Genomic DNA, 56,381 nt, shown 5'->3' on the forward strand with positions numbered 1-56,381 from the left:
CGGCGACAGCAGTGGGGTACAGGCGGAGCTCGCTCAGAAAGTCACGACGGGACGTACGGTTAGCGTTGCCGAAGCGCAAACCGTCATCGACGCGCAGCATATCGCCAGTGCCTGAGGCTTCGACTGTCATTTATCGTCGTGCCCCCTGATGCCTGTGGAGGCATCAGGGGGACGTAGAGAGGATTCCTATCATGAGTTCGATCAAACAGGATTTGCCGGCGCCCAGTGTCGATGGCGTCGTTGATGGAATATTGGACCCGGCCAGTGTTCCGGAGTCCGGAGCGTTGGCCCATATCACCAATGTCCCCGTGAGTTGGGGCGGCAAGACCCTTACGCTGTATTTGCAGGAGGTGCAGGGGCAGATTCTGCACCAGATCGCCTGGCCGGTAGCGTCACACGGACGGGACATCAAGCTGCCTATTCCCAAAGACACGCTGGACGCCAACCGTGACAAGGACGTGCAGGTGTATTACAGCGTGACGGATGTCGGGTCGTCGCTTCCTCTGGAATTCAAGCTGGGGCAGGGGTTTGGCGGGCCAGTCGAGTTTGACCTTGCGCCGCACAATTACACGGTACTCTTCATCCATTCCGTAGTGCAGCCGCCCAAGGAGATACCCCCGTTTGCCCGGATGCAGCGGGTGATGCCGGGTGCTACCAGCTACAGCAGTAGTAAGGAGGCGGTCGGCACGGTTGATCAGTTCGGCATCGTCACTGCGTGGAGCAACGGACAAACCACTATCAGTGCATCTGGCAGCCCGAACGGCCCGGGCAGTTATGTACTGACGATTACCGGCATCCGTGAGTTTCATGTGCTTAGCAAAAAAGCCACTTGGAAGGGCGCCCAAGACGCGTGTGCGGAAAGCCGTCTGGTCCTGCCGTCGCTGGCTGATTTCTCCAGTTTTTTGAAGTCCTATCCGCGCGATGCGGGGTTTGACCATGACCTGCCGAACTACCCGGCGTGGGGGATGTATATCGGCGCTGACACTGCCTATACCCTTGACTTGAATTCGGGTGACGTCGACTCGACGGGTACGGAGGAATTCAAAGAGCTACAGGCAGTGGGTGTTTCGCCGAGAAGTTGAGCCCCAGAAAACTTCATTAAATCGATAAAGACCTTCGCTCTTCGGCAGCGAGGTTCGAGGATGGAATGATATGTCCAGATTCCTGCTGCATTTATGCGGTGCGCTAGCGCTTTGTCTGTCGATTGGACTTGGCTCGCTACATGCCCGGGCCATCAGTGGGCCGGAGTTGGCAGTCCAGTTGAATCAGGCGTATGCCAGTACACCTGATAAGTGTGTCGGAGGGCATCCGGCCTATTATTGCAGTGGGGTGATGGCCAAGCAGGTCCTGCCCAGCGATCCTCAGCCCTTCTGGACGCACGGGCCCGATGCTGTGGCCCGAGGCGCCGAGCGTTTCGACTACCTGCGCCGTGACATCCCCATTCCGGGCCTCGTGCAGGGAAACGGCTACCTGTTTGCCGATCGTTTCACCGCCATCAGTCAGGAGAAGGATTACCAACTGATCGGCAACGACGGCATGGACCGTCCGGCGGAACTGTTGGTGCGCAATTGGGCCGCTACCGCGCCGGCGCAACTGCCGATCCTGGCGCTGTACCACCGCCGCACGGCGGAGGGCTTGAGGGCGGCCCTGCGGGACCAGAACACCTACTTCAAGGCTACGGGCAACTGGTTGCCGGTCTTGCGGATGGCCACCGCTGCCGATCAAGGACAGTCATTCGGCTTTGACGCCAGCGAGCAGTTGTACAGCGGTTATCAGGTGGCCGACCGCCTCAACCGGCGTTATGCCGATGCCGCGAGTACCTGTTACGACGGGCGTTCGGCAATCCATTGCAATGGGGTGTTCATTCGTGGCACTGGCGCCGGTCCGACCTTTCATGCCTGGAATCCCAGCCCGAATTCGGTGGGGCGCGATGGTGTGTCGTTTGCCTGGGTGCGCGCGGATAACGGTGTCCAGGTGGTCGCCAGCCCTGGGCTGATCTTCCACGAACTGGACAAGCCGTCGACGCATTCAGTCAGGTTCCGTTGTGCCTATCCCGCCAATGCGGGTACTTCAGTTATCCCTAATAGTTGCCGGGCTTCCTGCACGTCGCAAAACATCAGCACGGTAGCGAGCTGGCAAGCGATATATAGCAGCAACCCTGGCGCCAGTTGCACCTTTGGCGATACACCAGCGGAAATCCAGCTCAACACCGATGTGCGCAAGGGGCAGGCCTGGGCGGCGGGGCACACCGAGCTGATCATCGGTGCCTGGCCGCAAAACATCCCTAACGAGTTACCAATCGAGGCGTTCTTTTACGTTCAGTCCACATCCCTTCTGTCGGAGGGGCGCCACCCCATGGAAGGTTCCAGCGATGGCTTCACCTATGTCGGGTCGGCTGGCCTGACCGGGGCGCAATACATCCAGAACGATTACTTCAAGGTTACCGGCCGGTTCATGCCTATCGTGCGGGTTGACCTCACGGCGCCCCTGGGTTCGCGGTTTCTTTATTACCCGCAAGACCAGGGCTTTTGAGGGAGCTGTTTCCAATACCAGGAAATGGAGGTTGTCATGGCGCTTCTTGTTCGCCTTTTGTGTGCGCTGGGCCTGCTGGCGGTAACGTTACCAGCAGCGGCATTGAACGGCCCGGAGACCGCTGTACTGCTCAACCAGGCGTACCGGGCGACGCCCGAGCGCTGCGTGGGCAACTTCCCGGCATATTACTGCAGTGGCGTGATGGTCAAGCAGGTTCGGCCAGAGGACCCCAAGCCGTTCTGGATTCACAGCCCTGAGGCAGTCGGCCGGGGCGCCGAACAATTCGATTACCTGCGCCGCGATGTGCCTGGTACGCCACTGGCGCAACCGAGCGGCTATCTATTCAGTGACCGCTTTACCGCCATCAGTCAGGAGAAGGATTACCAACTGCAGGGCGACGACGGCATGAACCGACCGCCGCAATTGCTGGTGCGCAACTGGGGCGGGGTTGCGCCAGGGCGTCTGCCCTTGCTCGGCGTGTTCCATGTCCTCGGGCAACCGGGAGGTCTGGAGGCGGCCCTGCGGGACCAGCGCGCATATTTCGAGGCCACCGGCGACTGGCTTCCGGTACTGCGCCTGAAGCCCAACGACAGCCAAGGCCAATTGTTCGGTTTCGACGCGCGCGAGCAGTTGTACAGCGGCTACCAGGTGGCCGACCGACTCAACCGGCGCTACGCCGATACGGCCCCGGCCTGCAATGATGGATCAGGGTCCTATAACTGCAATGGGGTGTTGATTCGCGGAACGGTGCCTGGCCCACCTCACTCGTGGAACCCCAAGCCCAACGCAATCGCGGATAAAGGCGTCTCGTTTTCTTATCTGCGGGCTGATGTGGGGTCGCGGATCATCTTCTACGGTCAGGGGTTCATCTTTCGCGAGTTGAGTTTTCCGGTGAGCTATCCGGTCACCTTGCGTTGCGCCTATCCCGGCGATGCAGGCACCAGCGCACCTGACCGGTGTCGGCCCGATTGCAGCTTGAAGGGCATCAAGACGTTGGCTGACTACCGTGCTCACTATCCCACCAGCTATGGAGGAGATTGCAGTCTGGGCCCCGATGCGCAGGCGTTTCAGCTCAACACAGACGTGCGTATCGGCCAGAGCTGGGCCTCGGCCGTGTGGAACGAGATCATCATTGCGCCCTGGACCCTCGACATACCTCTGCAGATCCCGCTGGAAGCGTTTTTCTACAATTGGGCGCAGAGCGCCGCGGGGTTGCCTGGTGCCCAGTACATCCAGCGGGATTATTACCAGGTGACCGGCAAGTTCATGCCTGTGGTCAAGATCGATCTCACGGCTCCTGTGGGGGCGGTCTTCACCTTCGATCCGCGTGAACAGGGGTTCTGACCCGTCACGCTTTGCGCGCCGCCCACGCCGTTGTCACGCGGATGGGCGGCGAACGGAATCTCCCATAAGCCTTCGGCATCAGGTACAATTCCCGGCTATTTTTCGGCGGGCGTCCGGTCCGCAGCCTTTTTGAGTGTTGATCCGTGAGTGATTTGAGTCATATCCGCAATTTCTCCATCATCGCCCACATTGACCATGGCAAGTCGACGCTGGCCGACCGCTTCATCCAGATGTGCGGTGGCCTCAGTGCCCGCGAGATGGAAGCGCAGGTTCTCGACTCCATGGACCTCGAGCGCGAGCGCGGGATCACCATCAAGGCACACAGCGTCACCCTGCATTACAAAGCCAATGACGGCGTTACCTACCAGTTGAACTTCATTGACACCCCCGGCCACGTTGACTTCACCTATGAAGTCAGCCGTTCGCTGGCGGCCTGTGAAGGTGCGCTGCTGGTGGTCGACGCGGGTCAAGGCGTGGAGGCCCAGTCGGTCGCCAACTGCTACACCGCCATCGAGCAAGGCCTGGAAGTCATGCCGGTCCTGAACAAGATGGACCTGCCCCAGGCTGACCCGGACCGCGTCAAGGACGAAATCGAGAAGATCATCGGCATCGACGCCACCGACGCCGTCGCCTGCTCGGCCAAGAGCGGCATGGGTGTTGATGAAGTACTGGAGCGTCTGGTACAGACCATTCCGGCACCGACCGGCGATATCGAAGCGCCGCTTCAGGCACTGATCATCGACTCCTGGTTCGACAACTACCTGGGCGTTGTTTCCCTGGTGCGCGTGCGTCATGGCCGCGTGAAGAAGGGCGACAAGATCCTGGTCAAGTCCACCGGCAAGATCCACCTGGTGGACAGCGTCGGTGTCTTCACCCCGAAACACACCGCTACCGCCGACCTCAAGGCGGGTGAGGTGGGCTTCATCATTGCCAGCATCAAGGACATTCACGGCGCGCCAGTGGGCGACACCCTGACCTTGAGCTCGACTCCCGATGTCGATGTGCTGCCAGGTTTCAAACGTATTCAGCCGCAGGTTTATGCCGGCTTGTTCCCGGTCAGTTCCGACGATTTCGAAGATTTTCGTGATGCGTTGCAGAAACTGACCCTGAACGACTCCTCGCTGCAGTACCTGCCGGAAAGCTCCGACGCCCTGGGCTTCGGCTTCCGTTGCGGCTTCCTCGGCATGCTGCACATGGAGATCATCCAGGAGCGCCTGGAGCGCGAATACAACCTGGACCTGATCACCACCGCGCCGAGCGTAATCTTCGAGGTCAAGCTAAAGACCGGCGAAACCATTCACGTCGACAACCCGTCCAAGCTGCCGGACGTGTCGTCGGTCGAGGATTTCCGCGAGCCGATCGTCGCCGCGACCATCCTCGTGCCCCAGGAGCACCTGGGCAACGTCATCACCCTGTGCATCGAGAAGCGTGGCGTTCAACGCGACATGCAGTTCCTCGGTTCGCAGGTACAGGTGCGCTACGACCTGCCGATGAACGAAGTGGTACTCGACTTCTTCGACCGCCTGAAGTCCACCAGCCGCGGCTACGCCTCGCTGGACTACCATTTCGACCGCTACCAGTCGGCCAACCTGGTCAAACTCGACGTACTGATCAACGGCGACAAGGTCGACGCCCTGGCACTGATCGTGCACCGTGACAACGCGCACTACAAAGGTCGCGCGTTGACCGAGAAGATGAAGGAGCTGATCCCTCGGCAGATGTTCGACGTGGCAATCCAGGCCGCCATTGGCGGGCAGATTGTGGCGCGGACCACGGTCAAGGCACTCAGAAAGAACGTACTGGCCAAATGTTACGGTGGCGACGTGAGCCGTAAGCGCAAGCTGCTCGAGAAACAGAAGGCCGGTAAGAAACGCATGAAACAGGTCGGCAACGTGGAGATTCCACAGGAAGCCTTCCTCGCCGTGCTCAGGTTGGATAGTTAGGTCCTATGTCACTAAATTTCCCGCTGTTGCTCGTCATCGCTGTCGCTGTGTGTGGGCTGCTGGCCCTGATCGATCTGCTGTTCCTGGCACCTCGCCGGCGTGCGGCGATCGCCAACTATCAGGGCCGCGTCACCCAGCCCGAGATGGCGGTGGTCGAGCAGTTGAACAAGGAGCCGTTGCTGGTCGAGTACGGCAAATCGTTCTTCCCGGTGCTGTTCATCGTGCTGGTGCTGCGTTCGTTCCTGGTGGAGCCATTCCAGATCCCGTCGGGCTCGATGAAGCCGACCCTGGAAGTGGGCGATTTCATTCTGGTGAACAAGTTCTCCTATGGCATCCGCCTGCCGGTGATCGACAAGAAAGTCATCGAGGTGGGTGATCCACAGCGTGGCGATGTGATGGTGTTCCGCTACCCGAGCGACCCGAACGTCAACTACATCAAGCGCGTGGTTGGCCTGCCGGGCGATCAGGTGCGCTACACCAGCGACAAGCGCCTGTACGTCAACGGCGAGCTTATCGCCGAGCAACTGGTCGGCGCCGAGCCGGGCACCCTGGGCAGCGCCGAGCTGTACAAGGAAAAACTCGGTCAGGCCGAGCACATGATCCGCAAGGAGATGAGTCGCTACCGCATGCCGCCGGACCAGCAGTGGGTGGTGCCCGCCGGGCACTATTTCATGATGGGCGACAACCGCGACAACTCCAACGACAGCCGTTACTGGGATGATCCTTCGATTCCCAAGGAACTGCTGGGCATGGTCCCGGACCAGAACATCGTCGGCAAGGCCTTTGCCGTCTGGATGAGCTGGCCAGAACCGAAACTGAGCCACTTCCCGAGTCTGTCGCGGGTAGGGCTGATCAAGTAGCACCTTCACGGCGCTGTCCCTCGGGACGGCGCCGAGTGCTTTTCTGGCATAGGCTGTATCGAGGGACCACGGAAGTGGTTCCCAGCCATCCAGGCCAGCAGGCATGAATCCACACCGTCTTTCAGGATCTGCATTTGAACAACGCTTTATTTTCGACGGCCGCCGGCCGGATTGAATCGTGCGGCACCGGCGCCCAGGCGTCGCCGCTGACCATCGACCACGAACTTCGCGTGGGTACACCGTGAGCGTTTCCTTGAGCCGCCTCGAGCGTCAGCTCGGCTACACCTTCAAGAACCAGGAGCTGATGCTGCTGGCCCTGACACATCGCAGCTTCGCCGGTCGCAACAATGAGCGTCTGGAGTTCCTGGGTGATGCCATCCTCAACTTCGTCGCCGGCGAAGCCCTGTTCGAACGCTTTCCACAGGCCCGCGAAGGCCAGTTGTCGCGTCTGCGCGCCCGCCTGGTGAAGGGCGAGACCCTGGCCGTACTGGCCCGTGGCTTCGACCTTGGCGAGTACCTGCGTCTGGGCTCTGGTGAACTGAAAAGCGGCGGTTTCCGTCGCGAGTCGATTCTGGCCGATGCCCTCGAGGCGCTGATCGGTGCGATCTACCTCGATTCCGACATGCAGACCGCCCGCGAGCGTGTCCTGGCATGGCTGGCCGGCGAGTTCGAGAGCCTGACCCTGGTCGACACCAACAAAGACCCGAAAACCCGTTTGCAGGAGTTCCTGCAGTCGCGGGCCTGCGACCTGCCGCGCTATGAAGTGGTGGATATCCAGGGCGAGCCGCATTGCCGGACGTTCTTCGTCGAGTGCGAAGTGACCCTGTTGACCGAAAAAAGCCGGGGGCAAGGTGTCAGCCGGCGTATCGCCGAGCAGGTTGCAGCCGCAGCGGCACTGATCGCCCTGGGCGTGGAGAATGGCAATGACTGATACGAACACTACCCGTTGCGGCTATGTCGCCATCGTCGGCCGCCCCAACGTGGGCAAGTCGACGTTGCTCAACCATATCCTCGGGCAAAAGCTGGCGATCACCTCGCGCAAGCCGCAGACCACCCGTCACAACATGCTCGGGATCAAGACCGAGGGTGATATCCAGGCGATCTACGTCGATACCCCCGGCATGCACAAGAGCAACGAAAAGGCGCTCAACCGCTACATGAACAAGACCGCTTCGGCGGCGTTGAAAGACGTCGACGTGGTGATCTTCGTGGTCGACCGAACCCGCTGGACCGACGAAGACCAGCTTGTTCTGGAGCGCGTGCAGTACGTCCAGGGCCCGGTGATCCTGGCGATCAACAAGACCGACCGGATCGAGGAAAAGGCTGACCTGATTCCGCACTTGCAATGGCTGCAGGAGCAACTGCCGAATGCCGAAATCGTGCCGATTTCCGCCCAGCAGGGACACAACCTTGAATCGCTGGAAGGCCTGATCGCCAAGCACTTGCCGGAAAACGATCATTTCTTCCCGGAAGATCAGATCACCGACCGCAGCAGCCGCTTCCTGGCCGCCGAACTGGTCCGCGAGAAGATCATGCGCCAGCTCGGAGCCGAGCTGCCGTACCAGATCACCGTCGAGATCGAAGAGTTCAAGCAGCAGGGTGCTGTGCTGCACATCCATGCCCTGATTCTGGTCGAGCGTGATGGCCAGAAGAAAATCATCATTGGCGACAAGGGCGAGCGCATCAAGCGCATCGGCACCGAGGCGCGCAAGGATATGGAAGTGCTGTTCGACGCCAAGGTGATGCTCAACCTCTGGGTCAAGGTCAAAGGCGGCTGGTCCGACGATGAGCGCGCGCTGCGCTCGCTGGGCTACGGCGACCTGTAATTCCCCAAGGCCCGATACCGTCCGGTATCGGGCCGACTTTTCCCGAAGCCGATCATGGAACAACCAGAGGCCCGACCGGCCTACGTTCTGCACAACCGCGCCTACCGGGAAACCAGTGCGCTGGTGGACTTCCTCACCCCCGAAGGGCGCGTGCGCGCGGTGCTGCGCCGTGCCCGCGGCAAGGGCGGCAGCCTGGCGCGGCCGTTCCTTCCGCTGGAGGTCGAACTGCGCGGGCGTGGCGAGCTGAAGAACGTCGGACGGCTGGACAGCGTCGGCGTGGCCGCCTGGCTGCATGGCGATGCGCTGTTCAGCGGGCTTTATCTCAATGAACTGTTGATCCGCCTGCTGCCGGCGGAAGACCCTCATCCCGCCTTGTTCGAGCACTACGCCGCGACGCTGCAGGCGCTCGGGGCGGGACGTCCGCTGGAACCGCTGCTGCGCTCGTTCGAATGGCGGCTGCTGGATGAACTGGGTTACGCCTTCGCCCTGGACCAGGACATCAACGGCGATCCGCTCGCGCCGGATGGCTGGTATCGCCTGCAAGTGGATGCCGGACTGGAGCGGGTCTACCTGCTGCAACCCGGTCTGTTCACCGGCGCTGACCTCGCCGCCATGGCCGAAGCCGACTGGGAGGCGCCGGGCGCTCTCGCTGCAGCGAAACGCCTGATGCGCCAGGCGCTGGCGGTTCATCTGGGCGGTCGTCCGCTGGTCAGCCGCGAACTGTTTCGCAAGCGCTAAGCTCGTCGTATGCTGTCGGGCTAAATTTCCAGGAGAGTTTCTTCGTGACCCACAGCAACCGCATCCTTCTCGGCGTCAACATCGACCACGTGGCGACCCTGCGCCAGGCCCGTGGCACCCGATACCCCGACCCGGTCAAGGCCGCGCTGGATGCCGAAGAGGCCGGTGCCGACGGGATCACCGTGCACCTGCGCGAAGACCGCCGACACATCCAGGAGCGCGACGTGCTGCTGCTCAAGGACGTGCTGCAGACGCGCATGAACTTCGAAATGGGCGTCACCGAAGAAATGATGGTGTTCGCCGAACACATCCGTCCGGCGCATATCTGCCTGGTGCCGGAAACCCGTCAGGAGCTGACCACCGAAGGCGGCCTCGACGTGGCAGGCCAGGAAGCGCGTATCAAGGCGGCGGTGGAGCGCTTGTCGCGGATCGGTTCGGAAGTCTCGCTGTTCATCGACGCCGATGAGCGCCAGATCGAAGCTTCGCGCCGTGTCGGCGCCCCGGCGATCGAGTTGCACACTGGCCGTTATGCCGATGCCCATACCCCTGCGGAAGAAGCTGATGAGCTGAAGCGCATTGCCGATGGCGTGGCGTTTGGTCTGGGCCAGGGCCTGATCGTCAATGCCGGGCATGGTCTGCATTACCACAACGTCGAGGCGGTCGCGGCGATCAAGGGGATCAATGAGCTGAACATTGGTCATGCGTTGGTGGCGCATGCGTTGTTCGTCGGGTTCAAGGGTGCTGTGGCTGAGATGAAGGCATTGATTCTGGCGGCTAGCCGCGGGTGATCGCTGTCTGGGGCCGCTTTGCGGCCCATCGCCGGCAAGTCCGGCTCCCACAAGTGCTTGAGCGTGTACTGTCCACCCTGTGGGAGCCGGCTTGCCGGCGATGGGACCTTCATTCACCCCGGAAAAACCAGACTGAACCGCGTCGGCCCCTCCACCGTGCTGCTCACCTCGACCCGCCCACCATGCACCTGCATGATCGACTTGACGATCGCCAGCCCCAGTCCCGTCCCGCCATCCTGCCGCGAACGCCCGCAGCCCACTCGATAGAATCGCTCGAACAGATGGGGCAAATGCTCCGCCGCTATTCCCGGTCCACCGTTCTGCACCCAGCAGTGCAGCCCATCACTCCTTGCCTCGATGCCGATTTCGATCTGTTGGCCCGCTGGGCTATGGCGAATGGCATTGCTCAGTAAATTCGACAGCGCCCGTTGCAGCATCAGGCGGTCGGCCTGCACTGTGCCCCAGCCGCGGACTTTCAACTCGATATCCTTGCTTTCGGCACTCAGGTCGAACAGTTCGGCGACCCGCCGTGCTTCGTCGCCGAGCGCCACCGTTGCCAGTTGCACATGCGTCAGCGGTTGATCGACCTGGGCGAGAAACAGCATGTCGGTGATGATCCGGCTCAGCCGGGTCAGTTCCTCGATGCTGTCTTCCAGCGCTACCCGGTAGTCCTCGGCCGGGCGTTCGCGGCTCAAGGTCACCTGGGCCTTGCCCATCAGGTTGCTGATGGGCGTGCGCAGTTCGTGGGCCAGGTCATCGGAGAACTGCGCCAGTTGCTGAACGCCGCTGTCCAGCCGGTCAAGCATGATGTTGATGCTGTGCGCCAGCTCCCGTAGCTCCCGGGGCAGCTTTTCTTCCGGTAGGCGGTGACTGAGATCTTGCGCCGAGACTTGCGCGGCGATATGGCCGAAACGGCGCAATGGCGCCAGGCCGCCTTGCACCAGTTTCCAGGCGCACACGCCGATCAGCAGCAGCAACAGCGGCAACGCCAGCACGGTGGAGCGTAGGTAGGCCTGTAGCAGGTCGAGGTCGTCGCTGCGGTTGACCGTCAGCAGCACTTGCACTGCCGTGCCGTCTTGCAGGCGCATGGCGCGGGCGGCGGAGAGCAGCGGATTGTCCTGGCTATCACGCCACTGGGTGAAGGACAGCGCGGGACCGACGACGAGGGTGTCCGGCGGCGCCTCCAGCGGCGGGCCGAGGCTGAGCAGTTCCGGATGGCGGCCATGGCGTGCGGCCACGCTCAGGCTCAAGTTGTCATGGCCCATCACTACATCCAGCAGGGGATGAGCGCGGGCGCGCAGGTCAGCAACCTTGAGGTCGACATTCAGGCTGTGTTCGATCTGATCCATCTTGCGCGCCAACTGCGCACGCGCGCGGTTGTCCAGTTCGTGCTCCAGCGCTACCACCGCCAGCGCCGCCAGCAGCAGCACCAGCGCCGCGCCCATGACAATCACGCTAAGGCCAAGGCGCAGCGACAGCCGCGTCGTTCTCATTCGCGGGCTTCCAGCACGTAGCCGACGCCGCGCAGGGTGTGGATCAGTTTGTCTTCGAACGGGTCGTCGATCTTCGCCCGCAGGCGCCGGATCGAGACTTCCACGACATTGGTATCGCAATCGAAATTCATGTCCCAGACCAGCGAAATGATCTGCGTGCGCGACAGCACGTCGCCGCTCTGGCGCATCAGCAGGTGCAGCAGGGAGAACTCCTTCGCGGTCAGGTCGATGCGCTGGCCGCCGCGCCAGGCGCGGTGGCGACCGGGGTCGAGTTCCAGGTCGGCGACTTTCAGGGTGGTGGGCTGCAGCGATTGCTCGCTGCGCCGCAGCAAGGTGCGCACGCGGGCCAGCAACTCGGGAAATTCGAAGGGCTTGAGCAGGTAGTCGTCGGCGCCCAGGTCCAGGCCCTTGACCCGGTCGGACAGCCGGCCATGGGCGGTGAGCATCATGATCCGCGTGGCGGAATGGGCGCGCAGGCGCTGCAGTACGCTCCAGCCATCCAGCTCCGGCAGGTTGACGTCGAGAATGATCAGGTCATAAGCCTGCTGCCGGGCCAGGTGCAGACCGTCCGGGCCGGTGCGGGCGCAGTCGACCACGTAGCCGTTTTCGGAGAGACCCTGTTGCAGATAGTCGGCGGTGCGGATTTCGTCCTCGATGATGAGCAGGCGCATGAGGTTCTCGGTATGGCGGAAAAGGGGGGCGATTCTCGACCCTGAAGTCACTTGAGGGTCAAGCGGCGCTCGGCATGGTAAGCCAGGCGGTAGGGGGGCAAGGCTCAAATAACAGATTTGTAATTATTCAGTCACCTTGCCGATAAAGCCCGCTCCCTAGAGTGGCCCGCTCCGAAAAGTCAGCCGCCCTGCCGGCCTGCGACAGGGCGCAGGGGAGTACAGCCATGCGTTGCACAATCACCACCGGGCAAGCCAGCCGCGGCCCGCGAAAAGGGCGGGCCTGGTCGCTGCCATTGAGCCTGGCGCTGTGGGTGCTGGCCCCGGTCAGCCTGGCCTCGACCTTGACGCTGGATGACGCCTTGCGCAGCGCCCGGGAACTCAGCCCGGAGCTGGCCGCTGCGCGCTGGGGCACCGACATCGCTGCGGGCGAGCGCATCCAGGCCGGTGTGCTGCCCAACCCGGCGTTGAGCTGGGAAGTCGAAGACACCCGCCGCCGCAGCCAGACCACGACCGTCACCCTCAGCCAGCCGATCGAGCTGGGCGGCAAGCGCGGCGCGCGGATCGCCCTGTCCCAGCGCGATCAGGCGGTGGCCGCGCTGGAACTGGAGCGCCGGCAAAACGCCCTGTATGCCGACGTCACCGCGGCCTTTCACGACGCCGCTCGCGCCCAGGAACGACTGGAACTGGCCGGGCAGTCGTTACGCCTGACCGAACGCGGGTTGCAGGTGGTGCAAGGCCGTGTTCGGGCTGGCACTGCATCGCCCATCGAGGCGACCCGGGCGCAGGTGCAGGTGTCGCAGGTACGCCTGGAACAGCAGCGGGCGGAGCAGGCCGTCACGGTTGCCCATCAGCAGTTGGCCACGGCCATCGGTATTGCCCAGGCCGGTTTTGACCGGGTCGAACCGCTGACGAACAGCCTGTCGCCGGTGCCCGCGTCCGAAGCATTGCTTGATCGCCTTGCACAGACCGCTGACGTGCGCCTCGCCAGCCTGCAGATCGACCAGAGCGAAGCGGCCCTGGGCGTGGCCCGCAGCCAGCGGATTCCCGACCTGACCCTGAGTATCGGCAGCCAGTACGACCGCGCCGAGCGCGAGCGGGTCAATGTGCTCGGGGTCTCGGTGCCGCTGCCGTTGTTCGACCGCAACCAGGGCAATGTGCTGGCCGCCGCGCGCCGCGCTGATCAGTCGCGTGATCTGCGCAATGGCACGGAACTGCGGGTGCGCAGCGAAGTGGTCCAGGCCCTCGCTCAGTGGCGAAGCGCCGGCCACGAAGTACGTTCGTTCGAGACCTCGATCCTGCCGGCCGCGCAACAGGCGGTGGACGTCGCCACCCGCGGTTTCGAACGCGGCAAGTTTGGCTTTCTCGATGTGCTCGACGCCCAGCGCACGCTGGTCGAGGCCCGCACCCAATACCTCGCGGCGCAGGCGTCGGGCACCGACGCCCAGGCCCGCATCCAGCGGATCTTCGGTGACCTGACCGGTACCCCGCTCTGATTCCCCCACGTTTCGAACCTGACTGTGCGCGGCCGGCTCCTTTCCGTCGCGCCTTTGCCGAGGAATTTGCATGAACAGGAAAACCATCACGCTGCTGTCCGTGACGCTGGTGCTCGGGCTCGGCCTGGGCACCGTGCTCGGGCAACGGATCGCTGCTCCGCATGCCGAGCAACCGGCCCGCGCCGCAGGGCACGATGAGCATGGCGAAGAGGGCCACGGTGACGAGGCTGAAGCCGGTCATGGACACGGCGAAGAAGGCGCTGAAGGCGAGGGCGAGGACGGTCATGTACGGCTGAGCGACGAGCAGATTGCCGTGGCCGGAATCGAGCTGGCCACGGTTGAGGTACGGACCCTGAGCCGTAGCTTGCACCTGCCGGGCGAGGTCCGTTTCGACGAAGACCGCACTGCCCATCTGGTGCCGCGCGCGGCCGGCGTTGTCGAATCGGTGGCGGTCAGCCTCGGCCAGCAGGTCAAGGCGGGTGAACTGTTGGCGGTGATCGCCAGCCCGCAGGTATCCGAGCAGCGCAGTGAGCTGGCGGCCAGTCAGCGTCGGTTGGAGATGGCGCGCAGCACCCTGGCACGGGAAAAGGACCTGTGGGAGGAAGGCATTTCCGCCGAGCAGGATTACCTGCAAGCCCGACAGGCCTTGCAGGAGGCCGAGATCGCCGCAGCCAATGCCCGGCAGAAAATCAGCGCCCTCAGCGGCAGTGTGGTGCTGGCCGGTGGCAATCGCTACGAACTGCGTGCGCCGTTCGCCGGACAGGTGGTGGAAAAGCATCTGGTCCCCGGTGAAGTGGTCAGTGAAAACAGCGCCGCCTTCACCCTGTCGGATCTGTCGAAAGTCTGGGCGACTTTCGGCGTGGCCCCGCGTGATCTGGCCTCGGTGCGGGTCGGCATGCCGGTCACAGTGGTGGCGAGCGACCTCGGCGAGCAGGTCAGCGGCACCATCAGCCATGTCGGTAGCTTGCTGGGCGAGCAGACGCGCACCGCTACGGTCCGGGTGACTCTGGACAACCCGCGGGGTGCCTGGCGTCCGGGGTTGTTCGTGGCGGTGCAGGTGCCGACCGAGCGCCTGGCCGATGCCCTCACCGTGCCCGAGCAAGCGGTGCAGACCGTCGAGGATAAAGCCGTGGTGTTCGTCCGCAACGCCGAAGGCTTCGCTGCCCAGCCGGTGCAGCCGGGCGTGGCCGCCGAGGGCTTCGTTCAGGTGAGCGGCCTGCAGGCCGGCCAGCAAGTGGCCGCGCAGGGCAGCTTCATTCTCAAGTCGGAACTGGGCAAGGCCAGCGCCGAGCACTCCCACTGAGCCGCCACGGGTAATCGTCATGTTCGAACGCATCATTCAATTCGCCATCGAGCAGCGCCTGATCGTGCTGCTCGGTGTGCTGCTGATGGCCGGGCTGGGATTGGCCAGCTACCAGAAACTGCCCATCGACGCGGTACCGGACATCACCAACGTCCAGGTGCAGATCAACACCACAGCGGACGGTTTCTCACCGCTGGAAACCGAGCAGCGCATCACCTTCGCCATCGAAACCGCCATGGCCGGTTTGCCCGGCCTGGAGCAGACCCGTTCGCTGTCGCGCTCGGGGTTGTCTCAGGTGACAGTGATCTTCGAGGACGGCACCGATCTGTTCTTCGCCCGGCAGCTGGTCAATGAGCGCCTGCAACTGGCCCGCGAGCAATTGCCCGAGGGCGTCGAGACGGCCATGGGGCCGATTTCCACCGGTCTGGGGGAGATTTTCCTGTGGACGGTGGAGGCCGAGGAGGGCGCGCGAAAGGCAGATGGCAGCCTCTACTCCCCCACCGACCTGCGCGAGATCCAGGACTGGATCATCAAGCCGCAACTGCGCAACGTGCGTGGCGTGGCCGAAATCAACAGCATCGGTGGCTTCGCCAAGGAGTTTCAGATTGCGCCCGACCTCAAGCGCCTGGCCGCCTACAAACTGACGCTCAACGACCTGCTCACCGCGCTGGAGCGCAACAACGCCAACGTCGGTGCCGGCTACATCGAGCGCCAGGGCGAGCAGTTGCTTATTCGCGCGCCGGGGCAACTGTCGGGGATCGAGGACATCGCCAACATCGTCCTGGCCAATGTCGACGGCACACCGATCCGCGTGCGTTCGGTGGCCGAGGTCGGTATCGGTCGCGAACTGCGCAGCGGTGCGGCCACTGAAAACGGCCGTGAAGTGGTGCTCGGCACGGTGTTCATGTTGATCGGCGAAAACAGTCGCAGCGTGTCGCAAGCGGTGGCGCAGAAGCTCGAGCAGATCAACAAGACACTGCCGGCCGGGGTCAAGGCCGTGACGGTGTATGACCGCACCGACCTGGTGGACAAAGCCATCGCCACGGTGAAGAAGAACCTGGTGGAAGGCGCGATCCTGGTGATCGCGGTGTTGTTCCTGTTCCTTGGCAACATCCGTGCAGCGCTGATCACCGCCATGGTGATTCCGCTGTCGATGCTGTTCACCTTCACCGGGATGTTCAGCAACAAGGTCAGCGCCAACCTGATGAGCCTGGGCGCGCTGGACTTCGGCATCATCGTCGACGGTGCGGTGGTGATCGTCGAGAACGCCATCCGCCGCCTGGCCCACGCCCAGCAGCATCATGGTCGCCTGCTGAGCCGTGCCGAGCGCCTGCGAGAGGTCTTCGCCGCGTCCCGCGAAGCGCGCCGGCCGCTGATCTACGGGCAACTGATCATCATGGTGGTGTACTTGCCGATCTTTGCCCTGAGCGGTGTCGAGGGCAAGATGTTCCACCCCATGGCCTTCACCGTGGTCATCGCCCTGCTTGGCGCCATGCTGCTGTCGGTGACCTTCGTGCCGGCGGCCCTGGCGCTGTTTGTCACCGGCAAGGTCAAGGAAGAAGAAAACGCCCTGATGCGCGGCGCCAAGCATGGCTACGCGCCGCTACTGCGCTGGGTGATGGACCACCGCCCGCTGGCGTTCAGCCTGGCTGCGGTGATGGTGTTGCTGTCCGGCGTGCTGGCCGGGCGCATGGGCAGTGAGTTCGTACCGAGCCTGAGCGAAGGCGACTTCGCCTTGCAGGCCCTGCGCGTGCCAGGCACCAGCCTGAGCCAGTCGGTGCAGATGCAGCAGCAACTCGAGCGCAGCGTGCTGGAACAGGTGCCGGAAGTGCAGCGAGTGTTCGCCCGCACCGGCACCGCCGAGATCGCCGCCGACCCGATGCCGCCGAACATTTCCGACAGCTACGTGATGCTCAAGCCGAAGGCGCAGTGGCCGGATCCCGGCAAGTCCCGCGAGCAGTTGATCGCCGATATCCAGCGTGCTGCGGCGCGCGTTCCGGGCAGCAACTACGAGCTGTCGCAGCCGATCCAGTTGCGTTTCAACGAGCTGATTTCCGGGGTGCGCAGCGATGTGGCGGTGAAGCTGTTTGGCGACGACATGGCTGTGCTCAATCGCACTGCCACGCAGATCGCCAGCACCCTGCAAGGCGTGCCGGGCGCTTCCGAGGTGAAGGTGGAGCAGACCAGCGGCCTGCCGGTGCTGACCATCGATGTCGATCGTGACAAAGCGGCCCGCTACGGGCTGAACGTTGGTGACGTGCAGGACAGTATCGCGGTGGCGGTGGGCGGGCGAAAGGCCGGGATCCTCTATGAAGGCGACCGACGTTTCGATCTGGTGGTGCGCCTGCCGGACGAACTGCGTACCGATATCCAGGGTATTTCGCGGATGCTGATTCCGGTGCCGGCCAGCGGCGGCAGTGTGCAGATTGGCTTCATCAGCCTGGCCGACGTGGCGCGGGTGGAACTGGTGCAGGGCCCCAACCAGATCAGCCGCGAGGATGGCAAGCGCCTGGTGGTGGTCAGCGCCAACGTGCGCGGCCGCGATATTGGCTCGTTCGTCGCCGAGGCGCAGGAGCGGATCGATGCCCAGGTGCAGATTCCTGCGGGCTACTGGGCCAACTGGGGTGGTCAGTTCGAGCAGTTGCAGTCGGCGGAGCAGCGCCTGCAGGTGGTGGTGCCGGTAGCGCTGCTGTTGGTCTTCGCCCTGTTGTTCATGATGTTCAACAACCTCAAGGACGGTCTGCTGGTGTTCACCGGCATTCCCTTCGCCCTGACCGGCGGGGTGGTGGCGCTGTGGTTGCGGGACATTCCGCTGTCGATTTCCGCAGGCGTCGGTTTTATCGCCCTGTCAGGTGTGGCGGTGCTCAACGGGCTGGTGATGATCGCCTTCATCCGCAGCCTGCGCGAGCAGGGCATGCCGTTGCGCCAAGCGATCGATGAAGGTGCGCTGACTCGCCTGCGGCCGGTGTTGATGACGGCACTGGTGGCGTCGCTGGGCTTTATCCCGATGGCCCTGGCTACCGGCACGGGCGCCGAGGTGCAGCGGCCATTGGCGACGGTGGTGATCGGCGGGATTCTCTCGTCCACGGCGCTGACCTTGCTGGTACTGCCGGCGCTGTATTACCGCGCCCATCGCAAGGATGAAGCACTGGAGGATTCGGAACGGGAGGAGGCCAGAGTCTGATCGATGACGCCCGCTGGCGAGCCTTGCAGCACTGTAATGTGCGGCTCACCTTGCCGTTAGGCGGGCGTCCTTATGATCGCTGTGAATTCATTCACGAGGTCAGATCCATGAACGTCAGCAAATACGCACTGATCGCCGCGCTTGCCTTGGGCAGCACCAGCGTCATGGCCGAAGGCGGCGCCGAGCGGGCCCGGTTGTTCGTCCAGCAATTCAAGGAAAGCCAGCAAGAGCTTTGGGGCGACAAAGGCGACAAGGCGCCAAAGACCGAGCAGGTTGCCCAGAGCGATCAGCGCACGCCGAAAGGCAACAGCAAGTAACAGCCATTCACCGCTCCACAACTCCTTTGCGAGGTGAATGTTTTGGGCGCCCCTTGGGGCGCCCTTTTTTTGTGCTGGATATCAGGGCCTCATCGCTGCATGGGTATTTACACATCTCGGAATTGTGTGACGGTCACGAGCTGCCGATAGTTCTTCAGCGCTCTCAAGATCGAGCGCCACGCGCATCGCGAGCAAGCTCGCTCCTACATGGGGTGCAACGTGCCATGGCCTGACAGGCATAGGTACGTTGCAACCGATGTAGGAGCGAGCTTGCTCGCGATGCGCGGGCGGCGCTCAGTCTTGAAAACGCTGAAAAACTCCCGGCTAGCGCTTGGTCGCCGTTCCCCGACCTCGTGACTGGCACCTCATGGTTTTCATACCTCCACGAGATGTGTAGATACCCATGCTCATCGCTGGCTTGCCAGCGATGAGGACCCTGAGAGCGACCCCTACTTACGCGCCACCAACACCGCCCGCCGTGGCGCCGGCAGACCTTCGATGGTCAGGCTGTGGTCATTCGGATCGAGGAAGTCGCTCAGCGACTGGTAACGCATCCAGTCAGTGCTGCGCTGTTCTTCCACGCTGGTGACGCTGACATCCACGCAGCGCACATCCTGGAATCCGGCCCGGCGCAACCAGCGTTCCAGCGCCGGAACCGATGGCAAATACCAGACGTTACGCATTTGCGCATAGCGGTCTTCCGGCACCAGCACCTGGTTCTCATCGCCTTCGATCACCAGGGTTTCCAGCACCAGTTCGCCGCCTTTGACCAGGCAATCCTTGAGCGCCAGCAGGTGCTCGATGGGCGAACGGCGATGGTAGAACACGCCCATGGAGAACACCGTGTCGAAGCCTTCCAGCGCCGCGGGCAGGTCTTCGAGGGCGAAGGGCAGGTGCCAGGCCGGCAGTTCCGGCAGGTAGCGCTGCACCGCCTGAAACTGACAGAAGAACAGCCAGTTGGGATCGACGCCGATCACGCTGTCGGCGCCGGCACCGAGCATGCGCCACTGGTAGTAGCCATTGCCGCAGCCCACATCCAGCACGCGCTTGCCGCGCAGGTCGAGGTGCGGCGACACCCGCGACCATTTCCAGTCCGACCGCCATTCGGTATCGACGTGCACGCCGAACAGGTCGAACGGCCCCTTGCGCCACGGCGACAGGCCCATCAAGGCACTACGTGCCTGCTCGCGGGCGTCGTCGTCGCAGTCGAAGTCCAGACGCAGGCCGTTGACCAGGTCGACGTCACTCGGGGCCAGGGCCGGCAGGGCATCCAGTGCGCTTTGCCAGCGCTCCAGGTCGCCATGGCCTTTTTCCAGTTTGCTGTCGAGTTGCGCTTGCAGGCCCTGGGACCATTGCGCCAGGGGCGTGCCCGCCAGGCGGCGAACGAGAGGGGAGAGATCGATCATGGCAGGGCAATCAGAGAGGCGAAGTTCAGGCACTGGAACCACGGCACCACCTTGGAGAAGCCCGCAGCCAACAGGCGTTCGCGGTGCTCCTCAAGGCTGTCGGGTTTCATCACGTTTTCGATGGCGCTGCGTTTCTGGGCGATTTCCAGTTCGCTGTAGCCATTGGCGCGCTTGAAGGCGACATGCAGGTCGGTGAGCAGCGCGTGCTCCCCGGGCTCTTCGAAGCGCAGTTTTTCCGAGAGGATCAGCGCACCGCCCGGCACCAGGGCCTGGCGGATCTTGCCGAGCAGGGCCAGGCGCGCGGCCGGCTCGACGAACTGCAGGGTGAAGTTCATCGCCACCACCGACGCCGGTTGCAGCTCAAGGGCGGTGATGTCGGCCTCGATCACCTGTACCGGCAGCAGTTCCTGGTACATGGCGTCCTGGGCCTTGAGGTACTCGGTGCAGCGCTCGACCATGGCCGACGAATTGTCCACCGCCAGTACCCGGCAGCCTTCGCTGCGCACATGCCGGCGCAATGCCTGGGTGACGGCGCCGAGGGAACTGCCGAGGTCATAGAGCAAGGTGTTCGGGCGGGCGAACTGCGCGGCGAGCACGCCGATGTTCTCGACGATGGTCGGGTAGCCGGGCACCGAGCGCTTGATCATGTCGGGGAAGACCCGGACGACATCTTCGTTGAAGGTGAAGTCGGGCACCTGCTCCAGCGCTGCGGCGAATAGACGGTCGGGTTCTTGGCTCACGGTATGTACACGGGATGGTCGAAACGGGGCGACATTCTAGCCAAGTGGGGAAGGGATGCCTATGAGTTACCGGACGGGGGGCCGCCTTCAACCGCTTCTACAGGATGTTTCTGCCATTGCGTGCGGAAACCGGCGGCTCCAATCACTCGACGAGAAACATAGGGTAGTCCTCCTGGCATGCCGTGCATGACAGCAATCAGGTCCGGAAGGACTTTTTGATGAGGGCGTAAAATGATTAGCAATATACAAAATGAGTCGCTGCAGGCACTGGATATCCAGCAGCGCGCTGAATTCGTTCCGAAACAGTACTTCGATGTCATATCCAGCTCTGCTGAAAACAACAGAATGCAGCCGGCCCTGATTTTTTCCGCCGATAACCTGAAAATCATCAAGCGGTATGTCGAATACGTTTATCGATTGCCGAAAAGTGCCCAGGAAATCAGCGAGGGCCATGATTTTTCGCTCGTGGGGCTCGATGTTCAACTCGTGGTCAATCACTACAAAAACCTGCGCCAGCACGTCGAGGCGTGGGACATCATTGAGCGTGAATCCAAGCTGTTGGGCACCAAACTTGAACAATTCGCCAGCGAGTTCGTGGCTCAGGGCGGCCACTTGGTCAGCGCGCTGAAAAGTACGAAAGCTTATGGCCTGCTCAGTGAGCGCCTGGGGAATGTGATGGATGACGTCACGCTTCAGTACCAGCCATACCGGGCTCTGGAGAGCAGTGACAAGGCGCAGATCGGTGATGTGAAGGACTTCCTGTCATTCATCAAAGACGATATTGCCGAAGCCAGGCAGGACATTGCGTCGGTTAAAGATCGGGCGGTCTGGTTCAGTAATGTTGTTGTGAGGCAGTTGCGCCCCGAAATCGACGGGTTGATGCAACGGATCAAGGACTCGGGGGGCGAGAAAAAAATCGGTGAACTGCGTAAGCAGATTGAACCCCTGGACGAGCTGATCGCCCAGAAAAGTGACGAATACCAAGCGCTGGTGGGCTATGCATTTACCGGGCTGGCATTCGGATTGATAGGTGTTGCAATTACCGGCGGTATTTATGGGGCACAGGCAGAAGCTGTTCGCGCTGAAAAAAATGAATTGATCTCCCTGCGTGACCGGTTGGCACAGCAAATCGCTGCCATCAACCCGATGATCGGCAGCATCGAGAAAACGTCCCTGCAAATTGCTGACCTCAAGTTTCGCCTGACCGAGGTGCAGATGGCAGCGAAGAATCTGGAGGATGTCTGGAGCATGCTGGGCGTGTATGTCGAGGAATCAGAAGAAGAGCTGCTGCAGATCGATACTGATCTCAAGCTGGCGACGTTCGTCCATCGCTTCGAGCGTGTTGTCCGACCATGGGAAACCATTCGTGGTCTCTCCGCACACCTATCGAAAATTTTCAATGAAACGCTGGATGAAATCAGCCGGCAAGGAGCTATCCGATGAGCAATCCCGTCACTTCCGTGGAGGCGTATCCACATCCCGCCGTGGCGCAAATGGTCTCGCTGAAAGAGCAGGTGCTGGACGTTGTCTACAAGGATTCGCAGGCACTGCTGCCCGTACTCGTTGAAAGCATGCACGACCTGGTCGATGCGCTGCTGAAGACCGAGCGTATGCTCAGCGAGCAAGTGCTCAGTGCCGTGGTGCTGTTGAACAACCACAAGTGGGAGGCTCTCGGAGCATCGCTGGAGGCGGCCCGCCGCTTGCCGGAGTTGGAGGATCAGCAGCGTGACATGGCGGTGCGCAGTCGCGAGCGCGATCTGGAACAGGATGCGCAACGCGATGTTCAGCGCTTGAAGAGCAAAGTCACGGAGATCGAGGATCAATTACGCGCACTTGAAATGCTCAGGTTACCTGAAACAGGACCGCGTTCCGCGAGCCTCACCGAACAGCGCGATGACCTGTTGAAGACGATAGCCAGCGAGCGGGAGAGTATCGACAGACTTGATTCGCGAATCGCGGATATCACGCTGGTGATCGACGCGTTCGATGTGCCGAGTGTGTCCAGCGTGTTCAAGGGCCTGATTCCTACGGAACAGGAGATTGCACAGGTCGCCAGCGCGCTTGCCGGCAAGGGGCTGAGCGCCGATCTGCTGCTGAGTGCTGCCAGGAGTTTCACCAACAACCTGTCGGGCATCATGGAGGGAAGAAAGCTGATCGACCTGACGCGAACGCGTACCCGCCTGGTGAATGAGAGCAATGCAATCCGCACGCAATTGCTTGACTGGGAAGCGAGACAAGCGGTGTTCGAGCGCGAACTCAAGCAATTGCCCAACGTGGCAAAGTTGAACGACCTGCGAAGCCAATGGCTGGAGCAAGGCCATGTTCTCGCGCGCAGTTGGAGCGCGCAGGTTGCTGTGATGAACCAGCAAACCAGCCTTGCGGAGCTGGCGGACAGGTTAGTGGCGATGATGCGGTACCTGGTGGCAGTGCGTCGCCTGTACGAGGCGGCCTAGCGTACCGAAACCTGGCAGTCGAAGGTGCTCTCGGGTTTGACCTCGGGGGCCCAGGGCTGCTGGTAAACCAGCAACAGGTTACCGCTGCCGGCGGTGCGGGCGCGAAAGCGCCATGTGGACTGGCCGGCGCTGCCGACCATGCCGTCGGTATCGCCACTGCTGTAGACCTCGGGGCCGAGGGCAGTGAGCACGCTGTTGGCGGGATTCTGCAGCAGCCAGCGGTAGCCGGTGCTGGGGTTGCTCGGGAGCGTGAGGGTCAGGGCCTGACCGACGTTCAGGCGGATCGGGCACTGGCTTTGGCTTTCGACGATGAGGGGTTCGGTCTGCACGGCATCGCGCGAGCAGGCGGCCAGCAGGCTCACGCCCAACAGCAGGGCGGTACGGCGGATAGTCATGATCGCTCCGGAGCGCGAGTGGGTATGGGCTCGGAGCTTAAACCGGATGGACGTTCAGGTTCTACTGGTGCTGTGGGAGCGAGCGTGCCCGCCCCCACAGGTAACGATCAGGCGAACATCACCTTCGCCACATCACCGAAACGCTTGGCGAAATGCACGGTCAGCCCCTGCTTGAGGTAGTCCGGCAGTTCCAGGAAGTCACCGCGGTTGGCTTCCGGCAGGATCAGCTCGAAGATCTTCTGCCGCCGCGCCGCAATGACTTTCTCCCGCACCCCGCCGATCGGCAGTACATGCCCGGTCAGCGTCATCTCGCCGGTCATCGCCACACCTTTTTTCGGCGACTGGTCACGGGCCAGTGACAGCAGGGCGGTGGCCATGGTGATACCCGCGCTCGGGCCGTCCTTCGGCGTGGCACCTTCCGGCACATGCAGGTGGACGAAGGCCTCGTTGAAGAAGGTCGGATCACCGCCAAACTGCTTCAGGTGCGAACTGACGTAGCTGTAGGCGATTTCCGCAGACTCCTTCATCACGTCACCCAGTTGCCCGGTGAGCTTGAAGCCGCGATTCAAGGTGTGGATGCGGGTCGCTTCGATCGGCAGGGTGGCGCCGCCCATGCTGGTCCAGGCCAGGCCGGTAATCACCCCTTTGCCGGCCAGCACCTGCTCGCTGCGGAACACCGGCATGCCCAGCGCCGCTTCGAGGTCTTTCGGGCCGATCTTGATCACGGCGTCCGGTTCGTCCAACAGGCGCACCACGGCCTTGCGCACCAGTTTGCCCAGTTGTTTTTCCAGTTGCCGCACCCCGGCTTCGCGGGCATAGCCCTCGATCACCGTGCGCAAGGCTGCATCGCTGATGCTCAGGCTGGTCTTGGCCACACCGGCTTTTGCCAGTTGTTTGGGCCACAGGTGGCGCTTGGCGATCGCCAGTTTTTCCTCGGTGATGTAGCCGGACAGGCGGATCACTTCCATACGGTCGAGCAACGGACCGGGGATCGAGTCGAGGGTATTGGCGGTGCAGACGAACAGCACTTTGGACAGGTCCAGGCGCAAGTCGAGGTAGTGGTCGAGGAAGTCGACGTTCTGCTCCGGATCGAGGGTTTCCAGCAGTGCCGAGGCCGGGTCGCCCTGATAGCTCTGGCCCATCTTGTCGATCTCGTCGAGCATGATCACCGGGTTCATCACTTCCACGTCCTTCAGCGCCTGCACCAGCTTGCCCGGTTGGGCGCCGATGTAGGTGCGGCGGTGGCCCTTGATCTCGGCCTCGTCACGCATGCCGCCGACGCTGAAGCGGTAGAACGGCCGGCCCAGCGATTCGGCGATGGACTTGCCGATGCTGGTCTTGCCCACGCCCGGCGGACCCACCAGCAGCACGATGGAGCCGCTGATCTCGCCTTTGTAGGCGCCCACGGCGAGAAATTCGAGGATGCGTTCCTTGATGTCGTCCAGCCCGGCGTGGTGCTGGTCGAGCACTTTGCGCGCGTGCTTGAGGCTGAGCTTGTCGGTGCCGTACACGCCCCAGGGCAGGGCGGTGGCCCATTCCAGGTAGTTGCGGGTGACGGCGTATTCGGGCGAGCCGGTTTCAAGGATCGCCAGCTTGCCCATTTCTTCGTCGATGCGTTTCTTCGCGGCGGGCGGCAGGGTCTTGCCTTCCAGGCGCTGCTTGAACTGTTCGAGGTCGGCGCTGCGGTCGTCCTTGGTCAGGCCCAGCTCTTGCTGGATGACCTTGAGCTGTTCCTTGAGGAAGAACTCGCGCTGGTGCTCGCCGATCTGTCGGTTCACCTCGGCGGAAATTTCATTCTGCAGCCGCGCGACCTCGACTTCCTTGCGCAGCATCGGCAGGACTTTTTCCATGCGCTTGAGCATCGGCACGCAGTCGAGGACTTCCTGCAACTGTAGCCCGGTAGCTGAAGTCAGGGCCGCGGCGAAGTCGGTCAGCGGTGACGGATCGTTGGGGCTGAAGCGGTTGAGGTAGTTTTTCAGCTCTTCGCTGTACAGCGGGTTGAGCGGCAGCAGCTCCTTGATCGCGTTGATCAGCGCCATGCCGTAGGCCTTCACCTCGTCGGTGGGGTCGGCGGGCTGGTGCGGGTATTCGACTTCCACCAGGTACGGCGGACGGTGGTGTTTGAGCCAGGTACGGATGCGCACCCGGGTCAGGCCCTGCGCGACGAACTGCAGCTTGCCGTTCTCGCGGCTGGCGTGGTGCACCTTGACCAGCGTGCCGTACAGCGGCAGGGCCGAGGTGTCGAAATGGCGGTGGTCTTCGACCGGCGTGTCCATGAAGAACAGGGCCAGGGAGTGGTGCGGGGTTTTCGCCACCAGGTCCAGGGTTTCCGCCCACGGTTCTTCGTTGACGATCACCGGCAGCACCTGCGCGGGGAAGAACGGGCGGTTGTGGATCGGGATGACGTAGACCTTGTCCGGCAACTGTTGGCCGGGCAATGCCAGGGTCCGGCCGGTGGGATCGTGATCTTCGAGATGTTCGACTTCGGCGTATTCGTCTGGGTGTTCCGGTAGATCCTGCTGGTCGCTCATGGGGCACCTGCGTGAATGACTATGGTGCTTAGATGGGGCGGTAGGTGGGTGGTTTCAATGCCTGACGGATTTTGTCGGAGAGTCTGACCGGACGGTCGATGCCGATCGAAGCTTAGTGCAGTGATCGCCAAATGCTACTGTGACGGTTTGTCGGTTAACCACTGGACAGGGAGGTAAGGCGATGGACGTTGCACTCAAGCGCATCAACCGCGAACTACAGGATTTCAGCAAGGATCCACCGGCCAATTGCAGCGCGGGGCCGATTGGCGATGACCCGTTCAATTGGCAGGCGACGTTGATGGGACCGTCCAGCAGCCCGTATGAAGGCGGGGTGTTTTTCCTCGATGTGCAGTTTCCGCCGGATTACCCCAATCATCCGCCGAAGTTGCGGTTCAAGACGCCCGTGTGGCATCCCAATATCGGTGAGGACGGCGAGGTCGGGCTGGATATCCTGGAGGAGAACTGGACCCCGGCGCTGACCCTGGCGAAGGTGATGCTGAGCATCAGTGCGTTGCTGGTCGATCCGGACCCGCGGGGAGCGCTGCGGCTGGAGGCGGCGGGGGAGTATCTGCGGATGCGGGTGGAGTTCGACCGGAAGGCGCGGGAGTGGACGCGGAAGTTTGCCATGTAGGTTTGTTGTGGGTTTGAAGGACTCATCGCCGGCAAGACCGGCTCCCACGGAGCGTATCTGTGGGAGCCGGCTTGCCGGCGATGAGGCCCTCAGCCGCACTCAGTTCGGCAATTTGTAAGCGATGATGTAATCGCCCATTTTGGTACCCAGCGAGCCATGGCCGCCAGCGGTGACCAGCACGTACTGCTTGCCGCCCTTGCCGGTGTAGGTCATCGGGGTGGCCTGGCCGCCCGCTGGCAGGCGGGATTTCCACAGTTCCTTGCCGGTGTTGACGTCATAGGCCCGCAGATACTGGTCCAGGGTGCCGCTGAGGAAACCCAGGCCGCTGGCGGTGACGATGGAACCGCCCATGCTCGGTACGCCGATCGGCAGACCGATGGGAATCGGCGAGCTGTCGCGGCTGGTGCCGTTCTTGTGTTTCCACACCACTTTGTTGCTGAGCAGGTCGATACCGGCCACATAGCCCCAGGCCGGGGCCTGGCACGGCACGCCCAGCGGCGACATGAACGGGTGCATGGTCACCGCGTACGGCGCACCGGCGTTCGGTTGCACGCCGCTGGTCTCGCTTTCGCGTTTGCTGCCTTCGGCAACGGCGGCGCGTGGCACCATTTTCGAGACGAAGGCCATGTAGTTCGGGCTGGTGAACAGGATCTGCCGAACCGGGTCCACCGACACGCTGCCCCAGTTGAACACGCCGACGTTACCCGGATAGACCAGCGAACCCTGCTCCGACGGCGGGGTGTACTGGCCTTCGTAGCGCAGTTGGCGGAACTGGATACGGCAGAGCATCTGGTCGAACGGGCTGGCGCCCCACATGGCCTGTTCGGTCAGGTCCGGGCCGAGCAGGTTGAGGTCGGAGCGGGCCTGGGTCGGTGCGGTGTGGTCGCCTTCGACCGCGCCTTGCGGTGCCGGGATCTCGCGGATCGGCACGATGGCGCTGCCGTCGCGACGGTCGAGCACGTACAGGCTGCCCTGTTTGGTCGGGGCGATCAGCGCCGGCTTGATGCCGTCGGCGGTCTTCAGGTTGAGCAGGGTCGGCTGGCTGCCGACGTCCATGTCCCACAGGTCGTGGTGGGTGAACTGGTAGTTCCAGCGCACCTTGCCGGTGGCCAGGTCGAGGGCGACGATGCCGGCGCTGAATTTCTCCGCGCCCGGGGTACGGTCGGCGCCCCACTGGTCCGGGGTCTGGTTGCCCAGCGGCAGGTAGACCATGCCGAGATTCTCGTCGACGCTGGCCAGCGACCACATGTTCGCCGAGTTGCGGCTGTAGGTCTTGCCGGGCGCGAGCGGCGCGGTCTGGTCGGGGTTGTTGCTGTCCCAGTTCCACACCAGGCGACCGTCGTGGACGTCAAAGGCGCGGATCACGCCGGACGGCTCGTTGGTCGATTCGTTGTCGGTGACGTGACCGCCGAGGATCACCAGGCTGCGGGTGATGGCGGCAGGCGAGGTGGAGTAATAGCCGCCTGGGGTGAACGGGCCGATGCCTTGGGTCAGGTCGATCACGCCCTGGTTGCCGAAGCCTTCGCAAACCTTGCCGTTGTCGGCGTTCAGCGCGATCAGGCGGGCGTCGGCGGTTGGCAGATAGAGGCGACGCGGGCAAGCGCGGGCCACAGCCTGGCCGGCCTCGGAGATTTTCGGCGCCGGGCTGCCGTCGGCGTTCACGTAGCTGTTTTCGTCGTAGTAGGAGACGCCGCGGCAGGTCATGTGGGCGAAGCCCTTGAAGCCGGACGGGCTCTTGATCTGCGGGTCGAAGCGCCAGATTTCCGCGCCGGTGTCAGGGTCCAGGGCCAGCACCTTGCTGTGGGCGGTGCAGGCGTAGAGCATGCCGTTGACCTTCAGCGGGGTGTTCTGGTTGGTCAGTTCAACCGGGTCGTTTTCGGTGGGCAGGTCACCGGTGCGGATGCGCCAGGCTTCTTCCAACTGATAGATGTTGGTCGGGGTGATCTGGCGCAGTGGCGAATAGCGGTCGCCGAACTCGGTGCGGCCATAGGCCTGCCACTCGCCGTCGGGCATGTCCGGGGCGGTGCTGCCCAGGGTGGTGGTGTCACGACCCAGCTCACCCTTGATTTCACCGGGGTAGGTGAACTGGCTGGCGATGGCGGTGGCGCCGGAGGCGACGACGGCCAGGCTCAGCAGGGCGATGTTGATGCGTGCCGGCTGACCGGCCAGGCCACGCAGCGGACGCCGAGCCCACGGCAGCAGCAAGACCACGCCAATGGCGAACCACAGGGCCAGGCGCGGTACCAGTTGCCACCAATCCAGGCCGACTTCCCAGAGTGCCCAGGCGGTGCTGCCCAGCAACACCACGCCATACAGGCCCAGCGCATGCTTGCGCAGCGCCAGCAGCATGACGCCGGACACGGCGAAGCCGATCCCGGCAATCAGGTAATACAGCGAACCATCGAGCTGCATCAGCTTGATACCGCCGGCCACCAGGGCCATGCCCATCAGCAACAGCAGCACGCCGAGCAGTCTCGGTAACCAGCGGGTTCTACTCAGGGCACCCTCAGTGCTCATCGTCAGTTCTCCATCATGTTGAATACGTCAGGCCCGGGGGCCGGTTAAAAGCTGCTCTGGATCTTCAGGCCACCGATCAGCGCGTCGTCCACCTCGCGGACACCGCCCGGATGGCGGATGTACTGCAGGTTCGGGCGCACGGTGAGCCAGTCGGCCAGGTGAATGCCGTAATACAGCTCGGCGCTGTATTCGGTGTCCTGGACCGGACGGAAATCGGAATCGTCGTAATCAGTGAGGCCGGCGACGGCGTTGCGCGTCTCGGCGTTCTTGCGATAAGCGGGGTTGACGTGCACGCGGGCGAGGGCAAAGCCGATGTCGTCCTTGGCACGCGCATCGAACGGCCCCCTGTACACCACACCTGCCTGAACATAGTTGTCGATGGCATTGGTCTTCTTATCGTGCAGCGTGGCATTGGCGAAAACGCTCAGGCCACGGGAATGGTCGCTTGCCAGCGACGTCACCTGCTGCTGCGCCCCCAGCCAGAAACCATGCTTGCCCGCATGACGGGCGTAGGCCTGGCCACTCATTGCCGCAGCGTGATCGTCGTCGTCGCGGTAAACATCGTTTGCCTTGGCATTACTGTAGTAGTAGCCGGCGCGATATTCCCCTTTGAGGCCTCTGACTTCCGGGCTCCAGACCAGTTCAAGCGGAAACATCGCACCCTGGGTGCCGCTGCCGCTGAGTTTGAAACCGTTCTGCCGGTCGAGGTTGGACGGGTTCTGCTCGAAAGCGCCGACCTGCGCGTACAGCTCGGGCGTCAAGTTGTAGCGGACCCGCGCCGCCCACTGGCTGACCGGCCAGTTGTACCAACTGTCGCCGACCCAGTTGCCGACCTGGGAGCCGCAGAACGCCAGGTTCTGGAAGTCGCAGGGGAAGCTGTTGAAGTCCTCGCCTTCGCCGAAGCGGCCGACTTTCACGTCCAGGGCGCCGTCGAAGTACTTCTGCTTGACCCACATCTGCGTCAGCCGCCAGGTCTGTCCGCGTCCCCAGACTTCCTGAGCCGAGGTGAAGCCGCCGACGCGCGGGTCGTTGATGCGGTCATTGCTGATGTTGTTGCCGTGGCGCTCGGTGACGGTCAACTGGAACTCGGCGTCGTGCCAGCCGAGGATTTTTTCCAGGTCCAGGTGGCTGCCGAAGCCGAACTGGTCGCTGTAGCGGGCGGTGCTGTCGTGGTCATGGCCGCCGCGCAGGTTGCTGCCCATTTCCCCGGTGTAGGTCAGGCTGAAGTCGTAGCCGCGTTCGGCCAGCTCACTGCGACTGCCGTTCCAGTCGCCGAGCATCCGCGGCGAGTCGGTATCGAACAGCGAAGCGCCGTGGGCGGCACTGGCAAAAGCGCACAACAGCGGCGCGGCGAGGAGGCGGGGTGCAGGGAAACGAGGCATGAGATAGCGCTATCTTTTGATTGTTGAAAAAAACGGCAAATGTCCCGGCGGGTAGAGATCGCCAGGATTGTGCCGTGATTTTTAGTGGATTAAGCGTTTCAGCTTGGGGCGGGGAGGATATAGAGGATCGCGGGGATTGGAAAGGCGGGACGTGGCGATGGAGTGTTGTGGGATTGGTAACAATCCTGCTTGCAGGCCTTCGCGGCGAACCACCGCGAAGGCCTGCAAAGGGTCAGAACGTCGTGCGCAACCCGACTTCCACGCTGCGCCCGGCCGCCGGCGCGATATCCCGCAGGATCGAACTGGCATAGCGCACCGTCTGGTCCGTCAGGTTCTCGCCGCGAACGAAGGCCAGCCATTCACTTTCCCCGACATTGAAGCGGTAGCCGAGGCTTGCCCCCAAGGTGGTGTAGCCATCGGTGCTGGTTTCGTTGGCCGGCTTGCGGTGCTGCGAGGCGGCGTGTTGCACGTCGATCCGCGCCTGCCAGCGATCGAGGTTCCACAGCAGCCCGCTGTTCAGGCGCAGCGGGGCGATGCGCGGCAGGTCTTCGCCGGTGTCGAGGTTCTTCGCGCGGGTGTAGTCGCCGGAGAGTTCCAGGGCGAAGCTGCCGTAGCGGTTTTCCAGCAGTTGCCAGCGGTCCTGCGCCTCGATGCCGTAGAAGCGTGCGCGCACGCCGCGGTAGAGGTACTCGGGCACGTCGCCTTCGTGGTCATGATCGTGGTCGTGATCATCATGGTCGTGATCGTCGTCGCCGTGGTCATGGCCTTCGCGCATTTCACCGCTGGCCAGCAGGCCGATGTAGTTGCTGAAGTGGCTGTAGAACACCCCGACGCTGCCTTTGTGCGTGCCGTTGTCGAAACGCAGGGCGAGGTCGCTGGCGATGGCTTTTTCTTTCGACAGGTTCGGATCACCCACCTCAAAGCTGCCGGTGGCGACGTGGGCGCCATTGGCGTACAGCTCATAGAAAGTCGGCGCGCGTTCGGTGTAGCCCAGGCTCGCGGCCAGCGACCAGACCGGGGTCAAGCGGTACACCGCGCCGGAAGACAGGCTGGCAGCGGTGAAGCTGCTGGCGCTGTCGGCCTCGGCGAAGCGCTCGCTGCCTTTGCTGTCGGGATCGACCCGGGTGTGTTCCAGGCGACCGCCCAGGCTCAGGTTGAGGCGCTCGGTGGCTTGCCACTGTTCCAGCAGGAACAGCGCGACGCTGTTGGTATCGGTCTGCGGGACGAAGGCTTCTTCACCCAGGGCCGAGAATTCGTTGCGGCTGACCTGCGCGCCGATCACCCCTTCCACCGGGCCCAGCGGCTGGTGCCGGGCTTCGACGCGGGCCTCGTAGCCCTTGTTCTTGAAGGTGGTGTGGACCTCGCCTTCTTCCAGTTCGCGGTGCTGGTAATCGGTGTAGCCGAGGTCGAATTTCAGCGAGCTGAACGGGCCGTCCAGGTCGCGGATTTCCGAGGCGAAACCGTAGTGATCCTGCTCCATGGCCAGGCGGACGCCGGGTTCGGCCACCGAGCCGTAGTTGGCGTCGTAACGGCTGTAGGACACGCCGGTGTAACCGTGCTCCCAGGTGTAGGAACCGCCGATGGCGCCGCCGTCCTGGCGTCCGTCGCTGTTTTCCAGACGATGACGGCTGCCGGGTTCGTCGGCGTCGCGGACCTTCGCGCTCTGCGCGTAGCCGGGAATGCGCAGGTCATTGAACTGACGGCTGTTGGCGTCCAGGTGCAGGGCGAAACGGCCGTCGCCCGCTTCCAGCTTGCCGGCGGAACTGCGGGTGGTGTCTGCGCCGCCGTAGCGCAGTTCGCCGGCACCGTGGATGCCTTCGATGGCTTCGGTGGGAATGCGGTTATCGAAGGTGTTGACCACGCCGCCGATGGCGCTGCCGCCGTAGAGCAGGGCGGCGGGGCCGCGGACGATTTCCACCCGCTCGACATTCACCGGGTCCAGCGGAACGGCGTGGTCGTAGGACAGCGCGGACGCGTCCAGCGCACCGACGCCGTTGCGCAGCAGGCGAATGCGGTCGCCGTCCAGGCCGCGAATGATCGGCCGGCTGGCGCCCGGGCCGAACCAGGTCGAAGACACGCCAGGCTGGTTGTTGAGGGTTTCACCGAGGCTGCCTTTCTGTTGCAGCAGCAACTGGTCACCTTCCAGCACGCTGCTCGGCGTGGCCAGTTGCGCATTGCCCAGCGGGTTGGCCGTGACTACCTGAGGTTGCAATTCCAGCGCCTGGCTCGGTGAGCTGGCAAGCCAGAGCGCGACGGCAAGGGGTGAAAGGGGAAGCGGGAGGTAACGCATGCAGGGTCCTTGGCAGAGGTCATTTATCGTTACACTATAACATTGCCGTGAAATCAAAATGCAATCCCTCTCGTGGCGCATCCCGCCAGCTAGACTCCTGAAAGCCTCGATCCGGATGAAAGAGGCAGACGCGCGCCGGCACCTGGGCTAAGGTGCGCACCTTTGTTTTGCTGGAGACAGGCATGAGCGCCGCTGACAAGAATCCGCTGCATGGCGTGACACTGGAAAACATCCTCACCGCACTGGTGGCGCACTACCAATGGGACGAGTTGGGGAAAAAAATCGACCTGCGTTGCTTCAAGAGCGATCCGAGCATCAAGTCGAGCCTGACTTTCCTGCGCAAGACGCCGTGGGCCCGTGAGAAAGTCGAAAGCCTGTACCTGAAGATGCTGCGCGATATCAAACGCGGGCAGTGAGTCGATGACCGCGCGACACTGGACCGGCGCGGCAGCCTGCCTCGGCTGGTTCGGCCTGGCGATCCAGCTGTACCTGGTGCTGTGGGCGCGCTGGCAGGACCAGGCCAGCCTGTTGGGCGGGCTGGTCAACGTCTTCGGTTTTTTCACCGTGCTGAGCAATGTGCTGGTCGCGACCGTGCTGACCCAGGCGGCGTTCGGCCGTGAGTCGGCGGCGCGGCGGTTCTGGCTGTTGCCGTGGGTGGGTTTCGGCGTGCTGGTCAGCATTGTCTTCGTCGCTGTGGCCTACAGCCTGTTGCTGCGCCATCTCTGGCAACCCGAGGGTTGGCAATGGCTGGCGGACGGCCTGCTGCACGACGTGATGCCGGCGCTGTTCGCGGGGTATTGGTGGCTGCGGGTGGAGAAGGGCACCTTGCGGCTCAGGCATCTGGCGGCCTGGTTGCTGTACCCGCTGGGGTATTTCGGCTACACGTTGCTGCGCGGCCATTGGGTCGGGTTCTATCCGTACCCGTTCATCGATGTGGCGAGCCTGGGTTACCCCCAGGTACTGCTCAATGCGCTGACGATGCTCGGCGCCTTTATCGTTCTTGGCCTGTGTGTGATTGGCCTGGACCGCTGGCAGGGAAAGCGCCTGACGCGAGCCAGGACGCATCCCTGATTTCCGTCAGTCGTCGGCGGTGCCGTCCAGGCGCCAGTAGGCGGCGGCCTTGAGGCGGTCTTCCGACACGCCTTTTTCTTCCAGCAGCAGCGCCTTGGCCTTGCGGGTCAGGCCTTTTTCCAGCGCCACCCAAGCGTACAGCTCGCCTTGCGGCAGGCTCACTTTGGCCAATACCTCCAGCACATTCTGCTTGTGCCGCTCAATCCAGATCACCTCGACATCCGCCTTGCTCGGCAGCGGCTGGCGTTCTTGCGCGTCTTCGATTTCCACCAGCACCAGCACCTTGCGGCCGGCCGACAGCTCTTCCAGACGGCGACCGATGGCCGGGATAGCGGTTTCATCGCCCACCAGCAGGTAGCTGTCGAAGATATCCGGCACTACCAGCGAGCCGCGTGGGCCGGCGATGTTCAATCTGTGGCCGGGTGCGGCCTGGGCGGCCCAGGTCGACGCAGGGCCGTCGCCATGGAGGACGAAGTCCAGATCCAGTTCGTTGTTGACCAGGTCGATGCGCCGCGGGGTGTATTCGCGCATGGTCGGCTTCACGCCTTCCTTGGGCAGGGTGAGGGCGTCCATCGCGGCCTGTTCTTCGGCGTTGTTGGCGAACAGCAGTTTGACGTGGTCATCGCTGCCGAGGCTGATGAAGCCTTGCAGTTGCGCACCGCCAAGGGTGATGCGGCGCATGCGCGGAGTCAGGTCGACGACCCGCAGCACGGTCAACTGACGGTGTTTGATCTCGTGCATGACGCGGTGGATGGTGTTTTCGCTAACAGTCATTCGGATGGCTCCTGGGAAGGGGAGGTTGCCGGGCCGGCAACGATGGCTTTCGCGGTTTCGTTGAGCAGGTTGCGTACCCGCTCTATCTCTTGTGGGTTCCAGCGCCCGCTGTGCATCTGCAGGGCATGGCGCAGGTTGTGAACGGCTTCGTGGATCTCCGGCGGACGGTCGTGCCCGCGTAGCGAGCGTTTGCTGACTTCGATGCGCATGCGCACGCCGTCCAGCGCCACGGCCTGGTCTTCGAGGGATTGGCGCCCGGCGTCGGTGGCGCGGTAGAGCTTCTTGCTGCCGTCGATTTCGCCGCTGATCAGTTCGCTTTCTTCGAGAAAGGTCAGGGTCGGGTAGATCACGCCCGGGCTCGGGCTGTAGTTGCCGTCGAACAGGCTTTCGATCTGGCGGATAAGGTCGTAGCCGTGGCAGGGCTGCTCGGCGAGCATCGCCAACAGCAGCAGTTTCAGGTCACCCGGAGCGAAGACCCGGGGACCTCGGTCGCCGCGTTCGCGACGGCGCTCGAAGCCTTCGGATTCGCGGGGGCCGTGGGGGAAATCGCGCATGAGGTTTCTCCTGAGTGCTTACGATATGTCTCAAGATATTACTCAAGATATATCTTATTGCAAGCGGGAGATGGGTTTGGTCAGGCCTCATGCGGCTTAAAGGGACGACGGAGAACTCAATTTGCCTGGGTAACACTCGACCCCGGCTCAGCCATCAGCGGCGGCGCACAAAGGGTATTGCCGCCCGGTTTCAGGTACGGCAGAAGGATCGGCGCCATGCCCTTGAGCACCTGCACCGGCAGCGCCGAGGTGAATTTGAACGCTTCCGCAGCCCGGCCCGGGACGAACGCTGTGAGAGTGCCGAAGTGGTTATCACCCAGGAAGAACACGAAGGTCGCCGTGCGGTTCAGCGAACGCGAGCCGATCAGCCGGCCGCCCGCGCCGAAACTCTCGATGCGGTTGTCGCCGGTGCCGGTCTTGCCGCCCATGGTCAGCACGGTGCCGTCATCGAGCTTGAACGCCCCGGACACCCGCCGCGCCGTACCCGCATCGACCACTTGCGACATCGCTCCGCGCAGCGCCTGCGCCACTTCCACCGAGAGCACCCGTTCGCCGCGGTCCGGATTACCGGCCAGGCTGGTTTCGTAAGGGGTGCCGGCAGCGAAGTGCAGGGTGTCGATCCGCAGCACCGGCAGGCGCACGCCATCGTTCTGGATGATCCCGACCAGTTCGGCGAGGGCGGCCGGACGGTCGCCGGAGCTGCCGATGGCGGTGGCCAGTGAAGGCACCAGGTGATCGAACGGATAGCCAACGCGTTTCCAGCGCGCGTGGATATCGAGGAATGCCTCGACTTCCACCAAGGTGCGGATGCGACTGTCGCGAGCGCCTTTGTGCTTGCTCTTGAACAGCCAGCCGTAGACTTCCTGACGCTCGAAATGGCTGGCCAGCACGGCCTCCTGGAAGCTGGATCCGGGGTGTTTGAGCAGATAACCGACCAGCCACAGGTCGAGCGGGTGGGACTTGGCGATGAACCCCTGGTCAGGCAGGTCGTACTTGCCGGGGCCGTAGGCCAGATACAGGTCTTCGAGGCGGCCGTCGCTCAGTGGATCTTTCTTGCCGGCCTGCGGCTTGCTGACCAGGCCTTCTTTCTTCATATGGGCACGGACGAAGGCGTTGAAGGTGCTCTGGTCCGCTTCGGGGAACAGGTAGCGGTGCACGGCGGCCAGGCGAATCGGTGTCGCCCGCAGGCCGTCGAGGAAGGTATCGAGGCGTTCCTGGGACGTCTTGCGCTGGTATTTTTTCCAGAACCGGCGCAGGAAATCGGTACCTTCGCGGTCAGCGAAGCGCGCCAGATATTCCTGACGCCGCGGCTCGGCATCGTCCTTGAGCAGCGCGGAACTGTTGCCCGGCGCCTGGTAGGTGCTGTAGCGCACCAGATCGCGCATCAGGCGGATGAAGGGCAGGTTGATCGACTCGCGCAGGGCGTCTTTCAGCGTCGGAATGCGACCGTTGTCTTCCTTGCGGAAGTTGTTGAACACGTGCAGGCCGCCACCGGTGAAGAACGCCTCGCCAGGGCTGGCCGAATATTTGCGCTCCAGCGCGGCATCGAGCATCGCGGTGATATTGCGGTCCTTGTTCTGGATCAGGTAGTCGATGGCCCAGCGGGTGATGAAGTCGACGTCGGTCACTTCGACTTTCTTCAGTTCCGGCACCGACATGCCGCCGTAGCGGTCATGCAGCTCGGAGATGATCTCCAGGTAACTGGTCAGCACCCGCAGCTTGGCGGTGGAGCCCAGCTCCAGCTTGCTGCCTTCGTTGATGTCGAAGGGCTGGTCGGTGCTGTCGGTCTGCACCCGCACCCGCGAGCCGTCGGCGGTGCGTTCCATCAGGGTGAAGCTGTAGCGCACCTGGGTGGTGCTGGTGGGGGTCAGCAAGCGTTCGCCGAACAGCCCCATTTTTTCGGCGAAGGCCGGGTCGGCGAGGTTTTTCAGGTAGTCGCTGACCTGGGTCTGCAAGCCGGATTGCAAGGTGCTGGTGGCCGACAGATCAAGGCGGTCGAGGTCGTACAGCGGCCGCGCGAGCATGCTCGAAAGACGGCTGCGGGCGACGCTGATGCCCTTGTTGGTGACGATCGGCACGATGGTCGGCTGGGCCACCCAGTCGCGGTAAATCGCCTTGCTGGCCAGAGCCGCATTGGCCAGTGGCTGGTCGATGATGTTGCCTGCTGCCAGCAGGCGAATATGGCTGTCGGTCAGGACCGCCAGTTCATTGCGGCCCTTGGCCAGAAAGTGCGAAGGACGGCGCTGGGCGATCATCAAGGACAGCACCTGGCGCAGGGCCAGGCCGCGGGCGGCGAGGGTTTCCGGATCGGTTGCGGTGGAGGCCAGCAGGCGGTTGACCTCGGCGAAATCGGCGCCGTACCAGACGCGCAAGCCCTCGGCCATGCCGTGCACTTCACCGTGGCCGGGCACCGCCGAGAGCGGCACGCTGTTGAGGTAGTCGCGGACGATACGCTGCCGCGCTTCCAGGGTTTGCGGGCCGTCCTGGTAGGCGCGCACGCTGGCGGAAATCATCTGGCGGATCTTCTCGCCGCCGGACGCCGTCAGGCCGTCCGGCGAATGGCGGTATTTCTCCAATTGCGTGGCCAGGGTGCTACCGCCCGCCGACTGGCCGGGCAGGGCCAGGTACTTGGCGATCTGGGTGTAGGCTGCTTTGGCGAAGCGCGGCCAGTCCACTGCCGGGTTGCCGTTGGGGTCGTTGGGATCAAGCAGGTCGCGGTTCTCGATGAACAGCAAGCTGTGCACCATCACCGGTGGAATAGCGGCGAAGTCCGGGTAAAGGTGTTGCGGGTACTGGTACTGATAGAGCACATCGCCCTTGCAGTCGGTGATACTCAGGCCGGCCTGAATTTTCTCGGTGTAGGGTACGAAAAAGCCGCGATCAACGTAGCTCATCAGTGCTGGAGAGAAGCGAGTCTGCTCCACCACCACATAGTCCCGCTTCAGCAGGCGAGGAATGAATTCTCCGAGGGCGCTGTAGCCCAGACGCTTATCGAACGGCCCTTCGCCGGGGTAGACCATGGCGTCGGTGGGGCCCTTGTGCATCGAGTAGCTCAGGGTCGCCGCAAACTTGCTGAACTCGCGGGATTGCAGGCGGGAACTCTGCATTTCCTTGGCGGCGGCATAGGCCAGCAACGTCAGCGTGACCAGCACGATCAGGGCGATCAACCACCACAAGTAGCGTAGGCGGGAGCGGCGAGGCGGCGGCGTATCTTCCGAATTTTCTGCGGGGGCTAGGGTATTTCCGTGATCAGAGTGCCACTGTGCGCCCATAGTCTTAAGCCTGGTTTTGTCTTTTTCGTCTTACTTGCCTGAAGCTTAGACGCTGACCGGAGGCGGTGAAAAAATTGTTGGGAGCTGTCAGCTAATTCCTAAAAACGGGTCAGAAATCATAGGCTTTGCATGTCATATTGGCCGCCCTATTTTGGTGCCAAATTCCCCGTGCCCCCTGAGCGATTCGCGCTTGTGCGGTGAAAGCCACTCCACAAAAGCCGTTTTAGCCGAGACTTCCAGCCAAATATCCAGGTGTTTACAGTGAAAACGCCTGCTTTCGCCTCCCTATACTGCTGGCCCTTTCGCTCTGCCGGCACCTTGACTGCCCGCGGACGGGCTCACCCACAAGGTCGAGCCCGGCGAGGCACCGCGTCCTGCCTATCGGCGATGCGCCTGCCTGCGTGATTGCTCATATCCAATAACAAAATGAGGTTGTATCACCATGCCAGTCGGCAACCCTTCTCCTGCCGAGACCGTCCAGGGCGGTCCACTCAAACGGGAACTCGGCGAACGCCACATTCGCCTCATGGCCCTTGGCGCCTGCATCGGCGTCGGTCTGTTCCTCGGTTCCGCCAAGGCCATTGAAATGGCCGGTCCGGCGATCATGCTGTCCTACATCATTGGTGGCCTGGCGATCCTGGTGATCATGCGGGCGCTCGGCGAAATGGCCGTGCACAACCCGGTGGCCGGGTCCTTCAGCCGTTACGCACAAGATTATCTCGGCCCGCTGGCAGGCTTCCTGACCGGCTGGAACTACTGGTTCCTGTGGCTGGTAACTTGCGTTGCCGAAATCACCGCGGTGGCCATCTACATGGGCATCTGGTTCCCCGACGTCCCGCGCTGGATCTGGGCCCTGGCGGCGCTGGGCAGCATGGGCGCGATCAACCTGATCGCGGTCAAGGCTTTCGGTGAGTTCGAGTTCTGGTTCGCCCTGATCAAGATCGTCACCATCATCGCCATGGTCATTGGCGGCATCGGTGTCATCGCCTTCGGCTTCGGCAACGACGGTGTCGCGCTGGGCATCGGCAACCTGTGGAGCAACGGCGGCTTCATGCCCAACGGCGTCACCGGTGTGCTGATGTCGCTGCAGATGGTGATGTTCGCCTACCTCGGCGTGGAAATGATCGGCCTCACCGCCGGTGAAGCGCGCAACCCGCAGAAGACCATCCCCCAGGCCATCGGCTCGGTGTTCTGGCGCATCCTGCTGTTCTACGTTGGCGCGCTGTTCGTGATCCTGTCGATCTACCCGTGGAACGAGATCGGCAGCCAGGGCAGCCCGTTCGTGATGACGTTCGAGCGCCTCGGCATCAAGACCGCCGCCGGCATCATCAACTTCGTGGTGATCACCGCTGCGCTGTCGTCCTGTAACGGCGGCATCTTCAGCACCGGGCGCATGCTCTACAGCCTCGCGCAGAACGGCCAGGCCCCGGCCGCCTTCGCTCGCACCTCGCGCAACGGCGTGCCGCGCAATGCGCTGCTGCTGTCCATCGCCGCGTTGCTGCTGGGCGTGTTGGCCAACTATCTGGTGCCGGAAAAAGTCTTCGTCTGGGTGACCTCGATTGCCACCTTCGGCGCGATCTGGACCTGGGCGATGATCCTGCTGGCGCAACTGAAATTCCGCGCCGGCCTGAGCGACGCCGAGCGCGACCGCCTGCAATACCGCATGTGGCTGTGGCCGCTGAGCTCCTATCTGGCGCTGGCGTTCCTGGTGCTGGTGGTGGGCTTGATGGCGTACTTCGAAGACACCCGTGTGGCGCTGTATATCGGCCCGGCGTTCCTGGTGTTGCTGACGGCCCTGTATTACGGGTTCAAGCTGGCCCCGAAGGGTGAAGAAGGCGGGCTGGTACGCCCCGCCTCGTAACATCGAAAAAAACCTGCAGGAGCGCACTTGTCCGGGCGCTCCTGCACGGATCAGGCGGCGGGTGCCGGCACCACCCGCGTCAGCCGTTTGTTCCAGTCCAGCCACACCGCCAGCAGCATCATCAATCCTACCCCCGCCAGTGCACTGAACACCTGCATCGACCAATGTTCATCGCCCAGCGCGTTGGCCATGTCCGCCAGCGGTGCCAGCAGTACGCCGAAGCAGAACACTTCCAGCGAATATCGGCCCAACCGGCAGCTCTGTCGCGCCAGCCAGTTTTCCAGCCATGCGCCTGCGGGCAACAAACGTGCGGTGCAGTAGGCGAGGGCCAGGAAGTGCAGCAGCCGCGCGGGTGACAGGTTGGTCTTGCTGATCGGGTACAGCCACTCGGCCAGCACCTTCGGCATGAAGGCGTCATGCACCTCGGGCCAGCGCCACGACAAGGCGATCAGCGCACACAGCAGCAAGTAGCCCGCAGCGACCATGAACAACGGTTGTCGCCATACTGGCCGCAGCTCCGGCGGATGCTCGCGCTGGGAATGGATCGCTACCGCGCCGCCGAGGATGAACAGCAGTTGCCAGGCCAGCGGATTGAAGAACCACACACCGCCTTCCTGCGCCGCCAGGTTCCACTGGAACATCGGCGCCATCAGGTATAGCGCCACGGAAAAGCCCACCACGTATTCCGCCCGGCGCAGCATCAACGGCAGCACCAGTGGCAGCCCGAGCAACAGCAGGATGTACAGCGGCAGCGGGTCCATCAGGTTGGGCTTGAAGCGCAGCAGCAACTCGTCCACCAACGCCTGTTGCGGATTGCCGAGGAAATAATAGAGGCCCATTTCCTGGATCATGTCGCGGGTTTCAACATGGCTGTTGGCGACGAAGACAATGCCCATCAGCAGCACCAGCAGGAAGATGTGCACCACATACAGCACCCAGGCGCGGCGCAGGATGCGCACGCAGGCGACGACCCAGCCGTCGCGCAGCGCTATCTTGCCGTAGGCCAGCACCGCAGCGTAGCCGGCGAGGAACACGAAGATTTCCGCCGCATCGCTGAAGCCGAAATTGCGCACGGTGAGGTTGGCCAGCGGGTTGCCGGGGATGTGGTCCCAGAAGATGAAGACCAGCGCCAGCCCTCGAAAAAAGTCGATCCGGTGATCGCGCCCGTTAATCATGATGAAGGCTCTTGAAGAAGGGTGTTTCAGTAGAGGATCAGCGCAGGCGATCTGCGGTTCCGCGCCGCTGACCTTTGCCGATCAGTGGCGCGGAGGGTGGGGAGTTTTGCCGGATATTGCAACGACGGCGTGTTACCGAATGTCTCTCAGGCGGCCTCGGCGTTCGGCTCGAAACTGTCCGCCCGGGCCATCGCCCACATATGCTGGTAAAACTCGCCGCTGACCTCACCGCTGAGGAGTTCGCCCGGCTTGAGGAACACATGCAGTTGCGAGAACAGCTTGATCTCGGTGGCGGACTTGCGCCGCACCAGATGTTTGGCCTCCAGTTGCGCCGGGTGGTCGAGGCCGGCGGCGGCGAGCATTTCGGCCAGGGCCTTGAGGGTGTTGCGGTGGAAGTTGAACACCCGTTGGGCCTTGTCCGGCACCACCAGGGCGCGCTGGCGCAGGCCGTCCTGAGTGGCGACGCCGGTCGGGCATTTGTTGGTGTGGCAGCTTTGCGACTGGATGCAGCCAATGGCGAACATGAAGCCGCGCGCGGCGTTGGCCCAGTCGGCGCCGATGGCCAGCACACTGGCGATGTCGAACGCGCTGACGATCTTGCCGCTGGCGCCGAGCTTGATCTTGTCGCGCAGGTTCAGCCCGACCAGGGTGTTGTGCACAAATAACAGGCCTTCGCGCAGCGGCACGCCGATATGGTCGGTGAATTCTACTGGCGCCGCGCCGGTGCCGCCTTCCTTGCCGTCGACGACGATGAAGTCGGGCAGGATGCCGGTCTCCAGCATCGCCTTGGCGATGCCCATGAACTCCCACGGATGGCCCAGGCAGAACTTGAAGCCCACCGGTTTGCCACCGGACAGTTCGCGCAGTTGAGCGATGAAATGCATCATCTCGATCGGCGTGGAGAAGGCACTGTGCCGCGACGGCGAAACGCAGTCCTCGCCCATCATCACGCCACGGGTCTCGGCGATTTCCTCGGTCACCTTGTGCTTGGGCAGGATGCCGCCGTGACCTGGTTTGGCACCCTGGCTCATCTTGATTTCGATCATCCGCACCTGCGGGTTGCGCGCCTGTTCGGCGAAGCGCTCGGGGTCGAAGCGGCCGTCGGCGGTGCGGCAGCCGAAATAGCCGCTGCCCAGTTCCCAGGTCAGGTCGCCGCCGTGCTCGCGGTGATAGGGGCTGATGCTGCCTTCGCCGGTGTCATGGGCGAAGTTGCCCAGCTTGGCGCCGAGGTTCAGCGCGCGGATGGCATTGGCGCTCAGCGAGCCGAAGCTCATCGCCGAGATGTTGAACACCGACGCCGAGTACGGCTGGGTGCATTGCGGCCCGCCGACGATGACCCGGAACGCCGACGGATCGCTCAGCGGCGCCGGGCGCATGGAGTGGCCGATGAACTCGAAGCCGGACTGATAGACATCGATCAGAGTGCCGAACGGCTTGTCCGCCCCCTCGTTCTTGGCCCGCGCGTACACCAGCGAGCGCTGCGCGCGGGAGAACGGCAGGGCATCGCTGTCGGACTCCAGCAGGTATTGGCGGATCTCCGGGCGAATGCCTTCGACCAGGTAGCGGATATTGCCGAGGATCGGGTAGTTACGGCGCACCGCATGACGCTTCTGCAGCAGGTCGAACAGGCCGATCAGGCTGAGAATCGCAGTGGCGAGGGTGAAGGGCCAGAGCCATTCATGGTGCAGGAACGGCAGGCTGGTGAGGGTGAACAGGACGCAGGCGGCGAAAAAGGCGTAGCGGCTCAGAAGTGACAGGCTCATACGGTTTCCTTTGTATTGGCACGGTCAGGCAAGCCGTTAACCATATAGCCGATAAGGAAATGAAGCCAGTCAGGCGCCGCGAATCAAGCGGTCGCGCAGCGCCGCATGATCCTCCTCCGCGACCTCCGGCCAGCATTGCACCGCTCCCGCTACCAGCGCCGCTACGGGCAGTCCGTTGCGGTATAGCAGGCGATTGCCGGCCAGCGCCGGGACCTTGCTGCCGGGCAGCAAACTGCCGCTGAGGTTGAGCGGATCGCTGCCGCTGACCACCACCAGGCTGCCGTCCAGCGGACGTCGGCGCACCCCGCGCAGCACGGCGATGGCTTCCGGCAGGGCGAACTGTTCGCCGGCCAGGCCGCTGACGAAGCGGCCGCCACGGATTTCGCCGCGGGCCTCCAGGCGGTGGAAGGTGCGCAGCAATTCGCGCCAGCTCGGCAGCCAGTCGGCCTCGCGCTCCAGCAGGCGCCAGAACACCACGCCGTAGCGGCGCAGCAAGGTCCGGGCGATGTGCTCACGGACGGCTTCGCTGTCGTCAGACGCTGCGCTGCGACGCAGCAGCGCCCAGCGTCCGGCGTCGTCCATGCCGCCGAACAGCGGTCCGCGGCCGCGTCGGCTGCTATGGGCCTGGCGTTTGCTGGCCGGGGTGATCAGCGCGCGCAGGCCGGCGAAGCTGTCGGCGCTGACCAGTCCGGCCGCCACCAACTCCTGCAAGGCGTTTTCCAGTTCGGTGGGCAGCAGGTGAGCGTCGTCACGCAACTCGTCAAAAAACAACGCGCCGTGCTGGCTCAGGGCGCTGTGAACCTTCTGCGCCCGAGGCGACAGCGCGTCGATGTCGAATGGCTGACCGAGCCCTTGCCAGATGCCCAGGCGGCTGCGCGGCAGCAGCACCAGCGGCGTGCTGCGCAGGGTGCTGGCGGCGGCTTTGCCGGTGGGGGCCAGGCGCGCCCAGGTGAACTTGCCGGCGCGACAGGCTTCGTCCAGCCAGCGCGGGCTGTAGTCGCCAAGGCGTGCCGGCAGCAGGTCGCTTTCCCAGGCGCCGGCCGCCGCCGCGTAGCCTTCGAACTGCTCCAGTACTTCTCCCAGGGCGGCGTTGCCTTGCAGGCGGCTGGCGCTGGACAGGTGCTGCCAGTCGAACAGGAAACGCATGAAATCCTGCAGGCTGACCGGCTCGATTTCCCGGCGCAGGCGCTTGATGGTGTAGCGGTGAATACGCGCCAGCAGGTGCCGTTCGCACCATTGCTCGCGGGGCTCATCGGGATGGAACTGGCCACGCATGACATAGCCTTCGCCTTCGAGGCGAGCGAGGACCTGCTGGATGACAGCGAGCTCCAGGTGCAGCGGCGCTGCGATCTGTTCCGGGGTCAGCGGACCAAAGCCGCTCAGCCGCGCGCGCAGCAGTTCCAGCGCGGCGCTGTCTTCATCCACCACGGCATCGAAGCCGGGCAGCGCTGCGACGGCGGGTTGCAGTTCGGCGTGTGGATACACCGCCCGCAGCCCGTTCAGGCGCTCGCGGGCGAGCCACAAACCGGCGCCGTCCGCCACTTGCAGATGGCAGGCGCGCCCGCTTTCGGCCAGCGCCCCCAGCCACTGCGCCCAGCCGGGATTGGCGGCCACTTCCGCGTCGCTGATCGCCGCGAGGCTCATCAGTGCTTCATGCATTTCATCGCTGCTGCCCGGCGCCGGCCAGGCTTCCAGCGCCACGGCGGCAATGGCGTCGCGGTCGAGGGCGCCCAGTTCGTCACCGCTTTGCGGCTCGCTCCAGCGCCGGTTGAGCACGGCCTGGGTGCGGCGTTCTTCCAGCGGCGCGTCGTCAAGGAAGGTGTAGGGGCGGGCATTGAGAATCGCTGCCGCCAGGGGCGAAGGCGCGGGCAGGTCGCGGCAGATCAGGCGGATATCGCCACCTTCGATACGCCGCAACAGGGCGAGCCAACCGTCGGCATCCATGGCTTCGTGCAGGCAGTCATCGAGGGTTTGTTCCACCAGCGGGTGCTCGGGGACTTCGCGCTCGCCGGCGAGGTTTTCCAGGCAGGCCAGTTGATCGGGAAATACTGCGGCGGTCAGGTCTTCGCTGCGCATGCGCTGGATCTGCGGGGCGATCCGCTTGCCGCCGGCAAAGCGCGGCAGGGCCAGGGCGACCCCGGCGTTCCAGCGCCAGCGCACGCCAAACAGTGGCGCGTCGAGCACCGCCTGGATCAGCACCTGCTCGGCGCTGGCGCTGGGCAAAAAGCGCCAGACGTCTTGCAGCGGGAAGCTGTGGCCGGCAGACAGCGAAAGGATGATCGCGTCCTCGCTGGCCGCCGCCTGCAATTCGAAGTTGAAGGTGCGACAGAAACGCTTGCGCAGGGCCAGGCCCCAGGCGCGGTTGATGCGGCTGCCGAACGGCGAATGGATGATCAGTTGGGTGCCACCGGACTCATCGAAGAACCGCTCCATCACCAGGGTGTTCTGGGACGGCAGGGCGCCGAGGACCTGGCGGGTCCGGCCGAGGTAATCGAACAGTTGCGCGGCGCTGTCCGCGGCTAGGCCGAGCGTCGCCCCGAGCCAGTCCAGCAGCGGCTGTTCGCGGCCCTGGTGGTCTTCCAGGCACTGGTCGATTTCGCCTTGCAGGCGGGCGACGGCGCGGGACAGTTCATCACTGCGCCCCGGCGCTTCGCCGAGCCAGAAGGGAATAGTCGGCGGCAGGCCCTGGGCATCTTCGACCCGCACCTTGCCCGGCTCGACGCGCAGGATGCGGTAGGACGCGTTGCCGAGCTGGAAGATATCGCCGGCGATGCTTTCCACCGCGAAGTCTTCGTTGACGCTGCCGATGTTCAGCGCCTGGGGTTCCAGCATCACCGCGTAATCAGCGTTGTCGGGGATGGTCCCGCCGCTGGTCAGGGCGGTCAGTTGGCTGCCGCGCCGTCCCCGCAATTCGCCGCTTACGGCGTCGCGGTGCAGGTAGGCACCGCGCACGCCCTGGCGACCGCTGTAGCCTTCGGCGAGCATGCGCAGCAGCGCCTGATAATGCGCCTCGTCGAGGTCGGCGTAGGGTTTGGCGCGACGAAAACAGTCGAGCAGCGCCTGTTCTGCCCACGGCTGGCAACTGACCTCGGCGATGATCTGCTGGGCCAGCACGTCCAGCGGCGCTTGTGGCACATGCAACTCGTCCAGCTCGCCGCGACGCACGCAGTCGAGCAGGGCGACGCATTCGATCAGATCGTCGCGGGTGGTGGCGAACAGACGGCCTTTTGGCGTGCCTTCAACCTGGTGACCGGAGCGGCCGACGCGCTGCAGAAACGCGGCGATGGAGCCGGGCGAACCGATCTGGCAGACCAGTTCGACTTCGCCGATATCGATGCCGAGTTCCAGTGATGCGGTGGCCACCAGCACTTGCAGTTCGCCGCGCTTGAGGCGTTGTTCGGCGTCCAGTCGCGCTTCTTTCGCCAGGCTGCCGTGGTGCGCCGCCACCGCTTCGCGGCCGAGGCGTTCGCTGAGGTGTCGGGCCAGGCGTTCGGCCAGGCGCCGGGTGTTGACGAACACCAGGGTGGTGCGGTGTTCGCGGGCCAGCACCGCAAGGCGGTCGTAGACACGCTCCCAGACATCGTTGGCCATCACCGCGCCGAGGGGCTGTGGCGGGACTTCAATGGCCAGGTCGCGCTGGCGTGCGTGACCGATATCCACCACCGCGCAGGTGCGCTCCGTGCCCACCAGATAATCCGCCACACGCTCCACCGGCCGCTGCGTTGCGGACAGGCCGATGCGCCGCAGCGGCCTGCCGCACAGGGATTCAAGACGCTCAAGGGTCAGGCTCAGATGGCTGCCGCGTTTGTTGCCGGCGATGTCGTGGATTTCATCGACGATCACTGTGTGCACGGTCGCCAAGCCCTTGCGCCCGGACGCCGAGCCCAACAGCACATACAGCGACTCCGGTGTGGTCACCAGAATGTGCGGTGCCTGCCGGCGCATGGCGCTGCGTTCTTTCTGCGGGGTGTCGCCGGTGCGTACGGCGGTGCGGATGGCGGGAACCGGCAGACCGAGCTGCTCCAGCTCGGCACTGATACCGGCCAGCGGATTCTGCAGGTTGATCTGGATATCGTTGGACAGCGCCTTGAGCGGCGAGACGTAGACCACCCGGGTTTCATCCGGCAACTGGCCGTCGTTGGCCAGGCCCTGTTCGAACAGTTCGTCGAGTACGGCGAGAAAGGCGGTGAGGGTCTTGCCGGAACCGGTCGGCGCCGCCACAAGCAGCGATTCACCGTTGCGGATCAGCGGCCAGGCCTGCGCCTGCGCAGCCGTCACCGTCGGAAAATGGCGGCGAAACCAGTGGCGGACAGCCGGGTGGAAGATGTCCAGCACCGGATGGTTGTGGGCGGGCAGATTCATCCTCTGTTTATGCGTCCTGCATCCGATGCTTGCAAGGGGCCACTGGTCAGTTGCGGCATGACCGTGGGATCCTTGCCGGCCTTTTTTTCGCTGTGAGCTGTCGCCATGAGCAAGACCATCCGCATCGCCGCCGCCTTGTTGATTGACCCGCGCGGACACACCTTGCTGGTGCGCAAGCGCGGCACCCAGGCGTTCATGCAGCCGGGCGGCAAGATCGAGGCGGGCGAAGCACCGGTGGCGGCGCTGGCGCGGGAGTTGTTCGAAGAGTTGGGGCTGCGCATCGATGAGGCGCAGGCCGGCTATCTCGGCAACTTCAGCGCGCCGGCGGCCAATGAGCCGGGCTTCGAGGTGGTGTGCGAACTGTTCCGCGTTGACACCGCTGAGACCGTGGTGCCAGCGGCGGAAATCGAGGAAGCCCTGTGGGTGGATGCCGAGGCGGCCGAGCGGCTGGTGTTGGCGCCGTTAACGCGGGATCTGATCCTGCCGCTCTACCGAGGCGTTTGACAGGCAATCGCAACGCGTCGGCCACGCACAATTCCGTGGGAGCGGCTGTTCGCCGCGAAGGGCCGCGCAGCGGCCCTAAATCCATCCAGCAACCTGTTTCTGGCCGGTTGGGGTCTCACATTCAGCGATCCTCAACGTCGACAAAAATGCCGTATGTAGACAGCCATCTCGTGCTGGATGGTTTTGGGGCCGCTGTGCGGCCCATCGCGGCTAACGGCCGCTCCTACAGGTTCCGTGTCAACTCCCGGTGTTTGCGTAGATATCTATCCTTACCTGACCACACTCACCCCATCGAGGGTGGAGAACGAGGTGTCCTTGGCGGTCAGCAGGAAGTCGCGCATGTACGGTGCGTCGAGCATGTCGGTGCGGATCGCGGCGTACAGCGTGGCGAACAGGCCTTTTTCGCCGAGGCGCTTGCCCTTCACATAACCCCGTGAGCTGTATTCGTGCAGCGCCCAGTGCGGCATGCCGCAGACGCCGCGGCCGCTGGCCACCAGTTGCATCATCATCACCGTCAGTTCCGCCGTGCGCACTTGCCCCGGCTCGACGTCGGCCGGTTCGAGGAAGCGGGTGAAGATGTCCAGGCGGTCGCGCTCCACCGGGTAGGTGATCAGGGTTTCCTTGGCCAGGTCTTCAGGCACCACATAGGGCTTGGCTGCCAGCGGGTGCTGGTTGGCCACGGCCAGCATCGCTTCGTAGGTGAACAGCGGGACGTAGGTGATCCCGGCCAGATCCACCGGGTCGGAAGTCACCACCAGATCGAGATCGCCACGGGCCAAGGCCGGCAGCGGGGCGAAGGCGAAGCCTGAGGCCAGGTCCAGCTCGACTTCCGGCCAGGCATCGCGGAACTGGTCGATGGTCGGCATCAGCCACTGGAAGCAACTGTGGCACTCGATCGCCATATGCAGGCGCCCGGCGGTGCCACCGGCCAGCCGCGCGATGTCGCGTTCGGCACCGCGCAGCAGCGGCAGGGTGGCGTCGGCCAGTTGCAGCAGGCGCAAGCCGGCGCTGGTGAAGCGGATCGGCTTGGTCTTGCGCACGAACAGTTGCATGCCCAGGCGCTCTTCCAGTTCCTTGAACTGGTGCGAGAGCGCCGACTGGGTCAGGTGCAGGCGGTCAGCGGCGTCGACCAGGCTGTCAGCCTCGCGCAAGGCGTGCAGGGTTTTCAGGTGGCGGATTTCGAGCACCCGGATTCTCCATGAATAACATTTGAGTAAAAACAAGATTGGTTGAGTTTGTCTCATGCAGGCCGGGCTGTCGACTACCGAAATGACATCGCCATCAGCCGGCAGAAAGCCGGACCGTTTTGCGCCGGGCCGGCTGTTGGAGTGGGCGGTGCGCCGTCGATCAGGTGAACAGCGCCGCGAAGTGCTTGCGCGCTAGCGCCTTGCCAATATCGCCACGCCAGATTCGCTTGGCCGTTTCACCTTGGGCCTGCTGCCATTGCAGACCGAGGCGGCGTTGTTCGGCGGTCTTGAGGTGGGCCTTGGCGAAACTGTCGAATCCCGGGTTCGCCGAGTCGTAGTGAAAATGCGCATACCACAGGGGCGCAGGCGGGGCCTGGGTCAGGTCGCGGATCTCGAACTCGAGCAGAAACTCGACGCGCCCATCGGGACGCCGTGGCATTGCTGTCATGTCGCTGACCTTGATGATGTCCACTGATCCTTGTTCCAGCAGATAGTCGAGCATTCCTTCGCTTGGCGTTTTGCTCTCCAGGGTCTGGCGGATGCGCAACTCCCGACCCAGTGTCAGCAGTTCATTCGCCTTGGTCCGGAGCACGTCTGGCAGCGAGGCTTGCGGATCCTGTGCGGCGATGAGCGAGGCGCGGGTACGAAGCTCCAGGGCTTCACTGACCAGCATGTGCTCCAGGTCTACCGGCAACATATTCTGTCGCGCATAGCCCTGCACTTTGCTGGTGTAGGCGGGGAGTTGGTCCAGACGTTCCCGCGCTTCACGGGTGAGCTGCTTGAGGTCAACGGGTACGGGTGGCGGCGAGGACCTGGGGTTTTCCAGTCGCCAGCGGCCTTGCTGGCCCTCCACGTAGATTTCCGTCTGGTTGTTGATGCCGGGGACCGTCATGCGCCGCTGCCTGTCGGCACGTTGCTCGATACCCATCAGGACCTGGTTGTCCTCGGTTTCGAACAGCCGACGCGCTGGTTGGGCCGGGCCCGGACGACGCGTGGGCGGGAAGGCGGCCTTCTTTCTCCAGCGCTCGGCCAACTCAGTGATGTAGAGCAGTCCGTCCAGGAGTGGACGGACATGGCGCTGCTCGAAGAACTGCGGATAGCTGGCATTCCAGGCGAGAAAGTCGCGGTGGAAGTTCTGGTAGGTTTCGTGGCAGTTCTGCAGCACAAGGTTACGCTGGGCAGCGTTGCTTTGAACTTCAGTCAGGTGGAGTTGGTTGCTGAGTGCCCGATCGAGTCGGGTCCGGCTTTCGGAGATCCGCAGTTGTAACAGGAACCAGGACACATCGATGGCGGCGTCGTAGTCATTGACGATTTCCAGGTAGTTGCCGACTTTCAGGAGCTCGGTGGTGGCCTGGCTGAATTTCTGCCGCAGATGCTCCACATCTTCGCGCACGTGGGCGCGCTGCTCGGCGACGGTGATGCGTTTGTTCCAGGATTCGACTTCCTGCATCAGGGTGCTGGTTTCGTCGAGTTTCTTCACCAGTTTCAAGCGCATCTGTTTGCGTTGCTGCAACAGCAACACGTGGTGCTGGATGTTCTCGGCGGGGGTTGCCTCGATCTCGAGGCCGAGGCGGTCGATTCGTGCAAGGTGTGCCAGGGCCTTGGGTTTGATGATGTTCAGTTCGTTGAGCCGGCGATCGACCTGCAGCCAGGCAAGACGGCTCTGCAGGGCCTTCAGCCGCGTTCGGTTATTGCCGGCGCTCAACAACACCAGCGCGTCCAGGTCCGGGTACAGCTCGCTGGCGATTTCTCGTTCCTTCAGGTAGCGGACGCTCAGCTCGTTGCTCAAGGTTTTACGTACCTGCAGATCGGCTGTCTGGTTGAAGCGTCTTTGCAGGTCTGCAGTGCCGGTGTTAAGGGTTTGAAGTTCGCCCATCTTGTGGTCGAGGCGACTTTTGAGTGCTTGCTGGCGACGCAGGACTGCATCGGTCCACCAGCGTGGCAGGTGCTGACGAATGGCTGCGGGCCAGAGCGGGTCGGCAAGGTCGGCCAAGTGTCCCAACGCTGCCCCGCCTCCGGCGACGGGGCTGATGATGTTGACGCCGTAGAGTGCTCCGTGGGTATCCCAGTTTCCGAAGCCATCAAGGGCGACAGGCTGTCTGTACCCGGTATGGCTGTTACCGAGCAGACGCCAGGTGTGGCGGCTGGCATCGAACTGCACTTGATAGATCCGGCCGTTGTTGAGGATGAAATTCCCTCGGGTGTGGCGGTAGATCCCGCGGTAGATGCCCTCGGTACCTGGGGTCAGACCCGCCAGTGACAGTTCGCCGATGTACTCGTAGCCACTGAAGCGATCCACGACGGTACGCCGACGGCCCCCAGGCGCGGGATGCAAGTGACCGCTGGCGACCAGCCGGACCAATTGTCGCTGGCGGATCCACGCGCGGCTCGGCATCGGGTTGGCCCCTGCGCCGGGCGCGAGGTCCATGGCGGCGTCGATCAAGGACCCGAGGAGCGATTCAAGTGCCTCCAGACCGTCGACCACGTCGTTGCGCAGAAAGGCGGCGACCGCGCGGTTCGCGCTGGTCCAGGCGTCATAGAGTGCGATCACCGTACCGACGAATGGCAGCACGCCCAAGGCCATTTTTATGTAGTCGAATACCCTTCCACTCTCCAGCGCGAACAGCTCCAGGCGCAGGTCCCGATTGGAGCGCGATGTCGCGCGGTGGGCCTGCACCAGGCGGCCCAGGTGCGCGTTGAGCTGGTGAGCTGCCAGCGAAGTGGTGGCGGGCCAGGCTTGCTCAATGCCGATCAGTCCGTCGAAATGGCGAATGCACGCCTCGTTGATGCGGGCGAGGTGGTAATCCACGGCACCCTCCAGAGCCCGGTCGGCGAGATAGGCCGCCATGTTGCTGTCGAAGGCCAGATTGAACAGGGCCATTCGCGCGCTTTCCAGGTCCGCATACTGGCGCAGGAAGACGGCATCGGGGCTGTCTGGCAAATAGAGCAGCGTCAGGCCACTGACGCGTTCATGGATGAACGTCACGCCCGACAAGGTACTTGGGCGATCATCGCTGTCGGGGCCGCCAGGCATCAGCATCGCGGGCAACAGACAGACGCGTTTGCCACCCTGATTGAAGGCTTCGTTGGAGCTGGCGTCGATGGCCAGCGTCAGGATTGCCTGGCCGGCAGAGGTGATATGACGCTGGTGAAGCGCCGCCCGCGTACGGATCGCCAGCATCAAGCGAATTGGCTCAAGCAGGCACTCCTGATGGTATTGCTGGTGAAACGGATCGCCATCCGCCGAGCCCAGGAACGTATCGCGGATGCGTTGCTCGTAACGGCCGGCGAGGTCCAGTTCGGTAACGAAGCGCCGCAGGTAAGTGAGGTCCAGCCCGGAGGCGAGCGTGGCCTGGTCTGTGCTGTTCCCCCGGGTGAGCAACACCTTCATGAACTGCAGACGGAAGAACATGCTCTGGTCGATGTTGGTCAGGGCCAGTGTCTGAAGGCTCATCACGCTTCTGGTCTTGCTCGGTGTCAGCACCACTTTCATCGGTGTGCCGGGGGCTCCTGATCCTGCAATCACGTCCTTCGCGAAATAGGTCGTGTCGGGAATGTCGAGGTTCACCTGCACCTGACTGCCGAGCGCGAAGTCTTGTAACAGTCGGGCTGCGACCTGCTGTGTGGCGAAATCATCGCGGCGAGGTAGCTCGCGCTCCAGCAAAGCCTGTGAGCGTTGCGCGGCAGGCAAGCAGGCCTCGATCAGAGCCTTGAATGACTGGCGGTCCTGGTCTGACAGCCGTTCAAACCACTGCGGCTGGGCGCGGCTCAGGACCAGGGATCGGTTCTGTTCGAGGAACCGCTCGTAGGCCAGATCCCTGGCGGCATTGACTGGAACGCTCAACTCATCGATGACTGCGCGCCGCAGTTCCTCCAGTGCGCTCTGGTACTGCGCTTGATCGTGCGCGGTAAAGCGCTGAAGCAGCTCGAGCGCAGCCCGCTCGAACCGGGCAAGCTGGTGTTGCAGGCTGTAGTCGAACGCGTCTTCCTGCACGGGCGTGAGTAGCAGCGTTTGGGTATTGCTGCCGGCTGGAAGCTTGAAGAATTCACGCTCCAGCGCCTCGACCGAGGCGAACCGCAGCAGGCCACCCGCGCCGCCAGGCCAGCACAGCAATACCGGGTACTCGGGGGCCAGAGTGGACGCCGAAGTCCCCTGAGCAATGACCAGTACACCGTTCAGGGGATGTGAACGGACCTGTTGGTTGTCGTCGGCATGCAGGGTCAGCGAGGCTGCAACCACCGGCATGTGGCGCTGCGCGGCAGTGGGGGCGCTGAGGACCGCGTCGAGCATTGCCCATTCGTCGTCGCCAAGCTGACGCATGGCGCGCTGAATATCGGCCTCGGCCCGCAGGCCATCCTTGCGCGCTTGCTTGAGTTCGTCGTAGGAGGGGCCTGATGAAATACGCAGCTCGTGCAGGCGCGAGCTGTCGAGTAATGAGGTCGCCGCCTGCTCGGCGCGGCTTTGCGCACTGGCCAGGGCGTCGAAGGCTCTGTCGAGCGGTTGCAGGGTGGACGGGGGAGGCGATTCGCTGTTGTCCTTCGCACCTGCCATGGCTTCGAAGGCTTCCAGATGCCGCTTGACCATGGCCAGGCGAGTGCCCAGTGGCATGTCCTGGTACAGGTTGCCAAAGTCGGTCGAACGGTGCATTTCGGCGTCTTCGATATCGCTGGCCAACGTCGGCAATTGAGGCGGTTCGGCGAACAGGGGGTTGGCCGCGCGCGCGCGGTCGTAGGCGTCGGCCGCGGCGAGTGGGGCGCCCAGGTCGGGCTCATCATTTTGAAGCACGGAACTGAGGCGGATCTCCCGCAGATGGCTCATCAGGTGCCGGAAGGCGGCATCCAGCGGCGCTTCCTGCCATTGATAGGCCAACGTGTTGCGCGGTCGAACCTCGTTGCCCTTGTAGCCCCACAGTGACCGCTGGCGGTCCAGCAGCTCGGATTCCAGCGCCGCTCGGTTGGCGAATACCTGCATTACCGGTGTGTGCAAGGGCAGGTACAGCAGTTGATCAGTACCCAGGCCCGCGTCGGTGATGACCAATGCGCCAGGCAGCTTCAGTTTGCTGCCATCAACCAGAACCAGATGCAGTGTCTCGAATCGCGTGGATATGGCGACCGTATCCGGGCGAGGGAACGCCGCTTGTGCTGCTTGCCATTGGTCCGTGGTCAGGGTGCCCTCGGCACGGGCAAGATCGAGCGCGGCCCTGAAGTGCGTCTGATACTGGTTCGCAGCCCAGGCGCGCCGCGACAGTGGTGTGCAAGGCGCTCGGGTATTCCAGTAGGCGGTCCACTGGTCATTGAGGTTACCGCTGAAGTTGAGGGTTTTGAGCGTTTCCAGCAGCGCCGTTGGCGACTGGCCATGCAAAGGATGGTCTGCGGGCAAGCCAAAGACTTCGCTGATCTGATTCAGGTCGGGTTCCAACCGGGGAAGTTGCAGGGCGAGCGCACTGGCTTCCCCCAGGTCGATGCGTTGGCCGCTGTGAAAGCGCAGGCCAGCTAGCGCACTGTCCAGGCTCCAATGCTGGTGGATCTGCTGGCTGATCGAGTCGCGGATCCCCGGAAGCCCGCTCAGCAATTCGAGCATGTGTTGACGGCATTCCTGCCAGCGTGCAGCAGCGCTGAAAAACAGGTTTTCGTCGTACGGGCGGGAGTCGTCGAGGTCCTGGTCCAACGCGAAGTCGATCGGGTTCAGGGGCGCGTTCTGGCTGGGGAGGGGCATCGGGTTTACCTCAGATTCGGCAAAAGCAGGCCGTCGTGGCGCTGCTGTCGGCAGATTTGAGGTGAACCCCGGCGTGGGTGGGCGGTAGATAACTATCCGCTGGGCGGGGTTCATGAAATTGTCACGGAACTGTGGCAGCGCGCCGGCACAAACATCATCACACTCGCGCTCTACTGGGGATTTCGTTTTCGGTGTTTTTCCATGCGGTTCTATTTATTTCTTCTGGCGCTGCTGAGCGCCTTTCCGTCGTTCGCCGCGCCGCGTTGCGACGTGCATGCGCCTGTCCAACAGGCCGAACTCAAGCAGGTCAGCCTGGCCTACCAGAGTGTCGGGCGCAGCACCGATCCGGCCTTGCTGCTGGTCATGGGCCTGGGCGGGCAATTGATCCACTGGCCCGATGAAGTGGTCGAGGCGCTGTGCAAGCAGGGCTTCCGGGTGATTCGCTACGACAACCGCGATGTCGGCCTGTCGCGCTGGAACCAGCCGCCCGCCGATGCCAGCCTGACCTACGAACTGGTGCGCTATCGCCTCGGCCTGTCGGTGAGCGCGCCCTATACCCTCGAAGACATGGCCGAGGACGGCCTGGAACTGATGCAGTACCTGGGCGAAAGCCGCTTTCATGTGTTGGGCGTGAGCATGGGCGGGATGATTGCCCAGCACCTGGCGGCGATGGCGCCGGAGCGGGTCGAGAGCCTGACGCTGATCATGTCCAGTTCCGGTGCCCAGGGCCTGCCGGCGCCGAGCGCGGCGCTGATTCAGCAACTGGCGCGGCGCGGTGCGCCCAACCGCGAGGTGGCGATCGAGCAGCAGGCGGATTTGCTGGCGGCGCTGGGCAGCCCGCGGGTGCAGGATGATCGGCAGGTGTTGTTGCAGCAGGCGGCAGTGTCCTACGACCGCGCGTTCAACCCCGAAGGGGTCAAGCGCCAGATCATGGCGATCCTCGCCGAACCCAGCCGGGTCGAACTGCTCAATCGCCTGCGGGTCCCGGCCCTGGTGGTGCATGGCACCGCCGATCCGTTGCTGCCGGTCATGCACGGGGTGCACCTGGCGGCGCATATCCAGGGCAGCCAGTTGGCGTTGATTCCGGGCTTGGCCCACCGTTTTCAGGAGCCGTTCAAGGCGGCGCTGCTGGCGGCGGTGTTGCCGTATCTACAGGCGCACCGGAATGATTTCAGCCATCTTGCCCAACGTTAGGCTCTGTATGAAAAGCCTTGATACTCGGTGATGCTGCGTTGAAAACAGCCTCGTGCGCGAGCCCGGTCGAAATGCTCATTTACAACCCGTAAACGTCGAGCGCGACCCCGG

Annotated in this window: 38 protein-coding genes; 21 read left to right on the plus strand and 17 right to left on the minus strand. The window is 63.4% G+C overall.

All coding sequences use genetic code 11. The annotated features are described in order from the left end of the window. The first annotated feature begins 191 nt into the window (after positions 1 to 191). From DM374_RS26155 to pdxJ, 9 genes are all read left to right on the plus strand, one after another. Complete coding sequence (locus DM374_RS26155) at positions 192 to 1,082, plus strand: Ig-like domain-containing protein (RefSeq protein ID WP_110972479.1); 891 nt, start codon at positions 192 to 194, stop codon at positions 1,080 to 1,082. Between the two features lie 250 nt (positions 1,083 to 1,332). Next, positions 1,333 to 2,532, plus strand: a complete 1,200-nt coding sequence (locus DM374_RS26160) for a hypothetical protein (RefSeq protein ID WP_110972480.1) — start codon at positions 1,333 to 1,335, stop codon at positions 2,530 to 2,532. A gap of 24 nt (positions 2,533 to 2,556) precedes the next feature. Further along, positions 2,557 to 3,876 carry a hypothetical protein gene (locus DM374_RS26165; protein ID WP_157969749.1) on the plus strand — a complete coding sequence of 440 codons (1,320 nt, stop codon included), beginning with the start codon at positions 2,557 to 2,559 and terminating at the stop codon, positions 3,874 to 3,876. A 143-nt stretch (positions 3,877 to 4,019) separates the two neighbouring features. After that, positions 4,020 to 5,819, plus strand: a complete 1,800-nt coding sequence (gene lepA, locus DM374_RS26170; RefSeq protein ID WP_095154840.1) for a translation elongation factor 4 — start codon at positions 4,020 to 4,022, stop codon at positions 5,817 to 5,819. 5 nt (positions 5,820 to 5,824) lie between these two features. After that, the gene (lepB, locus tag DM374_RS26175; protein ID WP_110972482.1) at positions 5,825 to 6,679 is read left to right on the plus strand and encodes a signal peptidase I; all 855 of its coding nucleotides are present in this window, start codon (positions 5,825 to 5,827) and stop codon (positions 6,677 to 6,679) included. Positions 6,680 to 6,920: 241 nt separating this feature from the next. Continuing rightward, positions 6,921 to 7,610 carry a ribonuclease III gene (gene rnc / locus DM374_RS26180; protein WP_110972483.1) on the plus strand — a complete coding sequence of 230 codons (690 nt, stop codon included), beginning with the start codon at positions 6,921 to 6,923 and terminating at the stop codon, positions 7,608 to 7,610. After that, the gene (gene era / locus DM374_RS26185; protein ID WP_095154843.1) at positions 7,603 to 8,505 is read left to right on the plus strand and encodes a GTPase Era; all 903 of its coding nucleotides are present in this window, start codon (positions 7,603 to 7,605) and stop codon (positions 8,503 to 8,505) included. Before rnc ends, era begins: the two co-directional genes overlap by 8 nt. 54 nt (positions 8,506 to 8,559) lie before the next feature. Next, complete coding sequence (gene recO, locus DM374_RS26190) at positions 8,560 to 9,243, plus strand: DNA repair protein RecO (protein WP_095154844.1); 684 nt, start codon at positions 8,560 to 8,562, stop codon at positions 9,241 to 9,243. A 44-nt stretch (positions 9,244 to 9,287) separates the two neighbouring features. Continuing rightward, entirely contained in the window at positions 9,288 to 10,031 is a 744-nt protein-coding gene (pdxJ, locus tag DM374_RS26195; RefSeq protein WP_110972484.1) for a pyridoxine 5'-phosphate synthase, read from the plus strand. A 113-nt stretch (positions 10,032 to 10,144) separates the two neighbouring features. On the opposite strand, the gene DM374_RS26200 is transcribed toward pdxJ, so the two are convergent. Together DM374_RS26200 and DM374_RS26205 are read right to left on the minus strand one after the other, a co-directional pair. Further along, positions 10,145 to 11,524 (minus strand): heavy metal sensor histidine kinase, encoded by a 1,380-nt coding sequence (locus tag DM374_RS26200; RefSeq protein ID WP_110972485.1) that lies wholly within the window; start codon positions 11,522 to 11,524, stop codon positions 10,145 to 10,147. Continuing rightward, entirely contained in the window at positions 11,521 to 12,195 is a 675-nt protein-coding gene (locus tag DM374_RS26205) for a heavy metal response regulator transcription factor (protein WP_110972486.1), read from the minus strand. The genes DM374_RS26200 and DM374_RS26205 overlap by 4 nt, the downstream gene beginning before the upstream one ends. Positions 12,196 to 12,419: 224 nt before the next feature. Here DM374_RS26205 and DM374_RS26210 point away from each other — a divergent pair, with 224 nt between their 5' ends. The 4 genes from DM374_RS26210 to DM374_RS26225 all read left to right on the plus strand — a co-directional run bounded on the left by DM374_RS26210 (position 12,420) and on the right by DM374_RS26225 (position 18,492). Then, positions 12,420 to 13,688, plus strand: a complete 1,269-nt coding sequence (locus DM374_RS26210; protein WP_110972487.1) for a TolC family protein — start codon at positions 12,420 to 12,422, stop codon at positions 13,686 to 13,688. Positions 13,689 to 13,758: 70 nt separating this feature from the next. Then, the gene (locus tag DM374_RS26215) at positions 13,759 to 14,991 is read left to right on the plus strand and encodes an efflux RND transporter periplasmic adaptor subunit (RefSeq protein ID WP_110972488.1); all 1,233 of its coding nucleotides are present in this window, start codon (positions 13,759 to 13,761) and stop codon (positions 14,989 to 14,991) included. A 19-nt stretch (positions 14,992 to 15,010) separates the two neighbouring features. Further along, on the plus strand, positions 15,011 to 18,175 hold the full coding sequence (locus DM374_RS26220; protein ID WP_110972489.1) for a CusA/CzcA family heavy metal efflux RND transporter: 3,165 nt from the start codon (positions 15,011 to 15,013) through the stop codon (positions 18,173 to 18,175). 107 nt (positions 18,176 to 18,282) lie between these two features. Then, complete coding sequence (locus DM374_RS26225) at positions 18,283 to 18,492, plus strand: hypothetical protein (RefSeq protein ID WP_110972490.1); 210 nt, start codon at positions 18,283 to 18,285, stop codon at positions 18,490 to 18,492. Positions 18,493 to 18,941: 449 nt separating this feature from the next. Here DM374_RS26225 and cmoB read toward each other — a convergent pair whose 3' ends face one another. Then, the gene (gene cmoB, locus DM374_RS26230) at positions 18,942 to 19,898 is read right to left on the minus strand and encodes a tRNA 5-methoxyuridine(34)/uridine 5-oxyacetic acid(34) synthase CmoB (protein WP_110972491.1); all 957 of its coding nucleotides are present in this window, start codon (positions 19,896 to 19,898) and stop codon (positions 18,942 to 18,944) included. After that, positions 19,895 to 20,638, minus strand: coding sequence for a carboxy-S-adenosyl-L-methionine synthase CmoA (gene cmoA, locus DM374_RS26235; RefSeq protein WP_110972492.1), 744 nt, complete (start codon positions 20,636 to 20,638; stop codon positions 19,895 to 19,897). Before cmoA ends, cmoB begins: the two co-directional genes overlap by 4 nt. 231 nt (positions 20,639 to 20,869) lie before the next feature. Here cmoA and DM374_RS26240 point away from each other — a divergent pair, with 231 nt between their 5' ends. Then, entirely contained in the window at positions 20,870 to 22,081 is a 1,212-nt protein-coding gene (locus DM374_RS26240; RefSeq protein WP_110972493.1) for an alpha-xenorhabdolysin family binary toxin subunit A, read from the plus strand. Further along, positions 22,078 to 23,091 (plus strand): alpha-xenorhabdolysin family binary toxin subunit B, encoded by a 1,014-nt coding sequence (locus DM374_RS26245; RefSeq protein WP_110972494.1) that lies wholly within the window; start codon positions 22,078 to 22,080, stop codon positions 23,089 to 23,091. Before DM374_RS26240 ends, DM374_RS26245 begins: the two co-directional genes overlap by 4 nt. Here DM374_RS26245 and DM374_RS26250 read toward each other — a convergent pair. Together DM374_RS26250 and lon are read right to left on the minus strand one after the other, a co-directional pair. Next, positions 23,088 to 23,486 (minus strand): protease inhibitor I42 family protein, encoded by a 399-nt coding sequence (locus DM374_RS26250; protein ID WP_110972495.1) that lies wholly within the window; start codon positions 23,484 to 23,486, stop codon positions 23,088 to 23,090. The genes DM374_RS26245 and DM374_RS26250 overlap by 4 nt on opposite strands. Before the next feature lie 107 nt (positions 23,487 to 23,593). Next, on the minus strand, positions 23,594 to 26,017 hold the full coding sequence (gene lon, locus DM374_RS26255) for an endopeptidase La (RefSeq protein WP_110972496.1): 2,424 nt from the start codon (positions 26,015 to 26,017) through the stop codon (positions 23,594 to 23,596). Positions 26,018 to 26,198: 181 nt separating this feature from the next. Between lon and DM374_RS26260 the strand changes: the two genes are divergently transcribed. Continuing rightward, a complete protein-coding gene (locus DM374_RS26260; RefSeq protein ID WP_110972497.1) occupies positions 26,199 to 26,648 on the plus strand; it encodes a ubiquitin-conjugating enzyme family protein in 450 nt (149 codons plus the stop codon). Between the two features lie 99 nt (positions 26,649 to 26,747). Here DM374_RS26260 and DM374_RS26265 read toward each other — a convergent pair whose 3' ends face one another. From DM374_RS26265 to DM374_RS26275, 3 genes are all read right to left on the minus strand, one after another. Next, complete coding sequence (locus DM374_RS26265; RefSeq protein ID WP_110972498.1) at positions 26,748 to 29,165, minus strand: glucose/quinate/shikimate family membrane-bound PQQ-dependent dehydrogenase; 2,418 nt, start codon at positions 29,163 to 29,165, stop codon at positions 26,748 to 26,750. A 44-nt stretch (positions 29,166 to 29,209) separates the two neighbouring features. Then, positions 29,210 to 30,547 carry a carbohydrate porin gene (locus DM374_RS26270; protein WP_110972499.1) on the minus strand — a complete coding sequence of 446 codons (1,338 nt, stop codon included), beginning with the start codon at positions 30,545 to 30,547 and terminating at the stop codon, positions 29,210 to 29,212. A 232-nt stretch (positions 30,548 to 30,779) separates the two neighbouring features. Next, positions 30,780 to 32,837, minus strand: coding sequence for a TonB-dependent receptor (locus DM374_RS26275; RefSeq protein WP_110972500.1), 2,058 nt, complete (start codon positions 32,835 to 32,837; stop codon positions 30,780 to 30,782). A gap of 182 nt (positions 32,838 to 33,019) precedes the next feature. Here DM374_RS26275 and DM374_RS26280 point away from each other — a divergent pair, with 182 nt between their 5' ends. Then, entirely contained in the window at positions 33,020 to 33,253 is a 234-nt protein-coding gene (locus tag DM374_RS26280; RefSeq protein WP_110972501.1) for a VF530 family protein, read from the plus strand. A 4-nt stretch (positions 33,254 to 33,257) separates the two neighbouring features. Next, positions 33,258 to 33,908, plus strand: a complete 651-nt coding sequence (locus DM374_RS26285) for a Pr6Pr family membrane protein (protein ID WP_110972502.1) — start codon at positions 33,258 to 33,260, stop codon at positions 33,906 to 33,908. Between the two features lie 6 nt (positions 33,909 to 33,914). On the opposite strand, the gene DM374_RS26290 is transcribed toward DM374_RS26285, so the two are convergent. The 3 genes from DM374_RS26290 to DM374_RS26300 all read right to left on the minus strand — a co-directional run bounded on the left by DM374_RS26290 (position 33,915) and on the right by DM374_RS26300 (position 38,508). Further along, positions 33,915 to 34,682: a siderophore-interacting protein gene (locus DM374_RS26290; protein WP_110972503.1), complete on the minus strand. Its 768-nt coding sequence runs from the start codon at positions 34,680 to 34,682 to the stop codon at positions 33,915 to 33,917. Further along, positions 34,679 to 35,236, minus strand: coding sequence for a PadR family transcriptional regulator (locus tag DM374_RS26295; protein WP_110972504.1), 558 nt, complete (start codon positions 35,234 to 35,236; stop codon positions 34,679 to 34,681). Before DM374_RS26295 ends, DM374_RS26290 begins: the two co-directional genes overlap by 4 nt. 116 nt (positions 35,237 to 35,352) lie before the next feature. Further along, entirely contained in the window at positions 35,353 to 38,508 is a 3,156-nt protein-coding gene (locus DM374_RS26300; protein ID WP_110972505.1) for a transglycosylase domain-containing protein, read from the minus strand. A gap of 442 nt (positions 38,509 to 38,950) precedes the next feature. On the opposite strand from DM374_RS26300, the gene DM374_RS26305 reads away from it, so the two are divergent. After that, positions 38,951 to 40,369, plus strand: a complete 1,419-nt coding sequence (locus tag DM374_RS26305; RefSeq protein WP_110972506.1) for an amino acid permease — start codon at positions 38,951 to 38,953, stop codon at positions 40,367 to 40,369. 50 nt (positions 40,370 to 40,419) lie between these two features. On the opposite strand, the gene DM374_RS26310 is transcribed toward DM374_RS26305, so the two are convergent. The 3 genes from DM374_RS26310 to DM374_RS26320 all read right to left on the minus strand — a co-directional run bounded on the left by DM374_RS26310 (position 40,420) and on the right by DM374_RS26320 (position 47,669). Further along, the gene (locus tag DM374_RS26310; RefSeq protein ID WP_110972507.1) at positions 40,420 to 41,544 is read right to left on the minus strand and encodes an OpgC family protein; all 1,125 of its coding nucleotides are present in this window, start codon (positions 41,542 to 41,544) and stop codon (positions 40,420 to 40,422) included. A gap of 146 nt (positions 41,545 to 41,690) precedes the next feature. After that, a complete protein-coding gene (locus DM374_RS26315; protein ID WP_110972508.1) occupies positions 41,691 to 43,307 on the minus strand; it encodes an FMN-binding glutamate synthase family protein in 1,617 nt (538 codons plus the stop codon). A gap of 69 nt (positions 43,308 to 43,376) precedes the next feature. After that, a complete protein-coding gene (locus tag DM374_RS26320) occupies positions 43,377 to 47,669 on the minus strand; it encodes a DEAD/DEAH box helicase (RefSeq protein WP_110972509.1) in 4,293 nt (1,430 codons plus the stop codon). A gap of 105 nt (positions 47,670 to 47,774) precedes the next feature. Between DM374_RS26320 and DM374_RS26325 the strand changes: the two genes are divergently transcribed. Next, the gene (locus tag DM374_RS26325; protein WP_110972510.1) at positions 47,775 to 48,173 is read left to right on the plus strand and encodes an NUDIX hydrolase; all 399 of its coding nucleotides are present in this window, start codon (positions 47,775 to 47,777) and stop codon (positions 48,171 to 48,173) included. 269 nt (positions 48,174 to 48,442) lie between these two features. On the opposite strand, the gene metR is transcribed toward DM374_RS26325, so the two are convergent. Together metR and DM374_RS26335 are read right to left on the minus strand one after the other, a co-directional pair. After that, positions 48,443 to 49,360, minus strand: coding sequence for a transcriptional regulator MetR (gene metR, locus DM374_RS26330; protein WP_110972511.1), 918 nt, complete (start codon positions 49,358 to 49,360; stop codon positions 48,443 to 48,445). 160 nt (positions 49,361 to 49,520) lie between these two features. Continuing rightward, positions 49,521 to 55,076 carry a dermonecrotic toxin domain-containing protein gene (locus DM374_RS26335; RefSeq protein ID WP_110972512.1) on the minus strand — a complete coding sequence of 1,852 codons (5,556 nt, stop codon included), beginning with the start codon at positions 55,074 to 55,076 and terminating at the stop codon, positions 49,521 to 49,523. 201 nt (positions 55,077 to 55,277) lie between these two features. Between DM374_RS26335 and DM374_RS26340 the strand changes: the two genes are divergently transcribed. Then, complete coding sequence (locus tag DM374_RS26340) at positions 55,278 to 56,270, plus strand: alpha/beta fold hydrolase (protein WP_110972513.1); 993 nt, start codon at positions 55,278 to 55,280, stop codon at positions 56,268 to 56,270. Positions 56,271 to 56,381 lie beyond the last annotated feature (111 nt).

Origin of the sequence: Pseudomonas huaxiensis (assembly GCF_003231275.1) — a bacterium.
GTDB lineage: Bacteria > Pseudomonadota > Gammaproteobacteria > Pseudomonadales > Pseudomonadaceae > Aquipseudomonas > Aquipseudomonas huaxiensis.

What these genes read in the sequence shown, in the direction of transcription:
- DM374_RS26250 (WP_110972495.1), bottom strand. Translation starts at nt 23,486, where the DNA reads ATGACTATCCGCCGTACCGCCCTGCTGTTGGGCGTGAGCCTGCTGGCC.
- DM374_RS26225 (WP_110972490.1), top strand. Translation starts at nt 18,283, where the DNA reads ATGAACGTCAGCAAATACGCACTGATCGCCGCGCTTGCCTTGGGCAGC.
- DM374_RS26220 (WP_110972489.1), top strand. Translation starts at nt 15,011, where the DNA reads ATGTTCGAACGCATCATTCAATTCGCCATCGAGCAGCGCCTGATCGTG.
- DM374_RS26340 (WP_110972513.1), top strand. Translation starts at nt 55,278, where the DNA reads ATGCGGTTCTATTTATTTCTTCTGGCGCTGCTGAGCGCCTTTCCGTCG.
- DM374_RS26165 (WP_157969749.1), top strand. Translation starts at nt 2,557, where the DNA reads ATGGAGGTTGTCATGGCGCTTCTTGTTCGCCTTTTGTGTGCGCTGGGC.
- DM374_RS26315 (WP_110972508.1), bottom strand. Translation starts at nt 43,307, where the DNA reads ATGAGCCTGTCACTTCTGAGCCGCTACGCCTTTTTCGCCGCCTGCGTC.
- DM374_RS26285 (WP_110972502.1), top strand. Translation starts at nt 33,258, where the DNA reads ATGACCGCGCGACACTGGACCGGCGCGGCAGCCTGCCTCGGCTGGTTC.
- DM374_RS26240 (WP_110972493.1), top strand. Translation starts at nt 20,870, where the DNA reads ATGATTAGCAATATACAAAATGAGTCGCTGCAGGCACTGGATATCCAG.
- DM374_RS26200 (WP_110972485.1), bottom strand. Translation starts at nt 11,524, where the DNA reads ATGAGAACGACGCGGCTGTCGCTGCGCCTTGGCCTTAGCGTGATTGTC.
- lepB (WP_110972482.1), top strand. Translation starts at nt 5,825, where the DNA reads ATGTCACTAAATTTCCCGCTGTTGCTCGTCATCGCTGTCGCTGTGTGT.
- DM374_RS26155 (WP_110972479.1), top strand. Translation starts at nt 192, where the DNA reads ATGAGTTCGATCAAACAGGATTTGCCGGCGCCCAGTGTCGATGGCGTC.
- DM374_RS26245 (WP_110972494.1), top strand. Translation starts at nt 22,078, where the DNA reads ATGAGCAATCCCGTCACTTCCGTGGAGGCGTATCCACATCCCGCCGTG.
- DM374_RS26205 (WP_110972486.1), bottom strand. Translation starts at nt 12,195, where the DNA reads ATGCGCCTGCTCATCATCGAGGACGAAATCCGCACCGCCGACTATCTG.
- DM374_RS26265 (WP_110972498.1), bottom strand. Translation starts at nt 29,165, where the DNA reads ATGAGCACTGAGGGTGCCCTGAGTAGAACCCGCTGGTTACCGAGACTG.
- DM374_RS26295 (WP_110972504.1), bottom strand. Translation starts at nt 35,236, where the DNA reads ATGCGCGATTTCCCCCACGGCCCCCGCGAATCCGAAGGCTTCGAGCGC.
- DM374_RS26275 (WP_110972500.1), bottom strand. Translation starts at nt 32,837, where the DNA reads ATGCGTTACCTCCCGCTTCCCCTTTCACCCCTTGCCGTCGCGCTCTGG.
- DM374_RS26280 (WP_110972501.1), top strand. Translation starts at nt 33,020, where the DNA reads ATGAGCGCCGCTGACAAGAATCCGCTGCATGGCGTGACACTGGAAAAC.
- recO (WP_095154844.1), top strand. Translation starts at nt 8,560, where the DNA reads ATGGAACAACCAGAGGCCCGACCGGCCTACGTTCTGCACAACCGCGCC.
- DM374_RS26305 (WP_110972506.1), top strand. Translation starts at nt 38,951, where the DNA reads ATGCCAGTCGGCAACCCTTCTCCTGCCGAGACCGTCCAGGGCGGTCCA.
- DM374_RS26320 (WP_110972509.1), bottom strand. Translation starts at nt 47,669, where the DNA reads ATGAATCTGCCCGCCCACAACCATCCGGTGCTGGACATCTTCCACCCG.
- cmoB (WP_110972491.1), bottom strand. Translation starts at nt 19,898, where the DNA reads ATGATCGATCTCTCCCCTCTCGTTCGCCGCCTGGCGGGCACGCCCCTG.
- DM374_RS26160 (WP_110972480.1), top strand. Translation starts at nt 1,333, where the DNA reads ATGGCCAAGCAGGTCCTGCCCAGCGATCCTCAGCCCTTCTGGACGCAC.
- DM374_RS26270 (WP_110972499.1), bottom strand. Translation starts at nt 30,547, where the DNA reads ATGCCTCGTTTCCCTGCACCCCGCCTCCTCGCCGCGCCGCTGTTGTGC.
- DM374_RS26210 (WP_110972487.1), top strand. Translation starts at nt 12,420, where the DNA reads ATGCGTTGCACAATCACCACCGGGCAAGCCAGCCGCGGCCCGCGAAAA.
- DM374_RS26260 (WP_110972497.1), top strand. Translation starts at nt 26,199, where the DNA reads ATGGACGTTGCACTCAAGCGCATCAACCGCGAACTACAGGATTTCAGC.
- DM374_RS26335 (WP_110972512.1), bottom strand. Translation starts at nt 55,076, where the DNA reads ATGCCCCTCCCCAGCCAGAACGCGCCCCTGAACCCGATCGACTTCGCG.
- DM374_RS26310 (WP_110972507.1), bottom strand. Translation starts at nt 41,544, where the DNA reads ATGATTAACGGGCGCGATCACCGGATCGACTTTTTTCGAGGGCTGGCG.
- DM374_RS26290 (WP_110972503.1), bottom strand. Translation starts at nt 34,682, where the DNA reads ATGACTGTTAGCGAAAACACCATCCACCGCGTCATGCACGAGATCAAA.
- DM374_RS26300 (WP_110972505.1), bottom strand. Translation starts at nt 38,508, where the DNA reads ATGGGCGCACAGTGGCACTCTGATCACGGAAATACCCTAGCCCCCGCA.
- era (WP_095154843.1), top strand. Translation starts at nt 7,603, where the DNA reads ATGACTGATACGAACACTACCCGTTGCGGCTATGTCGCCATCGTCGGC.
- lon (WP_110972496.1), bottom strand. Translation starts at nt 26,017, where the DNA reads ATGAGCGACCAGCAGGATCTACCGGAACACCCAGACGAATACGCCGAA.
- DM374_RS26325 (WP_110972510.1), top strand. Translation starts at nt 47,775, where the DNA reads ATGAGCAAGACCATCCGCATCGCCGCCGCCTTGTTGATTGACCCGCGC.
- DM374_RS26215 (WP_110972488.1), top strand. Translation starts at nt 13,759, where the DNA reads ATGAACAGGAAAACCATCACGCTGCTGTCCGTGACGCTGGTGCTCGGG.